We start from the raw sequence: 55,875 nt of genomic DNA on the forward strand, positions 1-55,875 counted from the left end.
ATCGACCGACAGGCGGCCTTCGAGGCGGTCGGCCAGCTCGGCCAGCACGCGCTTCGAATCGCCGTGCACGAACAGCTCGTTGCGATAGCCGCGGTTGTCGGCGAGCGCGTCGGCGTCGACGCGGAACAGCGGCTGCGGCAACGCGAGCTTGTACTTCAGCGTCTCGTTGCCGCGCAGGCGCGAGCCGACCACGACGAGCGCGTCGCAGGTCTTGTAGAACGCTTCGACCGCCGAATGCACGTTGAACGCGCCGAGCGTCGCCGGGTGATCCTCGGGCAGCACGCCGCGGCCCTGCACGCTCGTCACGACGCCGAAGCCGAGCTTCACCAGGCGTTCGACTTCCGCACGCGCATGACGCGCGCCGCCGCCGAGCCACAGCAGCGGACGGCGCTTGGCCGCCAGCGCGTCGGCGAGCTTCGCGACGCGTGCGTCGTCGTGCTCGCGCACCGCGACGTGCGCCGGCGCGAGATCTTCCGGCCATTCGATTTCGGCGGCCTGGATGTCGATCGGGATCTCGACCGACACGGGGCCCGTCGGCGCCGTCTGCGCGATGCGCACGGCTTCGCGGATCGTCGGCAGCACGGTCTCGACCGTGCGCACGCGGAACGCGGCCTTCGAGATCGCATCGAGCATCGTGAGCTGGTCCGGCGCTTCGTGGATGTACGCCAGATCCTGGTCGAGGTACGGCGTCTCGATCTGCCCCGTGATGTGCAGCAGTGCCGTGCCGGCCGTCAGCGCCTCGACCATCGCGCCGGCCGCGTTGCCCGCCGCCGTGCCGGTGCTCGTGAACGCGACACCGAGGCCGCCCGACACGCGGGCCAGCCCGTCGGCCATGTTCACCGCGCCCGCTTCGCCGCGCGCGCCGACATACCGGATGTTGCCGCGCGAGTTGATCGCGTCGAGGATCGGCATGTTGTGGATCGAGATGACACCGAATGCGGTTTTGACGTCGCACTGCTCGAGAAAGGCGGCAATCAGCTCGCCAACCGTGGTTTTTTTAGACATGGCGTGCAAAGCCTCCAGAAACGTCGATATGGCTGCCCGTCGTGTAGGACGACAGATGCGTTGCGAGATAAAAAAGTGCCCAGGCTGCCTCGTCGGGCTTGCCGAAGCGGTTCAGCGGAATGTTCTTCTTGCGGGCGAGCGCGCCCGTCCAGTCCTCCCAGCTTTCGCCGGCCGACGCCTGCGCTTCGTACCGGCGGCGCCACTGCCCCGACTCCACGATGCCGATCAGGATCGAGTTCACGCGGATGCGCTGCGGCGCGAGTTCGGTCGCGAGCGACTTCACGAGGCTCAGCACGCCCGCCCGCGCCGACGACGTCGCGACCATGTGCGGCTCCGGCTGCAGCGCGAGCAGCGAATTCACGCAGGTGATCGTCGGCGCGGCCGCATCGCGCAGCAGCGGCAGGAACGCGCGCGTCGGGCGGATGATGCTGAAGTACTTCAGTTCGAGCTCTTCGCGCCATGCGTCGTCGGTCGTGTCGGCGAAAGTCGACACGCGGCCCTGGCCCGCGTTGTTGACCAGCATGTCGGCGCGGCCGAAGCGGTCGGACACCGCCTGCGCGAACGCGGCCACGTCGGCTTCGTCGAGCACGTTGCAGCGCACCGCGAGCAGCGGCGCGCCCGGATATTTCTCGCCGAGCATCGCCTCGGCGCGCGCGAGACGCTCGCCGTCGCGGCCGCAAATCGCGACCGACGCGCCGGCCTGCAGGAACCGTTCGGCAGTCGCGAGGCCGATGCCGGACGAACCGCCCGTCACCACCGCCACCTGCCCGGTCAGATCGATCTGAATCATCGCAGTCCTAAAGCCTTGAGAAACGTGTGCTCGTCATCCGAGCGGTAATTGAGCCGCCGCGACAGTTCCGCCGCCGCGCGCTGCACCTTGTCGATCAGGCCGTCGGCGATCAGCGCCGCGTCGATCTCCGGCCGCGGCACCGTCACCGTGATGCACGCGACGATCCTCTGCGTGTCGTTGCGCACCGGCGCCGTGACCACCGAGATGCCGCGCTCGAACGACGAATTGCTGACGCCATAGCCGCGCAGCGCATCTTCCCGGATCACTTCGTAGAGCGCGTCGACCGATTCCGGCGTCGCGCTCGTCATCCGGTTCAGCGTGCCTTCCGGATACAGCGCACGCAACTCCTTCAGCGACAGGTCGCCCATCAGCACGTGGCCATGGGTCGTCGCATGCGCGGGCAGCCGCGTGCCGACGTTCACGCGAATCGAGCTGAACACCGGCGACTGGCTCTGCGCCTTCGCGACGAACACCACGTCGCGGCCGTCGCGGATCACGATGTGCGTCGTGAAGCCGGTCGCATCGCGCAGGCTCTCGATCACCGGCAGGCCGAGATCGGTCAGCTCGAGCGAGCTCAGGTATTCGAAGCCGAGCCGCAGCACGGCGATGCCGAGCTTGTAGTTGCGATCCTTGTCCGCACGCTCGAGAAAGCCGAGCGATTCGAGCGTCTGCAGCAGACGGAACACCGTCGTGCGCGGAATACCGAGGCGCTTGGACAGTTCCGGCGCGCCGAGCACCGGCTCGCGCGGCGAGAATTCGGCGAGGATCCGCAAACCGCGTTCGAGGCCCGGCACCACGTAGTTGGCCTCGGACTTCGCGGTGTCCGCATCCTGTTGTTGCAACGGTTCGCTCATGATGCCTCCGGTCGGGCCGCCCCAGGGGCACGTTGAAATGCATGTCGGGATTGGGCGGGCTGCGCGCCCCCAAGCGAACGAATGTGAGCGTGGAGGTAGTTCATTCCAGCCCCTGTTGACGGTCGCATTGACGGCAGAACGTATCGATCAGCGACGAATACACGGCCGGCGCTTCCACGTAGCCCGCATGACCGGCCTGCGGAATCACCTGCAGCCCGACGTGCGCGGCAGCGGCGATCCGCTCGCAGGCAGCCGGCGGCGTGATCGCGTCGTTCGCGCCGACCGCCACCGCCGTGCGGCCGCGAAAGCCGGCGAGATCGGACGCGAGATCGGCGTTCGCGAGCAGATGCGTGGCCTGCGCATAGCCGGCCGGAACGATGCGCGCCATGTTCCAGCGCACCCATGCACGCGCATCCTCGCTCGCGAAACCCGACAGCATGTTGCCGCTGCGCTGTTCGGCGAGCCCGGCCGGGCCGAGTTCGTCGAGCATCGCGAGGCGTGCATCGCGGCGCGTGTCGCGCGTTTCCGCGGGCGCGCTGCCGTAACCGCCCGCGGGCGAGATCAGCAGCAGGCCGGCGATCCGCGCGGGCATCACGCGGGCCAACCCGCCCGCGACGATCGCGCCGAGCGAATGCCCGACCAGCACGCAGCGTTCGATGCCGAGTGCCTCGAGCCACGCGTTCAGCGACGCCGCGTAATCGGCGGCCGCCGGCGACGCGCCGTGCACGGGTGTCGACACGCCGTAGCCGGGCGCATCCCAAGCGAGCACGCGGCGCGACGAGCCGAGCGAGTCGAGCTGGCACACCCACGATGCGGCGCCCGAGCCGATCCCGTGCAGCAGCACGACGGGCAGCGCGCGGCCCGCATGCTGCGCGCCGGCCTCCCGATAACCGATCGTGCCCGCCGCACCGGCCGCGCAGCGCTGTTCGGGAAACTGCCCGAGCAGCGCGGCGAACGCCGCGGTGCGGTCGCGTTCACGTTTGTCGATGACACGCATTGCTTGCTCCGCCCCGTCTCAGCGCTTGATCTTCGCGAGCGGCGAATCCGGCGGATACGTCGGCGTGATGGGCTTCGGCGAACCGAGCATCACGCACATCAGCGCGTCTTCCTCGCCGATGTTGATTTCCGTGCGGTACACGCCCGGCGGCACCGAGATCAGGTCGCGCTCGCCGAGGATCGCTTCCCAGGTCTCGCCGTCGCGCTCGCAGATCACCTTCATCTTGCCGCGCAGCACGAAGAAGATTTCTTCCACGTCGATATGGATGTGGCTCGGGCCGATGTTGCCGGCCGGAATGACCATCGTCGAGAACGTGAAGTTGCCGGCCGGCACCGTGTTGACGTCCTTCGCGACGCCCGTGCCGCCCGTGCCGACGTAGCGCATCTGCGCACGGCGGTACTTCGGGTCGTAGTCGGCCTGGAACTTCAGTGCGTCCCAGTCGTAGCGCCGCGTCGCGTAGCGCGCGACGCGCCCTTCCATCCAGTCGTTGAAGCTTGCGCCTTCCGGCTGGTCCCACGACTTGCGTTCGAGATCGGCGTCCGCCATCGTCCTCTCCTTCATCAGAGTGAAAACTTCAAATCAATTCATTACGAAGCCGCCGTTTACCGGCAGCAATTGACCCGTCACGAAGCGCGCGCCGTCCGACAGCAGGAACAGCACGGGGCCCGTCACGTCCTCGGGCACCTGCGCGCGCGTCAGCGCGCGGCCCTGCATGTAGAACGCGTGGCGTTCCGCCGGCACGTAGGCCGTCGCCTCGACTTCGGTGAGCCCCGGCGCGATCGCGTTGACCGTCACGCCGTGCGCACCGAACTCGCGCGCCTGCGCATGCGTCATCGCGATCACGGCGCCCTTGCTGGCGACGTACGCGAGCAGCTTCGGCGCGCCCCACAGCGCGGTGTCCGATGCGAGGTTCACGATCGCGCCGCGGCCCGATTGCGCGAGGTATGGCAGCGCCGCATTGCTCACGAGCCAGACGCCGCGCACGTTCACGTTCATCACGGCATCCCAGGTCGACACGTCGAGCTCCGTCGACAGCTTGCCGCCCGAGTTCGTGATCGCCGCGTTGTTGATCAGTGCGTCGATGCCGCCGAGCGCCGCCGCGCCCTGCGCGACGAAAGCCGTGACGCTCGCCGGATCGGCCAGGTCGAGCGTGAAGAAATGCGCGGTGTGGCCGGCTTGCGTGAGCTGCGCGGCCAGCGCGCGGCCCTCTTCGGCGAGCACGTCGCCGAACGCGACCTGCGCGCCCGCTTCGACGAGCGCCTTCACGAACGCGGCACCGAGACCGCGCGCGCCGCCCGTGACGAGCACGCGGCGCCCCGGCAGCGACACGACCGGAGCGAACTCAGCCATTCGCGGGCTCCGCCGCGGCGTGCGCCGCGCGATGCGCGTCGAGCGCGGACAGGTGTTCCTGCGCGCGCTGGCGCAGCATCCGGCGCACGCGCGTGATGCCGACGTCGTGCTGGTACAGGTATTCGTGATCGCGCGCGTGCGGCGCGAGGCTTTCGAGAACGTAGCGGTCCTGCTCGAGCACGTCCCAGTGCAGGCCCTCGAGGCGGTTGCGGTACATGAAGCGCCACACGTCGCGCTGCCAGCCGCTGACCTTGCGCGTACGCCAGAAGTAGACCTGGCAGTTGTCGCCGTCGACCGGCGTCGCGAAGCCGATGATCCCGAAGTTGCCGCCCGGGCCGAACTTCTGCTTGTACGGAATCGCGAGGCGCATCCACAGGCAGCCGGTTTCGCCGAGCTCGACCCAGTCGAAGTTCACGTCGCGCTGGCCGATCTTCTCGAACATCAGGCCCGTTTCCGTCTTGCGCACACGCATGTCGGCCTGCTTGTCGCCTTCGGCCATCGAGTGCGACGTCGCGTGCAGGTACGCGCCGTGCATCGGGTCCATCACGTTGTCGATCGCGTACTGGTAATTGCACTTCCAGTTCGACACGCACAGGAAGTGCGCGTATTCGTCGGCGACCAGTTCTTCCGGCAGGTTCAGCGGCGCCGGCTCGCCGTGCGCTTCGTCGCCGAACCACAGGAAGATCGCGCCGGCCTTCTCTTCGACCGGATACGACTTCACGCACTTCGTGCCTTCGAGCGGACAGTTCGATACGGCCGGCACGCGGTTGACCGTGCCGCCGCCGTCGACTTCGATGCCGTGATACCAGCACGCGATGCTGCCGCCGAGGTTCCATCCGAGCGACAGGCGCGCGCCGCGGTGCGGGCAACGGTCTTCGAGCGCATGGACTTTGCCTTCGTGATCGCGCCACAGCACGATCTGCTCGGACAGGCGCGTGAGGCCAACGGGCGCATTCGACACCTGCCAGCTGGGCGCAACGGGATACCAGTAGTTCTTGATGCCGCGGTCGAGGTAGTCGCGGACCGGGTCGTGTTGTGTTTCGTGTTGTGCGGGGGACGTCATCAGTGTGCTCCGGATGCGGTTGTCGGGTCGGCGCTCAGGCGTGCGGCGCGGTCGGTGCGCTCATTCCGCGAGCGAGGCCATTTCGGCGCGGAAGCGCTCGGGCGTCCACGCCGTGCCGTCCGGCGCGCGGAAGCCGATGCGGTTCAGGCCCGCGACGACCTCGTCCAGCTCGGTCGCGCCGCTCTCGAACACGCGTTCGAGCGCATCGCCCAGATCGTTCTCGTACTGCGTCGGCTCGGCCTTGCGGTTTTGCCAGATGCGGTTCTCGACCTGGCCCGGGATCTCGATCTGCCCCTTGCCGGCGACGTTGTTCGGCTGCGGCGCCACCCACGGCTTCAGGAACGGATTGAAGTTGACGGTCGCTTCTTTCATCGGTTACTCCACCTTGATCTGGATTTCCTCGCCTGCCAGGCGCACCGCGTACTGCTTCAGCGCGCGCCCGCCCGGGCCCTTCAGGCATTCGCCCGTCTTGATGTCGAACACGGCCTCGTGCAGCGGACATTCGACCGTGCCTTCGTCGACGAACCCCTGCGTCAGCAGCGCGTAGGCATGCGGGCACACGTTCTCGAGCGCATACACCTCGTCGCCGACGCGGTAGATCCCGATTTCGACGCCGTCGGTCCGCTTGAACTCGATCGGCGTGTCTTCCGACAGCGCGCCGGCGTGCCCGGCACAAACCCATTGTTCAGACATCTCACACCCTTCCTTCTGATCGACTCTCGGTTCGTCCCGGGTTTGTTCCATACCCGGAACAGCAGTTTATGGATGGTGATTATAGAAGTGACTTCCCACGAGTAAAACAAAAAGCTGCATGTCCTAGGGAAAACACCGACCGCCGGGTCGACGATCGCCGCCACTCGTCTTGAAAAAGGTGATTTTTTGTTTTGTGGCGGGGATTTAAGTCCTTTTTCAGGACGCTCGGTCCCGTGTTGCGGATCGTCACCACCCGCATCCGGCCCGATAAATTTATTTTTGATCCGGCGCGCGACACCTCTATACTTCATTCCATCAGAGGCACATTGTTCCTTATATGGAACATTAAAAATGCCCGCCCGGTGGTGAAGAACGCGCGACGGCCGGCCGTCCCCCGCGCCCGCCGCCACGGCACGTTTCTCATCAGGTTTGGAGAGTCAGGAGATCAAATGGTCAAGCAAGCGGTAGCAGCAGCAATCATCGGAATGGGCGCGATGTCGGGCGCCTGGGCACAAAGCAGCGTGGTGCTGTACGGCAGCCTGGATGCCGGCGTCGCCTATGTGAACAACGTCGGCGGCCACGCGAAGTGGGCGATGATCCAGGGCAACACGCAACCCGACCGGTGGGGCCTGAAAGGCAAGGAAGACCTCGGCAGCGGCCTGTCGGCGATCTTCCAGCTCGAAAACGGCTTCTATACGAACAACGGCCAGTTCGCGACCGCGAACACGATCTGGAACCGCGCGGCCTTCGTCGGCCTCAGCTCCGACCGCTACGGCACGCTGACGCTCGGCCGCCAGACGCCGCTGACGTTCGACTATCTCGATCCGCTCAGCACCGCGTATCTCGCGCTGAGCTGGTATGCGTTCCATCCGGGCAACATCGACGGGCTCGCCGCGACCGGCAACGTGCCGTACAACAACGCGGTCAAGTACCGTTCGCCGAGCTTCGCCGGCTTCTCGGCCGCGGCGGCGATGGCGCTCGGCAACACGACGAACTTCTCGACCGGCAAGTCGGTCGGGGTCGCGCTGAACTACGCGAACGGGCCGTTCAAGGCATCGGCCGTCTACTCGAACGAGCACGACCGCTCGATTCTGATCAGCCAGACGGGTATCACGTCGTTCCAGGGGCAGAACACCGCGACCGGCTACATCGCGAACAAGGTCGAGAACATCGGCGCGGGCGCGTCCTACCAGATCGGCGACTTCCTCGTGCACGGCCTCTATACGCGCGTGAAGATGCAGTCGAACGGGTTTTCCGACACGTTCCAGAGCTACGACGCGGGCGTGAACTACCGCAGCAGCGCGTTCAACACGATCGCGGGCGGCGCGGCGACCACGACGCTGGCCGGCCGCCGCTGGACGCAGGTCGAGCTCGGCGACATCTATGCGCTGTCGAAGCGCACGCAGCTGTATGCGAACGTGCTGTACGAGCACGGTTCGGGCGGCGCGAAGGCCGCGTTCTTCACGGCCGGCGCGTCGAGCACCGCGAACCAGGTGATCGTGCTGACCGGCATCCATCACTCGTTCTGAGCGGCGGCGGGCGGATGCGCCCGACGGCGGAAAAGAAAAGAGCAGCCCGGGGGCTGCTCTTTTTTTGGCTACTTGCGACAGGCTACTGACGAAGCCGCGCGACGCGGCTCATGCCGCGAATCAGAACATCGCGACGCGATGGCGCGCGTGCGCGAACGTCGGGTCGCTTTCGAGCGGCCGGTAGTTCAGCCGCTGCGACAGGTCGACCGCCGCGCCGCATACCGCTTCGACGAGCCGCTCCTTCTCGCCGGCCTCGCCGATTTCCGAGCGCGGCACCGTCGCGGTGATCGCCGCGACGATTGCGCCCGAATGATCGCGCACGGGTGCCGTCACGGCCGAGATGCCGCTCTCGAACGCGGCTTCGCTGACCGCGTAGCCGAGCCGCGCGTAATGACGCACACGCTCGTACAACTCGTCCACCGTGCCCGGCGTGCGCTCGGTGAACTGTTCGAGCCGCTTCTCCGGATACAGCTGGCGCAGCGCGTCGCGCGTGAGGTCGCCCATCAGCACATGGCCGTGCACGGTCGCGTGCGCGGGCAGCCGCGTGCCGACGTGCACCTTCACCGAACCGAACATCGACGTGTTGCTCTGCGCCTTCGCGACGAACACGACATCGCGCTGGTCGCGGATCAGCAGGTGCGTCGACAGGCCGGTCGCATCGCGCAATCGTTCGAGCACGGGCGTGCCGAGATCGGTCAGTTCCAGCGAATTCAGGTATTCGAAGCCGAGCCGCAGCACGCCGACGCCGAGCCGGAAATAGCGGTCGCCGTTCACGCGCTCGAGAAAGCCGAGCGCTTCGAGCGTCTGCAGCAGGCGGAAGGTGGTCGTGCGCGGAATGCCGATGCGCTTTGACAGCTCGGGCGCGCCGAGCACCGGCTCGCGCGCGGAGAATTCGGCGAGGATCCGCAGCCCGCGCTCGAGGCCCGGCACCAGATACGACGACGCGCCGCCCGACGGTTCGTCGTCGCCCGCGCCCTGCTTCGACGCATCGTGGTCGACGTCGTCGCCGGCTGTCGCGCGCGGCGCACTTGCCGGCTTCGCCGGCGGTTTCGATGCGCCGCTCATCGTTGGATTGATCCTGTGCACATGGACGGAATGGAAGCGTTCACGAATGACCCGCAATGCTTGATTATGGAATTTCGACCGGACCGGATCAACACGATCCGGCGCAGGCGGCCGATGGCCCGGCGCGCCCGATCGCGTAGCCGGACTCATATAGCCTGATGCGATCGAAAGGATAACAGCGATAGACAGGACTGCCCATCGGAACGTCGCCTTAGGCAAGGCGGGCCGCCGGCCCTGCTCATCCGCGATCGGGATGCCTCACGTGCGGTACCGGCCGGCACGATCACGGCCGATGTGCGACTAGAAAACGAAAGGGGGAAGAAACGCGAGGAAACAAACGACCGCACCGATCCGCGAGCGGGATCGGCGCGACGCGACGTCAGGCCGTCACGGCAGCGTCGTACTCGGCACGGGCGAGCTGGCCAGCGGCGTATGCGTCGGCTTCACCGCGAAAGCCGTCCGTGCTGAATGCGACGACTTTCACACCGACACCCGACGCCCGCTTCACCGTCAGCGCCCATTGCCATCCGCCGTCTTGTTCGAAGACGTGCAGCGAGGGTTCGAGGGATGAGTCCAGTACGGTCACGGGTTTTATGCTCCTGCACTGCGCATCACGTCGGCGACGCGTCAGGCATGTCGAAAAAATGCGCCGGCGTCCGGCGCGTTTCAGCCATTCGACAGTCTAGTCAATAAATGTTGCGACGCACCATCAGGGCTTACACCTGCCTATCAGAACCGGGCGGTCAATCAAAACCACCTGAAACCCTTATGGGACGGGCCTCGCAGGCCGGTTCAAGCCGCCCCGGACACCTGAGTGCGGCAACGTGCCGCATCGACGGCGGCTAGCTTCGCCCGGATGAAAAACGGGGTGCGACCGGCACGCGTGCGCCGGACCATCACCTACGTCGGCCCGTGGCGTCCGCCGGTCGGCATCTCCGGCCGCTACCGGCCGCTTCCCGCCGACACCACCCGCCGGAACGTCAGGTTGACGCGCTCACCCTGCACGGCCGGCGCCTTCGGCACGCGGTGCTGCCATTCGGCCTGCGTGCGGCCGCGCATCACGAGCAGGCTGCCGTGTGTCAGCCGGTACGCGTGCACGACGCCGGTCGCACGATGACGCAGGTCGAACACGCGCATCGCGCCGAGGCTCACCGACGCGATCACCGGCGCGTCGCCGAGCTCCGGCTCGTTGTCGGCATGCCAGCCGAGACTGTCCTGCCCGTTGCGATAGCGATTGAGCAGCACACTGTTGAATCGCGCGCCGCAGGTCGCCTCGACCGCGCGCTTCAGGTCGAGCACGGCCGGCGTCCACGGCGCGGGCACGTTGCGGATCCCCGAATACACGTAGACGGCGTCGGGCTCGCCCTGCCACGCGGTGAGCCGCGGCAGCGGAATGCGACCGCGCGGCGTGCGGATCGTGTCCTGCCGCCACGCGACCTCGTCGATCAGCGCGGCCAGCACGCGATCGGCGTCGGCCGGCGCGAGCCAGTCCGGGTACCAGTCCACGTCGGGCACGGGCGAATCGGCGAAAAGATCGGGCGTCGACATGTCGCGATCAGGCAGCAAATGAACGGTGCGGGGAAACCACGTCTGCATGGTAGCCAACGGCGACGCGCGACGCCATGCGCTGTCATTCCGGCGCGCTAGCGGCCGCGGGTCAACCGGATCAGCGTGATCTCGGACGGCACGCCGAAGCGGTTCGGCGGCCCCCAGTAGCCGGTGCCGCGGCTGGTATAGAGCCACATCGTGCCGAACCGGTTCAGCCCGCCGATCACGGGCTGCTGCAGGCGCACGAACGGCGGCCACGGCAGGAACTGCCCGCCGTGCGTATGGCCGGACAGCTGCACGGTGAAACCGGCGCGGCTCGCCGCTTCCGCGCTGCGCGGCTGGTGCGCGAGCAGGATCTTCGTGGCGACGTCGTGCGGCGCGCCCGCCAGCGCCTGCTCGGGATCGCTGCGATGCGCGGGATCGAACCCGCCCGCCGTGAAATCGGTGACGCCGGCGAGCACCGCGCGCGCGCCGTCGTGTTCGATCAGCACGTGTTCGTTGAGCAGCACCGTCAACCCGATCCGCCTGAACTCGTCGATCCATGCGTGCGCGCCGGCGTAGTACTCGTGGTTGCCCGTCACGAGGAAGCTGCCGTGCCGCGACTGCATGCGGCCGAGCGGCGCCGTGTGCTCGCGCAGCCGCTTGACCGAGCCGTCGACCACGTCGCCCGTCACGACGACGAGATCGGCCTCGAGCGCATTGACCGCGCGCACGATCCGCTCGATATACGGGCGCTTGATCGTCGGCCCGACGTGAATGTCCGAAAGTTGCACGATCGTCAGCCCGTCGAGCGCGGCCGGCAGCCCGTCGACCGGAATCGACACGCGCTTGACCGCCGCCGTGCGGCGCGCGCCGACGAATCCGAGCGCGCTGACCAGCACCGCGCCCGCCAGCACGCCGAGCGCCGTGTCGGATGCCGCGCCGCTCCAGGCGCCGTCATGCCCCAGATGCCGCCATGCGACGACGCCGAGCAGCACCGGCTCGCGCAGGAACGTCAGCACCAGCAGCGACGAAAAGAAGCCCATCGCGATCGAACCGGCCCAGCCGGCCAGCGTCGCGGCCCAGCCTTCGTCGAAGCGGCGCGAGAACATGCCGACCGGAATCAGCACGACGAAGCTCGCCAGCATCAGCGCCGCGATCGTGCGCGCGAGCGGCGACGCGAAGGCGTCGGGAATGATCCGCAGCCCGACATACAAATGGAACACCACGCCGATCGCAATGAACCGGACAAAGAAACTTCGCATGGAACACTCTTCCTCGTTGCGGTACCGCTTCCGCGCCGCGCATCGGACTGGACCGTGCCGTCAAGCCTCTTCACGCGTCGCGCTCTTCGCACGATGGTACACAGATACCGGCCGGCACGACCGGTCACGGCCACGGCGGACGCACCGCGCGGCCCGAACGCGGATTCATCCGCGACTGCGCGTCAATTCCGCATTCGGCTCGCCGATTCCCGCTTCATCGGCAGACAAACGGCATCGGCCCGGTTTCGTCTGACGATCCTTTACAGTCCGTCAGCAACCCTGCCAGTGCATGCGCTGGCAGAATCGCGAACCGCCATCGATCGCACCGAAGCGCCCACCGGGCAGCCCCGTGCGTGCGGCAGGCACGCCGGGCATCGCTGGCGGTCCGCATCGCGCTGATTTATGATCGGCTCCGTATCGCGGAATCGTCGTCGCGGCGACGAACCGCCTTGCGCCGCGCCCGGCTCCCCCCCAACGTCGAGCTCGTCACACCATGAGAAAAACAACGCCGCGCGCCCCCCTGCGCGTCGCCGCCGTCCTCGCGCCCGCCCTGCCGCTCGCGGGCTGCACGTCGCGCGGCGCACCGTCGTACGTCCTGTTCGGCGCGTATTTCCCGCTCTGGCTCGTCAGCGCGATCGTCGGCATCGTCGGCGCGATCGTCGCGCACCGCGTGTTCGTCGCGACCGGCTGGGCCGCCACGGTGCCCTACCAGCTCGCCGTCTGCACCGCGATCGGGCTCGTGGTCGCCGTGATCGTGTGGCTCACCGGCACGGGGCCGTTCGCATGAAGGCCGCCGGCACCGCCCGCCCGTCCACGAAAGGCCGCGTGATCGCGCTGGCGATCGTCGCGCTCGGCATCGCCGCGCTCGCATACGCGTACCACCGCACGACGGCCTACCCGTCCACCGACGACGCGTCGATCGACGCGGACGTCGTGCACGTCGCATCGCCCGTCGGCGGCCGCATCGTGCAGCTTGCCGTGCACGAGAACCAGCGCGTTGCAAAAGGCGACCTGCTGTATCAGATCGATCCGGTGCCGTACCGGCTGACGGTCGCGCAGGCGCAGGCCGACCTCGAACTCGCGCGCGCGTCGCTCGACACGCGCCGCCGGTCGCTGATCGGCGAGCGCTCGAACGCAGCCGTCGCCGCCGAGCAGGTCAAGCGCGCGTCGCAGAATCACGATCTCGCGACGCGCGACGTGAACCGGCTCGCGCCGCTCGCGGCGCAGGGCTACGTCAGCGCACAGCAGTTCGACCAGGCGAAGGTCCGGCAGCGCGACGCGGCCGTGTCGCTCGCGCAGGCGCAGGAACAACAGCGAGCGTCCGCGCAGACGATCGGCGACGACGCCGATGCGATCGCCACGCTCCATGCACGCGAAGCCGCACTCGCCCGCGCGCAGCACGCGCTCGACGACACGGTGGTGCGCGCGCCGCACGACGGGCTCGTGACGGGCCTGACCGTGCTTGCCGGCGAAACCCTCGCGCCGAACCAGTCGATCTTCACGCTGATCGATGCGAGCGAATGGTTCGCCGTCGGCAATTTCCGCGAAACGTCGTTGAACCGCATCACGGTCGGCGACTGCGCGACCGTCTATTCGATGATCGACCGCAGCCGGCCGCTGACGGGCAAGGTCGTCGGCATCGGCGCAGGCATCGCGGACAGCGACCGCATCAACCTGCCGCGCGCACTGCCGATCGTGCAGCGCTCGGTGAACTGGGTACATGTCGCGCAGCGCTTCCCGGTGCGTGTGAAGCTCGACGAACCCGACGGCAAGCTCGTGCGCGTCGGCGCGAGCGCGATCGTCGAGGTCCGGCATGGCTCAGCCTGCCGCTGAGGTCCGCGCCCCCGGCCCGCGCGAAGTCCTGCGACTGCTCGCGCCGTTTCCGGGGCGCGCCGCGATGGCCGCGCGGGTCGCACTGATCTGCGCGCTCGTCGTGCTCGTGACGAGCGGCTACGGCACGCCGGAAGCCGCGATCTCCGCGTACGTCGTGTTCTTCCTGAACCGCGCCGACCGCGTGACGAGCGTCGTGCTCGCGGTCGCGATGCTGCTGCTCATCACGCTCGTGATCGCGCTCGTGATCGGCGTCGCGATCTTCAGCATCGACTATTCGGTGCTGCGCGTCGCGTGCATGGCCGTGCTGTCGGCCGGGTTGCTGTACCTCACGTCGGCGAGCAAGCTGCGCCCGGTCGGCGCGATCCTCGCGATGATCGTCGGCTTCGGGCTCGACCAGCTCGGCCTCGCGCCGGTCGGCGAAGCCGCGACGCGTGCGCTGCTCTACGCATGGCTGATGGTCGCGATTCCGGTCGGCGTCGCGATCGTCGTCAACCTGCTGATCGCGCCTTCGCCGCGCAAGCTCGCGCTCGCGCAGCTCGCGAAACGGCTGCGGCTCGCCGCGCAGCGGCTGCGCGGCGACGAGGATGCGCGCACGGCCTTCGACGCGAGCCTGCGCGAAGGCGACAAGCAGCTCCTCACGTGGCTCAAGCTGTCGACGCTCGAAGGGTCGACGCCCGCCGCCGACGCACCCGCGATACGGCAAGCCATCGCGTCGAGCACCGCGCTGCTCGTCGCGGTCGCGCTCGCCGACCGCGAACCGGACGCGCGGCTGCCCGCCGCGTTCGCGCAACCGGCTGCGGCGACACTCGACGAGATGGCCGGCATCCTCGAGCAAGGCGGTTATCCGGTCGACGTGACGCTGGGGCTGCCGCCGGCCGATACGCTGCCGCCGCTCGCGCGCGTCGTCGCAACCGATCTGCACACGGCCATCACGCAGTTCGCCGAGCCGGCCACACCTGCTGAATCGACTGCAGCGACTGCACCGGCCGCATCGGCCGCATCTGCCGCACCGACGGAGGCTCCGCCCGACGCATCGGCTGCAACCGCCAACGCCAACGCACCCGCCGCGCCGCGCGGCGGCTTCTTCCTGCCGGACGCCCGCACCAACCCCGACCACATCCGCTACGCGCTGAAGACGACCGTCGCGGCGATGTTCTGCTACCTGCTGTACTCGCAGCTCGACTGGTCGGGCATCCATACCTGCTTCATCACCTGCTACATGGTGTCGCTCGGCTCGACGGCCGAAACGGTCGAGAAGCTCACGCTGCGGATCGCCGGCTGCATCGTCGGCGCGCTGATCGGCACCGCGGCGCTCGTGTTCGTCGTGCCGGCGCTGTCGTCGATCGGCGAGCTGATGGCGCTCGTGTTCGTCGGCGCGTGGCTGTCCGCGTGGGTCGCGTTCGGTTCGCCGCGCATTGCGTACGCTGGCTTCCAGGTCGCGTTCGCGTTCTTCCTGTGCGTGATCCAGGGCGCGGGCCCCGGCTTCGACCTGACGCTCGCGCGCGATCGCACGATCGGCATCCTGCTCGGCAACGTCGTCGTGTATCTCGTGTTCACGCGCATCTGGCCCGTCAGCATCGGCAAGCAGATCGACGTCGCGTTCGCGGCGCTGCTCGATCAATGGCGCCGTATCGCGCAGGTCGTGCAGCCGGCCGAACGCCGCACGCTCGCCGCCGAAGCGTTCGCGCGCCACGGCGCGATCGCGCAGGAGCTCGGCCTGATCCACTACGAACCGTCGTGGGTGCGGCCGGCCGCCACGTGGCTCGCCACCCGGCGACGCGCGCTCGCGGAACTCGGCGCGCTCGAAGGCCCGCTGTTCCTGCTCGCCGACCGCACGCCGGGCGATGCGGCGATCGGCGCGCACCTCGCGCGCGTGGTCGAACTGCGCGACGACGCCCCGACCGCCGACGCCGCTTCGGCGCCGCCGTCGTCGACGGCAGGCGCGGCAGCCGAGCCGGCCCCGCCGCCGGCCGCCACCTCCACCGACCCTGCACGCGACGCGCTGCTGAACCTGATCGACACGCGGCTCGCGCACATCGCCGACGCCGCGCGCCCAGACACCCCGAAGGAGCCTGCCCCTCATGCGCGTCCCTGAACCGCCGGCCGCATCGATCGCCGCCGCCGCGCTCGCGACCGCCATCGCGCTGACCGGTTGCGCCACGTCGTCGGTCGATCTCGCGCCGCAGGCCCCCGACCGCCCGTGGCAGCCGCAAACGTCGGCCGCCGGCGACATCGTGCCGGCGCCACCGCTTGCATCCGCGCAGCGTGCGCCGCACGACTACACGCTGCCGGCCTCGCCCGCGCTCGCATCGGTGTCGCCGCCGGCCGCGCTCGATGCCGCGCATCCGTACACGCTGCCCGAGCTGATCGATCTCGCCGAATCGACGAACCCGCTGACCCGCATCGCGTGGAACGACGCGCGCAACGCGGCGCTCGCGGTCGGCATCGCGAAGGCCGCATACCTGCCGAACCTGTCCGCGACCGCGATGGGCGCGTACCAGGCGAGTCACGGCTCGACGTCGACGATCCTCGGCGACTCGTCGAGCAATACGACCGTGCACGGCACGATCTCGGCGCTGTCGCTGCAATGGCTGCTGTTCGATTTCGGCGGCCGCGCGGCGCGCGTCGAGGCGGCCGAACAGGCGTCGGTCGCGTCGAACGTCGCGTTCACGGCCGTGCATCAGCAGGTGATCCACGACGTGACCGTCGCGTATTACCGTTACGAAGCCGCCCGCTCGCGCGCGGTCAGCGCGCAGCAGGGCCTGGCGAACGCGGACGCGATTCTCGCGGCGTCGCGCGCACGGCTCAGGCAAGGCGTCGGCACCGTCGTCGAACTCGCGCAGGCGACGCAGAATCGCGCACAGGCGAACCTCGCGCTGGTCCAGGCGAACGGCACGGAAAGCGACGGCTACCTCGCGCTGGTTTCCGCGCTCGGCATCTCGCCGCTGTCGAAACCGTCGATCGCCGCGCTGCCCAGGCGAGCGCTGCCGCCTGCGCTCGCGTCGTCGGTCGACGCGATCGTGTCGGACGCGATCGCGCGCCGCCCCGACCTGCAGGGCGCCTATGCGCTCGAGCAGGCCAACCGCGCGAAGATCAAGGCCGCTCAAGCCGCTTTCATGCCGAAGATCTTCCTGTCAGCGTCGACGTCCTACGCCAGCGGCGGCACGGCGATCACCGCGCTGCCCGCGATCGGCGACCAGGCCCCGACCGTGAACCTGAACGGCAGCCACTACGGCGGCGGCGTGTTCCTCGGGGTGACGATTCCGCTGTACGACGGCGGCCTGCGCTCGGCGGTGCTGATGCAGGCGCGCAACGATGCGCAGAGCGCATCCGCGCGCCTCACGCGGACCAAGGAGGAAGCCGTCCGCCAGGTCGTCGCCGCGCAGAACGCGGTGCAGACGAGCCTCGCGTCGCACGACGCGGCGAAGGCGCTCGTCGATGCCGCGCAGACGAGCTACGACGCGGCGCTGACCGCGTACCGCAACGGCGTCGGCTCGGTCACCGATGCGACGATCGCGCAAAGCCAGCTGCTCGCGGCCCGCAACGCGGAGGTCGACAGCTACGCCGGCGCGCTGTCGGCCGCCGCCGCGCTCGCGCTCGCGACGGGGACGATCGGCGCGTGGCAGTCACCGTCGCAGTGACCACCGGCCGTTCGCGGCCGTTCGCGGCCGGCCGCCAGACGGGTTGACGCCTGCGCGCGCGGCCCACTAGAATGCCGCCCATTCTTCCTTCAGGAACCATCGTGGACAGTTGCAGCACTCCGTTGCGTGCGCCGCTTGCCGCCTGAACGCCTGTCCGACGCAGTTCTCCTGCCGCGGCTCGCGTTCCGCGAGCCCGCACGCCATCCGTTTCACATTGAATGACGCATCCGCGCGGTACAGTACCGCGCGATGACGGCCATCGTGCCGCGTTCGGCTTCGCGCCGCCGCGCCGCGGGCCGGCATGCGCACTTGGCACGGCAGGACCATCATGACTCTCGATTTCGCACTCCGTCTTTTCACTGCGTTCGCCTGCGGCGTCGCGATCGGCCTCGAACGCCAGATGCGGCAACGCACGGCGGGGCTGCGCACGATCACGCTCGTCGCGAGCGGCGCCTGCCTGTTCGTCACGCTCGGCGTGCTGACCGGCAACGGCGTGGCCGGCGTCACGCAGATCGCCGCTTACGTCGTGTCGGGCGTCGGCTTTCTCGGCGGCGGCGTGATCATGCGCGACAAGGGTTCGATCCAGGGCATCAACACGGCCGCGACGCTGTGGTGCTCGGCCGCCGTCGGCGTGCTGGCCGGGTCCGGCCACTACGTGCCGGCCCTGGCCGGCACGGGCGTCGTGCTGCTCACCAACACGGTGCTGCGCGGCGTCAGCCAGGCGATCAACGCGACACCCGTGTCGAATGCCGACCTCGTTCGCGAATACCAGATCACCGTGATCTGCCTCGCCGCCGACGAAGTGCACATCCGCACGCTGCTGTCGAATGCGATGTATGCGAAACCGCTGTCGTTCCAGAGCCTGACGAGCGAGGACGTGCCCGAGCAGCCGGACCGGCTGAAGGTGACCGCGACGCTGAAGCTGCATCCGAAGGATCAGCAGAAGCTCGAGCAGATCGCGAGCCGGATGAGCATGGAGAAGAGCATTTCCAGCGTGAGCTGGACCGCGAAGGAAGCGGAGCCGATGATGGAGTGAGCGCAAAGGCGGCCGGCTCGGCACGACCGCCCCGCCGCCAGTTTTGCGTCAGGGCGTATCGATGAGCCCGGCCGAGATCGCCTTGACCACCGCCTGGACCTTGTTGGTCGCGGCGAGCTTCTCGAGGATGTTGTTCACGTGGAAGTTGACCGTGCGCTCCGAGATGCTGAGGATCTGGCCGATCTCGCACGCGGTCTTCCCTTCGGCCGTCCAGCACAGCACCTCGCGCTCGCGCGCGGTCAGCGTGACGCTCGCCTCGGGCGACAGCTTCGGCACCATGAAGCGGCTCATCAGCGAATGCGACAGGTTCGCGAGCCAGTTGGTCTGCAGCGTCAGCATGTTGATCTCGGCCGGCGTGAGCCGGTCCGCATGACGCGCGATGCTCAGCAGCCCGAACGCGCCGCGCGCCGCCCAGCTCGACTGCGCGACGCCCACCGACAGCCCGTGGTCGCGCGCGTCCCGCCAAAGCGGACACGGATCGATCCGGTCGACGTCCGGCCAGACGATCATGTTGGTGCTGAGCGCGCCGTCACGCACCGTCGAGTCGATCTCGATGTAGTTCTGCGCCTGGTAGTGGGCCATCCAGCCGTCCGGATAGGTATCGAAGATCGCGACGGCCGGCTTCGACACGGGCAACGGCACGCGAATGCCGTAACAGCAATATTCGAAGCCGAGGCGTTTAGAATAAGCGGCGATCCGCTGGAAGAGCTGCTGCTCGTCTTCCGCGGCGCTGAATTGTTGGTAGGCATCCTGCCAGCGCAGTTCCATTCATTCTCCGACAACGTTACGCTGTCATACCTGTCAGGTGCCAGCGCCGGTTCGGGGCTGATACATTCCGCGCATGACTTCACCTTTGTTGCACCCGGTCCGCGGCCCGTCTCCGGACGGCTACGTGCGCCTGTCCGAAAGCGCGCTGGCCGCGCTCGCGCTCGACCATGTCGCGAGCGGCCTCGATGCATCGCTGCTCGCGGAGCTGCGCGACAGCGCCGTCGACGCGCGTCTGGCCGGCTACACCGAATGGCACCGCCCGGCCAGTGCCGGCCTCGCGTACCTGACGGTCGGCTGGGACTGGTATCTCGAGCGCGCGACGGGCACGTTCGCGATCGCGGGCGGCGACGTCCGCAGCAACATCATGGCCGTCGACGCCACCGGCGCCGACCTCGGCATGTTCCGCACCGCCGCCGTGCTGGCCGCGCGGCTCGCACACATCGATTGGCCGGCCGCGGTTGCGTCGGCATTGCTCGGTCGCAACGACGTCTATCATGCCGGTCCCGTGCTCCAGTGACAACCGGCCGCACTTTCGTCTGACATTTCCGCAAGACTGGCGCTCTTTATAAGCAAAAGCCGCCGGTATTTCAATCCCGCCGATCAAGAAACCGTTACCACCGGTCGAATGGTGTCGGCGCGGCCTCACCCTGTAAGAGTTACCAGTTACCGCCTCCTCGGGACGCGCGATGTAATGCGGGCATACCAAAGTACCGATCCGAGGACACCATGCGGACCTTCGTTCACGATGAAGGGCGGTTACCACACGAACTTGCAGCGGATCTCGGGCGCTATCGGCGCCATGTGTTCGTCGAACAGCTCGGTTGGGCGCTCCCGTCGGCGAACGAATGTTTCGAGCGCGACCAGTTCGATCGCGACGATACCGTCTACGTGTTCGCGAGAAACGCCGGCGGCGAAGTGTGCGGATGTGCGCGCCTGTTGCCGACCACCCGCCCGTATCTGCTGAAGTCGTTGTTCGCCGACCTGATCGCCGCGGACGTCGCACTGCCGCAATCGGCTGCCGTCTGGGAGCTGTCGCGGTTCGCGGCGACCGGCGACGACGAAGGCGGTCCCGGCAATGCCGAGTGGGCCGTCCGCCCGATGCTCGCCGCGGTCGTCGAATGCGCGGCGCAACGGGGCGCGCGGCAGCTGATCGGCGTGACGTTCGCGAGCATGGAGCGGCTGTTCCGCCGGATCGGCGTGCACGCGCACCGGGCAGGTCCCCCGAAACAGGTGGACGGTCGTCTGGTTGTCGCGTGCTGGATCGACATCGATCCGCAAACGTTTGCCGCACTAGGAATCGAGCCGGGACGGGCTGCCCGGCAAGCCATCGCCGCCTGAGCCGGAACGCGCGTAGTCCGGCCGGGCGGCATCGTAACGAAGGAGAACCACCGTGGACCAGTCTCAGGTCTTTCGCGCGATGATGCCCGGGTTGACGGGCGCCGGCGGCGCCCGCGTCGCAGTCGCCTACCCGACGTTTGCGCGGCCGCTGCCGCTCGTGCGGCTCGATCGCCGCGGGCTCGTGTTCCGGGCCGCCGGCGCCGCGCCGCTCGTGTGCGGGCTCCCGCGCACGGCGACGCTGCTGGTAGCGGACGAGCCGCTCTGCTCGCTGCGCCTCGTGATCCGCGACGTCGCCGCTGTCGGCGAGGGCCGGCGCGACCTGACGATGCAGCCGTCCGGTGCCGCCGGCGACGAACTGCTGTGGCACGCACTGCGCGACCGCAAACCGTACCGGCAGACCGGGCAGCCGCTTGCGCCCGTCGATGCGACCATCGCGCCGAACGGCGAGCCGCAGGCCGCCGGCGGCGGCGCGCAGCGTCCGTCGCGTAGTGCGGCGTTCCGTCTGCGCTGCCATAGCGACGCGCTATTCTTTGCCGACTGGCTCGAATATCACTTCGACGAGCTGCGCGCGCTGTCGCAGCGTCACGGGCCGCAACTGCAGCTCAATCAGCTGCAACGGCAAGTCGCCGACGACGAGGTGGGCGTGCGCTTCGTCTACGACATCGACGGACACGCGACGCGGCATGCGCTGACCGACTGCGCGCGCGAGGCCTGCGCGTGGATCGAGACGGAAATGCGCAACAAGTACGCGGTGCCGGTTGCGCAGGAGCGGTTCGGCGCGTTTGCCGCGCACGCGCGGGCAGGCTCAATGTAGGACCGGCGGCGACTCCGCGGATACGCGACGGTGCGGCGGCTGTTCGGCACGACACGGTGGAACGCCCGCGACAGCTGGATGGCGTGCAGCACCAGCCTGGTCAGAAAAGCCGGCGGCGCTGCGTTGCACAATTGCAACTAGGGCTTGCCATCCCTCGGGTTTTCCCTTAAAGTTACATCCGTCTCCTCCATGTCTCCAAACATGGATTCAGCCCGCTCCAGTAGCGGGCTTTTTCTTGTCTGCGATAATTTATCAGGGACACATCAAAGCCCCCCCCCTGCCAGCAGCGCGCCCGCGCCTGCCCGGCGGCATCGACAAATCGCCCCCCCTAGCCGACATCGTCATGCACGCCCACCTGCGCATCGCGCGCCCCGTCGCCGACCTCGCCAGAACCGAGCACATGTACCGCGACGCATTCGAGCCAGCAGTGCTCGCGCGCTTCGACGATCACGACGGTTTCTCCGGCGTGATACTGGGACGCGAAGGACTCGATTACCACTTTGAATTCACGCACTGTCCGGCGCATCCGGTCGCCCCGTCGCCGCCCCGAAGACCTGATCGTCTTCTATCTTCCCGACCGCCCGGCATGGGAAGCCGCGTACGCACGCGCAGTCGCGCACGGCTTCATGCGGGCGACATCGTTCAATCCATATTGGAATGCGTCAGGACAGACGTTCGAGGACGCCGACGGCTACCGCATCGTGCTGCAGAACGCGAGGCGGCATTAACGGCCGCGTGCCCGGGGCGCGTTACGCGCCGACGTAGTCATCCGGACGAACGGGAGTTGCGTGCGCGACAAACACCACATGCGGTCGCAGCGCATGCCCCGGCGGCAACGCAGGATGCTCGAAATCGCGCATCGGTTGCCGCGCCATCCCGAGTTGCTGCGCAACACGCTGCGATCGCTGGTTGGCAGCAGCCGTCCATGCAAAGATCTCGCCGAGCCCCACGCGGCCGAACCCGTCGACCAATACCGCAGCGGCCGCTTCCGCGACATGGCCATGCCCCCACGATGTGCGGGCCTGGCGCCACATGATCTCGACGCACGGCGCCATCGGATGCTCGTCACGAACTTCACGCGACAACCCGCAGAGCCCGATCAGCGCGCCATCCGCACGGCGCTCGATCGCCCACACACCGAAACCGTGCGCGTCGAAATGCGCTTCGAAGCGTGCGATGACGGCCTCCGCCTCATCGAAGGACATCGGGCCACGCGCCAGCCACGCGGTCACATCGGGATCCGCGTGCATCGCAACCAGCGCACCGGCATCGCCCGGCCGCCAGCGACGCAACGTCAAACGTTCGGTTTCTATCTTCAATGGCGGATCAACCGTGATCGGGAGGTGCAGAAGGCATGGGGTGCGTCGGGCCGCGTACACCGTTCTCGTAACGCAGGAGCGAGCTCGAAGGCGAAGCGGAGGGACGAAGCAATCGCGCTCGTCAGCTGCGCCGGCAACCAGCGGCGACAGTCGCGAGAACCGGCGACGGGAATCGAATGCAGCGGGACGCATCGTCCCGTCCGGCGTTCACGGAATGAGCGCGACGCCCGATCGGGCGCCCACGCGTCGAACGCGATTACTCGTTCTCTTCGAAGTAATGCCCGAACTTGACCTGCTTGGTCCGGATGTAACGCTCGTTTTCCTCGCGCACGGGCACTGCGAGCGCCACGCGTTCACACACGGGAATGCCGTGCTTCACGAGCGTGTCGAACTTCTTCGGGTTATTGCTCATCAGCCGCACCGACGTCACGCCGAGGATCCGCAGGATCGCGGCGGCCGAATCGTATTCGCGAGCGTCGTCGGGCAGGCCGAGGTCGAGATTCGCCTCGACGGTGTCGCGCCCCTGCTCCTGCAGCGCATATGCGCGAATCTTGTTGCTCAGGCCGATGCCGCGCCCCTCGTGGCCGCGCAGATACAGCAGCACACCGCGATCTTCCGCCGCGATGTAGCGCAGCGCGAGATCGAGCTGCTCGCCGCAATCGCAGCGGAAGGAGCCGAACACGTCGCCGGTCAGGCATTCGGAATGCAGCCGCGTGAGCACGGACTGCTCGCCGGTGACGTCGCCCATCACGAGCGCAAGATGTTCGGCATCGCTGCCCGATACGCGGAAAGCGTACGACGTGAACGTACCGTAGCGCGTGGGCAGCGACGCGGTGGCGACGAGCGTCACGCACTCGTCTGCCTGGCCATTGCCCTGCGTGGGCGATTGGGGACGCGAAGACATCATGAATTCAATCGAAACGATCTGGAATGTAGGAGTTGTGTGGATAGTGCGTGACCGGAGTTTACCGCTAATCTGGAAACGTCACGCGACTGCCGCAGCAGGCCCGGCTATACTGGGCCCGTCGGGTGCCGCGCATCACGCCCTGCCTTCCCTGCATCGTCCCGCACACGGAGAAAGCAAATGAGCACGACTGTCGCGCAAATTCTCAAAGCCAAGCCGGATTCCGGCCGCACGATCTACACCGTCAAGAAAGCCGATTTCGTCTATGACGCCATCAAGCTGATGGCGGAAAAGGGAATCGGCGCATTGCTGGTCATGGACGGCGACGACATCGCGGGCATCGTCACCGAGCGCGACTACGCGCGCAAGGTCGTGCTGCAGGACCGTTCGTCGAAAGCCACCCGCGTCGAGGAAATCATGACGGCCAAGGTGCGCTACGTCGAACCGTCGCAATCCACCGACGAGTGCATGGCACTGATGACCGAGCACCGGATGCGCCACCTGCCCGTCATCCAGGACGGCAAGCTGATCGGCCTGATCTCGATCGGCGACCTCGTGAAGAGCGTGATTGCCGACCAGCAATTCACGATCAGCCAACTGGAACACTATATCCACGGCACCCCGACGGTCACGTCCGCCTGATCCGTCCCAGCGAAAAAGGCCCAAACGCGCGAGCGTCTGGGCGGAAAAGCCGCCGGAATGCGGCGACGGAGGTTCTGCTCTGCTGACGCAGACGCGCGCAAGCGGCGCGCGTCCCGTCGGTCACATGCTGTGCTCGGGCAGACCCGGGAATGTTCAGTTGCCGAAGTAGACGGAGTTCACGGGATTCGCGGCTTCATGCGTCATGCGGCGGCCCGACTGGCCTGCGCCCGTCGCCACCGCACCATAACCGCTCGTATCGGCTTGGGCGAGCATCGGCTGGTTCGGCTGGATCCGTTGTTCCGCGGCCTGGACGTTGTCCGGATATTGCGAATCGCTCGCGAGCGGCTTGTAGCCGTTCTGTTCGAGTTGCACGAGCTCGGCCCGAACCTGGTCGCGAGTCAAGCCCTGCTCGGACTGTGCGAACGATGCGATCGGGGCGGCAAGAACGGATGCAGCGATCGCTGCGTAGATGATCGACTTCATGGTGGACCTCCGAAATGTGTTCTCTTTTGACGTCGCTCCCGGCGGGACTGTCTGAAGCGATGGATCAAGTGTAGTGCTGGCGATACCAAGGGGAAACCCTTGGTTTGAACATACAGCGTTGCATTTTCGGAAAAAATCGACCGCTGTCACCGTGCGCGATCGCTATTACTTAAATCATTTTCACAACAATGCCTGACGAAAGGCCGACAGCCGAAGCACCGATCCGGAAGGTTGTGTTGTAGAATCGTAAGGTTTTATTCACCTTCCGATACCCCATTCACCATGCACGCGCCCATGCTCGTTCCGGTTTCGCCGCCTGGCCTGGTCGGCGTGCGCGTGCGCGCCGGCCAGCCGGCGCACCCCCTCGCTCGACGCACGGCCCAGGCGCCGCTCGCGCCTGCCCGGCGCCTGATCTGACGGCTCGGTCTCCTTCCCGGAGCCAGGTCAGACAGGCTCCGGGCGATCCCCATAGGCACGCCCCGCCTGCCCCATGCCGATCATTTGGAGAACTGCCATGAAACAACGCCTTTACCAGTTGACCGAACTCGACGTTGCTCGCCTCGAGAAGCACGCCGAACACAACCCGCGCTTCCAGACGATGCTCGACACGCTGCTCGAGCGCGCAGACATCGTGCAACCGGACGCCATCAAGGCAAACGTCGTCACGATGAACTCGCAGATCACACTGCTCGACGAAGCGACCCAGGAACAGGCCACCTGGACGATTGTTTATCCGGACGCCGCCAATCTCGAGCTCGGCCGCCTGAACGTGTTCTCGCCGGTCGGCATGGCGCTGCTCGGCACGCAACGCGGTCAGCTGGTGAAAGTGCTGCAGCCGAGCGGCGCCGAAAGGCTGATGAAGGTCGCCGCGATCGTGTTCCAGCCGGAAGCCAACGGCGAATACACGCGCTGATGCTGCCGGCCGGCAGCGCACACGTCGGCACACCGAGCAAAAAGCGAGGCTCAGCGCCTCGCTTTTTTTGCGGCCGGACGATACGCAGCGCCATCGCAGCCCGCATCGCCGATGCGGCGGGCGAAAAAAAAGGCGCCCGAAGGCGCCTTTTTCGATACTGCGAAGCTGGTTACCCAGCCGTCACGCTTAGAAGCGGTGACGCAGACCAACCGTTGCTGCGGTTTGGTTGATCGACGAGCTCGGCAGCGTGTTGACGTCGCCGTTGTAGATCGATGCGCCAACGCCGTTCTTCGCAGCGCGCTGGTACACAGCTTGTGCGTAGACGTCGGTGCGCTTCGACAGCGAGTAGTCAGCTTGCAGGCCGAACTGGTTCCAGTGCGTGCTTTCGCCAGCAACCTTCGCGTTCGTGTACGTGTACGCTGCGCCCAGGCCCAGAGCCGGCGTCAGGTTGTACTTCGCGTTGACTTCGTAGTTGTCAGCGTGGAACGTAGCCGCGCCGTTAGCTTGGTTGTCGACACGCGATTGCGTCCATGCTGCGCCAACTTGCGCCGGGCCGAATGCGTATGCAGCAGCCGCGCCGTACGTGCGCAGGCGGCCTTGGCCGTTGAACAGAGCCGACGACGAGTCAACTGCGCCCGTGCCGTTGTTGTTCGGGTTGTTCGCTTGCGAGTAAGCTGCACCCAGCTTCAGGCCTTGGTACTGGTACGACACGCCGCCGCTGTAAGCACGGTTGTTGCCGAAGTTCGTGCTGTTCGAGAACGAGTACGTGCCGCCGAATTGCAGGCCAGCGTAGTTCGCGCTTGCGAACTTGATCGTGTTGTTAGCCGAGTAGCCGCCGTTCGTGCTCAGGTTGTCGTTGTTGAACGGGTGAGCGAAGTACGTACCGCCCCACGAGCCCGTTGCGGTCAGCGGTGCCAGGTAGTCCTGGACGGAGTCGTACTGCTTACCCAGCGTAACCGTGCCGTACTGGCTCGACAGGCCGACGAAAGCCTGGCGGTTGAACATGCCGTTGTTGTTCGCGAACTTGCCGTTGCCGATGTTGAAGCCGCTTTCCAACGTGAAGATTGCCTTCAGGCCGCCACCGAGGTCTTCCGAACCACGCAGACCGAAGCGGCTCTGGTCAATGCCCGAACCCATCGACCACAGCGACTTGCCTTGGCCAGCTGCGTTCTGGACGTTGCTTTGGTAGGTGATGCCTGCGTCCAGCACGCCGTACAGCGTGACGCTGCTTTGCGCGTGAGCGACGGTAGCGAACGATGCTGCAGCTGCTGCAACGATCAGAGTCTTGTTCATTCGTGGAGCTCCCTTCTAAAAAGAGGCAGGTCTCGCGACCTTGTTCATAAACGGTCTGCAACCGCCCGGGAGCGCCATCGGTCCTTCTGGCCGCGCCCGGATAGTTGCCCGTTTGGGAACCGTGAGTTTAGGGGTGTACCCTAGGGGCGCGATCTGCAAATAAAGAAATAAGCTTTTCCAGAACTAGAAATAATGAAAGTGGGGACGCGTTATAAGTATTTGTTTTAACGTCTTTTTTTGACCTATTGACGGATGTTTTTTGGAGGCTTTCATCCCACCATTCTTTCGTGTCATCGTCTTGACGGTTGCATAGAAACAACAAACGGAATCGATGGAACCACACGAAAACGGTAATTTTTACCCAAAACAATCTCAAATGTTGGGCCTGGCCGCCTAAAACGCAGCGACTGAACGGTAAACATTCGGCCGCGCGGCCGTAGCCGACCCCATTGGCCGTCGGCGCCAACTGCAACGGGGAGATCGGCGGCGGCACCCCGGGTGCCGCCGGGCCGCCGTGACATGCGGTAACAGCCTTAACGGCCCGCGTAACCCGGCTCCGGGACCGGCAGGCTAATGTAAGGCGGCTCTGACAACATATATAGAGGACCCGCCATGAATCGACGCTCGTTGCTGCGCGCCGTCGGACTGACCGCCGCCTTCGCCGCCACCGGCGGCTGGCTGCGTACCGCCTCGGCCCAGCCCGCCCCACCCGGGTACCGGCGGCCGGGACCGCCTCCCGGCCACGGCAGGCCGCCTTATTCCGATCGCCCGGGCTTCGCGCCGCCTGCACCGCGGCATGATCGCCGGCCGCCGCCTCCACGGCCGCACGGCTATGTCTGGACCGACGGCTACTGGCGCTGGCAGCGCGGCCACTATATATGGGTGTCCGGACGCTGGGTCGCCCGCCGCCCCGGGCGCAGGTGGGTACCTGGATACTGGCGGCGCCAGGGTCAAGTGTGGGTCTACGTCGACGGCACCTGGCGTTAAGTCGTCCGCGGCGGCCGTGGCTCGGCGCGAAGCCGCCGCTTCCGCGCCCTTGCCGATCGACACGCCGCCCTGTCTGCATTCGAGCTGACCGACCGGGCGGATGCCGATCGCGCTCGCCCCGGTCACGACGGTCGTCGGCCCCCCTCAAACGCCGATCGCCACGCGTGCGTTGCGCCCTTCGCGACACCGCACGCGAAAGCAGCGCCCTCGAAACGTTCGGATAACGAAATCATCTGTTGCTGCCGCAACGCACGCATCCTGTCGCCGGTCGTCACGCGACCACACGACGCACGCTGCTCAACGCCCGCTGCTTTCCTGCTCGCGCGCGCGGCGACGGGCCGCGCAAATCGCACGATGATGTTCGTCGGCCCAGCGGATCACCGCGTGCATCGGCGTCAGGAACGAACGCCCGAGGTCCGTCAACGCATATTCGACGCGCGGCGGCACCTCCGCATACAGCGTGCGGCTGACGAAGCCGTCCTGCTCGAGCCGCTTGAGCGTGCGCGACAGCATCTGCTTCGACACGTCGCCGATCGCACGGGCGAGTTCGTTGAAACGCATCGTGCCGCCGGACAGCGCCTCGAGCACGAGCAGGCTCCACTGGTCGCCGATGCGGTCGAGCACATCGCGGATCGGGCACGGCTGATCGAGTTCGACGGATTCGTCGGCGGACGGAAACGACATGACGGGATTCTCTTTCACGGGCAATGCACGGTCACCGCGGTGTGACCTGTTCACACCGCGGTGACTTCTTGTGACGGGTTCGCGGCAACTGTACCATTCGATCGACTCGATGGCCGAGCGGACTTGCCAGTTCTACGAAGCATGCGCACGCGCACCACCGGCACCCCGTCGCCGCCGATGACGACGATCGGCGTCATCCGCAGTCGCACACCACGCACCGCGCGTCCGTCCACGCATCTCCAGACAAGGAACCTGCCGCATGTCATCGCTCCGCTCGCCCGTCCGCACCGTTGCCGCGTTCGTCCTGCTTGCCGCATCGACCGCCGCGCCGGCCGCCGGCCCGGCCGCGCGCGACCTGGCCGCCGAGGAAGCCAACCGCCAGCTCGTGCTGACGTTCTACGACCGCTTCTTCAACAAGCACGAAGCGCTCGAGGCTGCCGCCGTCGTCGCCGACGACTACAAGCAGCACAACCCGCACGTGCCCGACGGCAAGAAGCCGTTCGTGTCGTACTTCGTCGGCGCGTTCCAGAAGACCCCCCAATCGCGCGCGCAGATCGTCCGCAGCGCGACCGACGGCGACCTCGTCTATCTGCACGTGCATGCGACCGAGCGCCCGGGCGATCGCGGCGAAGCGGTGGTCGACATCTTCCGCGTGAAGGATGGCAAGATCGTCGAGCACTGGGACGTGATCCAGCCGGTGCCCGAAAAAGCCGCGAACGGGAACACGATGTTCTGACCGGGCGGGCCGCGCGCCGATGCGCGGCCGACCGCTTCGCACGCTTGAACGCGGCCAGCGCACCGGCCACGCATGCGTCGTGCGACATCGAGCGCGAGCACCTGCCCGGTCGTCAGCACGTCGCCGCACGCGGCCCCGCGCCAGATTGCCGCCGTGGGCTGACCCGTCGTGACCGCGAGGCGCCAGTGCCGGGCCGCGCGGTCACGCGCGACAGCGGCCCGCAGGACAACGTCCGACAGGATCGGGCCAACCTGCGCGCAACCGTCTACGATAGCGCGGCCGTGCGCCCGCCGGCCTGCTTGCGCCCGTAGCCCACCATCATCACGAAGCTGAGCAGGAAGCCCGCGCCGCCGATCAGCAGCAGCCCGCTCTCGCCGAATACCGGCAGCAGGTTCGTCAGCGCGCCCGTCACGACCCATGCGACGGCCATCACCGAGCCCGCGACGCCGAGCACCCAGCCCTGCCGGTCCTCGCTGACGGCATCGGAAAACGCCGTATACATGGTCGTGTAGGCGACCATGTCGAAACAGCCGACCACCATCGCGAGCACCCACAGCACCGGCTCGTGCGGAAACAGTGCCGACGCGATCTGGCCGAGGCCCGCGACGAGCAGGCCCGTCTTCGCGATGTCGACCACACGCCACACGCGCAGCATCAGCCGCACGACGAACAGCAGGCCGAACACGAAGCAGATGCCGATCACGCCGCTGAACAGCCCGAGCCGCGCGCTCGTATAGCCGAACTTCGCCTGCAGCAGCAGCATGATGGTCTGCAGGTAGAGTCCATAGCCGACCTGCATCAGGAAGAACACCACCGACAGGAACGCGACGTTGCGCTGACGTGCGGCTTCCCCGATGATCCGCAGCGGCAGCAGCGGATCGATGCGCGTGTCGCTGCGCGGCGCGGCCGTGTCGCGATACGACGCCGAGGTCCAGAACGCGCACACGAGCGACAGCGCGGCGACGAGCACGAACGGCGTGCCGTAGTCGAACAGCGGCGAGATCGTCCGGTCGGACGTGACGCCGCCGAGCACGGGGCCGACGATCACGCCGGCGCTGAACGCGAGCGACATGATGCTCATGTTGTACGCCTTGTTCCCGGGCGTGCTCAGGTCGGTGATGGCCGCCTGCGCGATGCCCTGGCAGCCTGCCATCAAACCGGTGAGCCCGCGGCCGGCCAGCAACAGCGCGACGCTCCCGTGCCACGCGCCGGCGGCCATCAGCGCGTAGCCGGCAGCAAGGCCGAGCACGCACAGCAGCAGGATCCGGCGGCGGCCGTAACGGTCCGACAACTCGCCCATCAGCGACGAGCCGAAGAACATGCAGAGCGGATAGATCCCGTAGCCGACACCGAGGTAGAAATTGCGCGCGTGTTCGCCGGCGTCGGCCGGCAGGATGCCCGCGTGCGGATCGCTGAAGATCGCGGACATCATCGGGTAGACGAGCCCGAACCCCATCGCGTCGATCGCGATGGCGAGCAGGCAGGGGCCGAGCAGCGTGTAGTCGAGCCGGGACATGGCGACCTTCCGGACAGAGTGGATGATTGCGCAAGCGTAACGAGCGGGCGGCGGCCCCGGTAGGCCGCTGTCCGCGATGCTAACCATCGGCGGCGCCGATACGCCGCATGCCGCCCGGGCCGATGGCTGATCGCCCCGAATGGCGAACGACTATTTGGCGCTCAGCGGCTCGCCCGAGAACTGCCGGCGCGCGAGCACGCACGGCGCGCCGTCGTGCATGAACACGCTCGCGGCCAGCCCGAACGACGCGGCGAACAGCACGTACCACGCGGGCGCGACGGGCGACCCGCTCGCACGCGTCGGCCATGTGACGATGAACGGCGCGAAACCGCCGAACACCATCACGGCAACGTTGTACGCGAGCGCGACGCCGGTCGATCTCGTCCGGTTTACGCGCTTCGTCAGCTTCGGCTCCGCCCTGCTTTGCTGCTTCCCTGCTTCCCTGCTTCCCTGCTTCTCCGCTTGCCGCTTGCCGCTTTCCTGCTTCCGCGCTTTCCGCGCTTTCCGCGCTTTCCGCGCCTTCCTCGCCTTCCTCGCCTTCCTCGCCTTCCTCGCCTTCCTCGCCTTCCTCGCCTTCCTCGCTTTCCTCGCCTTCCTCGCTCGTCCTGCCCTGTACGCAAATCCGTCGTCAGCGATGCAGCGCCCAGGGCCGTCCGCATAGCGTGCAGCTAGTCCGTTTGGACGGCACGCCGCACCGCCTTTGTTGCCATCATGACCGTCATTCATCGCGCGCCGATTGCCGCACGAAACGGCGCCGCGCCCGCTCGCGCCCGCCACGGAGACACCATGAACGCCCCTATCCTCGGCCCCATCGACCAGATCGGCTATGTGGTCGCCGATCTCGACCGCAGCATCGCGCGCTGGCGCGCCCGCCACGATGTCGGCCCATGGACCGTGTTCCGCAACGTGCGGCTCGACGGCCGCTGCTTCGGCGAAGCGACGACGGTCACGATGGACGTCGGGCTCGCGTATCGCGCCGATCTGCAGATCGAACTGATCCACGTGACGAACGACGCGCCGTCGCCGTACCGCGATGCGCACGGACAACTGCTCACGGGCCTGCATCACGTCGCATGGGTGGTCGACGATCTCGATGCCGCCGTCGCGCAACTTACGGCACGCGGGCTGCGCGTGGTGTTCGACGCGCACAACCCGGCCACGCGCGTCGCCTATCTCGACGACGCCGACGATCCAGGCGTGCGCGTCGAAGTAATCGAAGGTGCAGGCATGCGCGCGATGATCGCGCACGGCATCGCCGAAGCGCATACCTGGGACGGCGCCGATCCGGTCCGCATCATCGACGCGTCGGCCGCCGCCTGAGCGGGCCCGCGCGCGTCCCCCTTCACTCACAGGAGCAAACAGGATGAAACGACTCGAAGGCAAGGTAGCGCTGATCACGGGCGGCGCCCGCGGCCAGGGCGAGGCGGAGGCACGCCGGTTCGTCGCCGAGGGCGCACGCGTGGTGATCGCCGACGTGCTGGACGACGCGGGCCGGCGCGTCGCGGCCGAACTCGGCGACGCCGCGCGCTACCAGCATCTCGACGTGACGAACGAAGGCGACTGGCACACCGCCGTCAATGCGACGCTCGCGCATTTCGGGCGGCTGGACATCCTCGTGAACAACGCGGCGATCCTGAAGCTCGTGCCGATCGAGTCCTGTTCGCTCGACGACTATCGCAAGGTGATCGACGTGAACCAGGTCGGCTGCTGGCTCGGCATGAAATCGGCATTGGCCGCGCTGAAGGATGCGGGTGGCGGCTCGATCGTCAACGTGTCGTCGACGGCCGGGATGGAAGGCGTGGCCGGCGGCAGCGCGTATGTATCGAGCAAGTTCGCGGTGCGCGGGATGACGAAGGCCGCCGCGCTCGAGTTCGGCCGCTACGGGATCCGCGTGAACTCGGTCCATCCGGGCGGCATCGACACCGTGATGGCACGCCCGCCGGAATACGCGGATTTCGATTCGTCATCGATCTACAGCGGGCTGCCGATCGCGCGTATCGGCAAACCCGACGAGGTGGCGAGCCTCGTACTGTTCCTCGCGTCCGACGAATCCGCGTATTGCACGGGTTCGGAATTCATCGTCGACGGCGGGATGCTCGCGGGCAGCACGTTCCACTGATCCGCAGCGGAGTCGACACACGCCCGCCTGCCCGGCGGGTGCTGTCGTTTTCGGCCGAGCGAGGGAGAAGTCAGGGGCGGCATCCCATACGCGCATACAACCCGGCATCCCGAAACAACCATGCCGCCGGCGGATCTCCCGCGCGGCGGCACCGGTATTTCCAGCGCGCAGCGACGCGCGATGCTGCGCTCAATACCCCTTCGGCTGAATTGCCGGGGCGCCGACACCGCGCGCCGCTTGCCTGCCGCCGCGCACGAGGAAACGTCCGCGCGCGCCGTACACGCCTTCCGCTTCCGGATACACCGTCAGCAGCACCAAATACAGCAGCCCGCCGACCGCCAGCGACACCGGCACGCTGAGATCGAGTCCACCCGCGAGGTTGCCGAGCGGCCCGACGAACTGGCCCGGCAGGTTCACGAACGACAGTCCGATGAAGGCCGCCGGCAGCCACGCGCCCATCGCGCGCAGGTTCCAGCCGTGCGTGAACCAGTAGTGGCCGCCGCGCAGCCCGCGGTTGAACACCTGCAGGTCGTCCGCGAGATAGTAACCGCGACGCGTCACGTAGCCGATCACCATGATCGCCATCCACGGGCAGCTGAACGTGTCGATCAGCGTCGAGAACGTCGCGACGCTTTCGACGAGGTTGAACCAGAAGCGGCCGACGAAGATGAACGCGATCGCGATCGTGCCGATCAGCAGCGTCGCGCGCACACGGTTCAGGAAGCGCGGGAACATGCTCGACACGTCGAGGCCCGTGCCGTACAGCGCGGTCGTGCCGGTCGACATCCCGCCGATGATCGCGATCAGGCACATCGGCAGCAGGAACCAGCGCGGCGACACGGCGAGCAGCCCGCCGACGTAGTCGTTCGACGCGATGAACGCGGGCGCCTTCGACGCGATGATGGTCGCGGTCGCGAGCCCGAAGAAGAACGGCACGAAGGTCGCGATCTGCGCGGCGAACACGGCGGCCATCACGCGCCGCTTCGGCGTCTGCTGCGGAATGTAGCGCGCCCAGTCGCCGAGCGTCGACGCGAACGACACCGGGTTGCTCAATGCAACCAGCACGGCGCCGACGAACGCGGCCCAGAAGCCTGCGCTGCCCTGGTTCAGCGTGCCCGCGTAGTTCAGGTCGAACATCCCCGCGAACGCGAACAGGCCGGCGACGAACAGCAGGCTCGCCGCCCACACGGCGATCTTGTTGACCCACAGCATGAAGCGAAAGCCGTAGATGCAGACGATCAGCACGAGCACCGCGAACACCATGTACGCGGCGCCGAGCGTGAAGCCGTTGACCGGCACGCCGACCATGTCGTGCGCGCCGCCGACGAGCGCATCGCCCGAGCTCCACACCGCGAGCGAGAAGAACGCGATCGACGTGAGCAGCGCAAGGAACGACCCGACGATCCGGCCATGAATGCCGAAATGCGCGCCGGACGACACGGGGTCGCTCGTGCCGTTGCGCGGGCCGAACAGGCTCATCGGCGCGAGGATGCAGGTGCCGGCGAGCACGCCCAGCACGATCGCGCACATGCCGGCCTTGAACGACAGCCCGACCAGCACGGGAAAACTGCCGAGCACCGACGTGGAAAACGTGTTGCAGCCGCCGAACAGCAACCGGAACAGATCGATCGGACGCGCATAGCGCGATACGTCGGGAATACGCTCGAAACCGAACGATTCGACTTGGGTAATCCTGCCTTCAGTCATTTGTCTCCAGCTCCTCTGGTGCATCGGTACGGCCCGCGACTGCGGCCATACGACACATCGTCATCGATTTGCGGCCACTCTAAACCGGATCGGGCAGCGCAAATATCACGCATTCGAGACGTTTACGACGAGGCAGAACAATGTTTCGCGACGGGGAATCGACCGGTTGGCGCGCCGCGCGGGCGGCCCGGGCGATGCAAGGTGCGCCGACCGATGCGCCGGGCCGCCGCCGGCGCGCGAGCCGACCGGCGATCCGGCCCCGCCGAACGGCCGGCATCGCTGTAAGGCAGGCACACGGAGCGCCATGCCGATCCACGGGACCGGCGCCGCATCGAACGTCGTCAGTCCATGCGACGCCGTTACGCGCCGGCAACGGGGACGCAGGCGCCAACCCGGCGATGCGAAGTCGATCGCCCGGCGGGCGGACCCAACGTCCCTGCCCGCCGTGCGACCCTCGCCCTACTCCCCCGATCGCGCGAGCGGACCGGGTGCCTGCTGCGCCGTTTCCGACGGCCAGCCGCCCGCGAGCGCCTTGTACAGCGCGACCGTCGATGCCGCGCTGCGCATCCGCCCGTCGGCCGCCGCGTCCTGCGCCTGCAGCAGCGTCCGTTGCGCGTCGAGCACTTCGTAGTAGTCGATCGCACCGGCCGAGAAGCGCGTCTGTGCAAGCTGTGCCGCGCGAGCGCTGTCGTCCGCCGCGCGCACGAGGTGCGCGGTCTCCTCCTGCGTGCGGGCGACACGCAGCAGCGCGTTCTCCGTTTCCTCCAGCGCGCCGAGCACGGTCTGCCGGTACTGCGCGAGCTGGCCGGCCGCGTCCGCGTCGCTCGCCGCGATCCGCGCGCGCACGCGGCCGACGTCGAGGAACGACCAGTCGATGCCGAGCGCGATCAGGTTCGTATCGCTGCCCGCACGGAAGAATCCGTAGCTGCTCGTCGCGCTGCCGAGCAGCCCCGACAGCGTGAAGCGCGGAAACAGGTCGGCTGTCGCGACGCCGACGCGCGCGGTCGCCGCGTGCAGCCGTGCTTCGGCGGCAGCGACATCGGGGCGGCGGCGCAGCAGGTCGCCCGGCGTGCCGGGATCGATGTCGGCTGCAAGCGCCGGCAGCGGTACCGGCGCGCCTTTCGATGCGGCAGCGTTCGGGATGTCGAACCGGCCGATCAGCGCATCCGGCGTCTGCCCGGTCAACACCGCGAGCCGATGCTCGTCGACGCCGATCGCCGCTTCGTACACGGCGATCCGCGACGTCGTCGATTCGTACTGCGCGCGCGCTCGCGCCGCATCGAGTTCGGAGCCACGTCCCGCGCCGACGCGCGCATTGATCAGCGCGAGCGTCTGCTTCTGGTTGTCGGCGTTCTCGCGTGCGATCCGCAGCCGCTCCTGCGAGCCGCGCAGATCCACGTACGTGCTCGCGACCTCGCCCGCGATCGCGACACGCACCGCGCGTACGTCGGCCGCACTCGCAGCCGTTTCCGCCCACTGCGACTCGATCGAGCGGCGCACGCGGCCGAACAGGTCGAGTTCCCACGCCGCATTGATCCCGACACTGGAGATCGGCGTATCGCGCTGGCTGCGCGGCGCGCCGAACGCCTGGTCCCTGCTCGTCAGCTGATGGCCGATCCGGCCGCTCGCGGTAATCGTCGGATAGCGGTCGAACGCGGCCTGCGACAGCAGCGCGTTCGATGCGTCGTAGCGCGATACGGCGACCTGCAGGTCCTGGTTCGCGGCGAGCGCCGCATCGATCAGCTGCGTGAGCGCCGGGTCGCCGAAGCCGCGCCAGAACGCGGCATCGGCAGCGGCCGACGCAACGGGCGGCGACGCATCGGGCGTGGTCGCATGCGCGTCGCGCGCGAAGCGCGCGGCGCTCGCCGTATCGGGCCGCTTGAAATCGGGGCCGACCGCGCACGCGGCGAGCATCACCGACAGCGCGAGCGCGGAAAGACGGAATGCGGCGCTCATCGGTTTTCTCCTTCGAGGGTGCCGTGCTGTTCGCTCCACACGGCCGGCGTGCCGCGCGCGAGCTTGCGGATCGCCACGTAGAACACGGGCGTCAGGAACAGCCCGAACAACGTGACGCCGAGCATCCCCGCGAATACGGTGACGCCGGTGGCGGCGCGCACTTCGCTGCCCGCGCCGCCGCCGATCAGGAGCGGCACCGAGCCCGCGATGAACGCGACCGACGTCATCACGATCGGGCGCAGCCGCAGCCTGCATGCCTCGAGCGCCGCTGCGATCGCACCCTTGCCCTGGATTTCGAGTTCGCGCGCGAACTCGACGATCAGGATCGCGTTCTTGCACGCGAGCCCCATCAGCACGACGAGACCGACCTGCACGAACACGTTGTTGTCGCCGCCGGACAGCCACACGCCGAACAGCGCCGCGCACATGCACACCGGCACGATCAGGATCACCGCAAGCGGCAGCGTCCAGCTCTCGTACAGCGACGCGAGCACCAGGAACACGAGCATCACCGCGAGCGGGAACACGACGATCGCCGCGTTGCTCTGCGTGACCTGCTGGTAGCTGAGATCGGTCCATTCGAGCGTGATGCCCGGCGGCAGCACGTCCTTCGCGATCTGCTGCAGCTTCGCGATCGCCTGCGACGACGACATCGCCTTCGGATCGGCGTCGCCGATCAGGTCCGCGGCCGGATAGCCGTTGTAGCGGACGACCGGGTCCGGCCCATACGCGGGCGCGACCGTCACCATCGAGCCGATCGGCACCATCTCGCCTTTCGCGTTGCGCGTGCGCAGGTTCGCGATGTCCGCGGCCGTCTGCCGGTGACCGGCATCGGCCTGCGCCATCACGCGGTACACGCGGCCGAACGCGTTGAAGTCGTTCACGTACATCGAGCCGAGATAGACCTGCAGCGTGTTGAACAGGTCGGTGAGCGCGACGCCTTGCGCCTTCGCCTTCAGCCGGTCGACCTTCACCTCGAGCTGCGGGATGTTCGCCTGGTACGAGCTGACGGGGTAACTCATCCCAGGCGTCTTCGCGACCGCGGCCTGGAACGCCGTCAGTGCCTTCTGCAATTCACCGTAGCCGAGCCCGCCGCGATCCTCGAGGTACAGCGAGTAGCCCGAACCGTTGCCGAGGCCCTGGATCGGCGGCGGCATCAGCGCATAGGTGATGCCGCCGCCGATCGCCGCGAAGCGTGCGTTCAGGTCCGCGTTGATCTGCGCGGCGCTGCGGTGACGCTGGTCGAACGGCTTCAGGATCACGTACGAGTTCGTGATGTTCGGCGTGTTCACGCCCTGCAGCGCGTTCAGCCCGGCAAACGCCGGCACCATCTCGACGCCGTCGGTGCCGAGCGCGATCTTCGTCATCTGCTCGGTGACCGCGCTGGTGCGGGCGAGCGACGCGCCCTCCGGCAGCTTCGCGCCGGCGAACAGGTACAGCTTGTCCTGCACGGGGATGAAGCCGCCCGGCACCGCGTTGAACAGCAGCGCGGTCGCGGCGAGCAAGGTCGCATAGACCGCGAACACCGCGCCGCGCCGCTTCAGCGTGCGCGCGACCACGCCGTGATAGCGATCGGAGCTGCGCTCGAAGAAGCGGTTGAACGGATGGAACAGCCAGCCGAATGCGCGGTCGAGCACGCGGGTCAACGCATCCTTCGGCGCACCGTGCGGACGCAGCAGTTTCGCGGCGAGGGCGGGTGACAGCGTCAGCGAGTTCACCGCGGAGATCACCGTCGAGATCGCGATCGTCACCGCGAACTGCCTGTAGAACTGGCCCGTCACACCCGACATGAACGCCATCGGCACGAACACCGCGCACAGCACGAGCGCGATCGCGACGATCGGCCCCGACACCTCGCGCATCGCCTGGTGCGCGGCGTCGCGCGGGCTCAAACCCTGTGCGATGTTGCGCTCGACGTTCTCGACCACCACGATCGCATCGTCGACGACGATCCCGATCGCGAGCACGAGCCCGAACAGCGTCAGCGTGTTGATCGAATAGCCGAGCAGGTAGAGCCACGCGAACGTGCCGACCACCGACACGGGCACCGCGACGAGCGGAATGATCGACGCGCGCCAGGTCTGCAGGAACAGGATCACGACGAGCACGACCAGCACGACGGCCTCGATCAGCGTGTGCTGCACCGCGCGGATCGATTCGCGCACGAACACGGTCGGGTCCCACACGGGACGATAGGCGACGCCCGGCGGGAAACGTTTCGACAGTTCGTCGAGCTTCGCATACACCGCCTTCGCGACGTCGAGCGCGTTCGCGCCAGGCGACAGGAAAATGCCGACCACGGCCGAGTGCCTGTCGTTGAAGTACGAGCGCAGCGTATAGTCGCCCGCGCCGAGCTCGATGCGCGCGACGTCGGACAGCTTCACGACCTGGCCGTCGTCGCCGTTGCGCAGCACGATGTCGCCGAATTCCTGCGCGGTGCGCAGCCGGCCGCGCACGTTGATCGACACGAGGAAGTCGTTTTTCTTCGGCGTCGGCTCCGCGCCGAGCTGGCCGGCCGACACCTGCACGTTCTGCTCGCGCACCGCGGCGATCACGTCGCTCGCGGTCAGCCCGCGCGACGCCAGCCGGTTCGGGTCGAGCCAGAGCCGCATCGCGTAGTCGCCGGAGCCGTACACGCCGACGTCGCCGATGCCGGTCAGGCGCGACAGCTCGTCCTTCACGTGCAGCGTCAGGTAGTTGCGCAGATACAGCGAATCGCGGCTGTTGTCCGGCGAATAGAGACTCACGTACATCAGCGGCGTCGGCGACTGCTTCTGCGTGGTCACGCCGTACTGGCGCACCTCGTCCGGCAGGCGCGACAACGCCTGGCTCACGCGGTTCTGCACGCGCACGGCAGCCGTGTCGGGGTCGACGCCCTGCAGGAACGTGACGACGACCTGCAGGCTGCCGTCCGAACCGGCGACCGACTTCATGTACATGATGCCTTCGACGCCGTTGATCGCCTCTTCCAGCGGTTCGGCGACCGATTCGGCGATTTCCTTCGGGTTCGCGCCCGGGTACGTCGCGCGCACGACGACGCTCGGCGGCACGACTTCCGGATATTCGCCGGCCGGCAGCATCGGGATCGAGATCAGGCCGATCGCGAAGATGACGATCGACAACACGACCGCGAAAATCGGCCGGTCGATGAAGAAGCGGGAGAAATCCATTGCGGGCCTCCCGTTACCGCGCGGCCGGCGCGCCGGCGTCGGCCACCGCCACCGCTGCGGCCTGCGTGCCGCTGCCCGGGCCGGTGCCGGTGTCCGCATCCGCGCGTGCAGGCAGCACCTTCGGCTTCACCTGCGCGCCCGGATAGTAGATCCGCTGCACGCCGTCGACGACCACGCGATCGCCCGGCTCCAGCCCCTTCTCGACGATCCGCTCGCCGTCCAGCGCACGGCCGATCGTGACGTCGCGACGCAGCGCCTTGTCGCCGGCGCCGATCACGTACACGTACTTGCGGTCCTGGTCGGTGAGCACCGCCTTGTCGTCGACGAGCAGCGCATCCTGGTCGCGACCGCTGACGAGCTGGACGCGCGCATAGAGGCCCGGCGTGAACGTGTGGTCCGCGTTCGGCAGCCGCACGCGCGCACGAATCGTGCCGGTTTGCGGATCGAGCCGGTTGTCGAGAAAATCGACGGTGCCCGCGTGCGGGAAACCCGTCTCGTTCGCGAGCCCCACGCGCACCGGATCGGCGCCGATCGCGCGATGCTTCGGGTCGGCGCGCCGCGCGTTGTAGCGCAGGTAGCTCTGCTCGTCGCAGTCGAAATACACGTAGACGGGGTCTTGCGACACGACGGTCGTGAGCAGCGTGTCGTCGGCGCGCGCGAGGTTGCCGGCGGTCGCGATCGCGCGGCCGACGCGCCCCGCGATCGGCGCACGCACCTCGGTGAAACCGAGATTGAGCTTCGCGTCGGCGACGGCCGCGTCGGCCGCCCGCAGGTCGGCGCGCGCCTGCTCGGCGGTCGCGCGCGCGTTGTCGAGTTCCTCCTCGGAAGTTGCATGCGCATCGATCAGTGTCCGCACGCGCTTGAGCTGCACATCGGCGAGGCTCGCGGCCGCGCGCGCCCGCTGCTGCTGTGCGTTCGCGCGGTCGAGCGCGATCCGGTACGGACGCGGATCGATCTCGAACAGCACCGCGCCCTGTGCGACGAGGTCGCCCTCCTTGTACGCGATGCGCTGCAGATAGCCGCTCACGCGCGGCCGCAGCTCGACCGCGTCGACTGCTTCGACGCGTCCGTTGAACTCGTCCGCGAGGCGAATCGTGCGCGGCGCGACGGTCGTCACGCCGACTTCGGGAAGCGGCTGGGCCGCCGTTTCGCCTTTGCCGTCGTGACAGCCCGACAACGCCAGCAGCAGTGCGCAGGCCGCGCCCAAAGGCGAGGTCCTGCGTAGGGATAAGGAGAGCATGATGCCTCGCGACGGGTTAAACTGCCGCGTAGCATAAAAGTTGAAGTTAACTTCAAGTCAAGCTTTCCCGGAGGGCGTCATGGGTATCGACGAAATCCCGCAATGGCCGCTGATGTCGATCCGCGAAGTGGCCGCGCGCAGCGGCGTGCCGGCATCGACGCTGCGTTTCTACGAGACGCGCGGGCTCATCAAGTCGCACCGCAACGGCTCGAGCCATCGCCACTATTCGCGCGCGGTGCTGCGGCTGATCGCGTTCATCGTGTTCGCGCAGAAGATCGGCTATTCGCTCGACGAGATCGCCGAACAGCTCGTGAGCCTGCCGGAAGACACCGCGCCGACCAACAAGGACTGGCAGCGGCTGTCGCGCGGCTGGAAACAGCGCGTCGCGAACCGGATCGAGGAACTGCAGCGGCTCTACATCAATCTCGACGAATGCATCGGTTGCGGCTGCCTGTCGCTGAAGCGCTGCAAGCTGACCAATCCCGAGGACCGCGCGGGACGCAACGGGCCGGGCGCACGGCGCTGGCTCGGTGATACGCCGCCCGATCTCGACTGACGCATGCGCGGCGGCCGGCGCGATGCACGATGCCGCGCCGGCGTCCCGCGTCACCCGACCCGCCCGCCCCGCCGCTCACCGCGATCGCCGTGCCCGTGAGGGCGCCAGTCTGCGCAGACGTTGCCGGTTGGCAGCAATGGCAGTCCGGGCCCTGCCCGGCGTAAGGTCAATCGCGCCGGCGCGCCAGCCGGCTTCGCGTCGCGCGCGGCGCTCAGACGCTCAGGATGCCGAGCGCGACGTCGAGCACGGCCTGCCGGAACGCCTCCTGCCGCGTGGGCAGCGACGTGAACTCCAGCATCATGTGGCTGTACGACACCGTCGTGCCGACCGCGCTCGCGATCATGAAGAACAGCACGTTCGGATCGACCGGGCGGATCTCGCCGGCCTCGACCGCGTCGGCCAGCAGCGGAAACATCGCGTCGTGATACGGGCGCACGATCCGCTGCTGCAGGCAGTCGAGCCGCCCGCCCTCCTCGGTCGCTGCCGTCGAGAAGAACATGCCGATGTCCGGCTCCGCGAACTCGTGATCGACGCACAGCTCGATCGCGCGCCGCACGCGCTCGCGATGCGGCAATGACGACGTGCGCAGCGCGCGCAACGCGTCGAACAGCGGCTCGGCCAGGTCGACGATCTGCCCGACGACAGCCAGCCACAGCGTCTCCTTCGCGCCGAAATGATGGGCGATCAGCGCCGCGTCGATGCCCAGCTCGCGCGCGACCTCGCGCACGCTCGTCGCGTCATAGCCGCGCTTCGCGAACGTGCGGCGCGCGGCCCGCAATATCACGTCCGGTCCGACGGACGCCTCCGCCAGCGGCCGCCCGCGCGTACGCCGCTTCGACGGCGCGCGCTCAGTGACTTCAGCCACGTTTTCCTGCTCCCGTTGAATGAATCGAATGCCCGTGTCCGGGCCCCGGTTCGCGTCCGCGGAACCGGGTCGCCTGCCCGGCTCCGTTGACACGCGAAGCCGGGAAGCGCTAGGATCATACCTTATTCATCACGTGATGATTTATTCATGACAACCCCTACTCGCATCGTGATCGTCGGCGGCGGCATCGCCGGATTGCAGCTCGCAACCCGCCTCGGCGAACGTCTCGGCCGCACCGGGCGTGCCCAGGTCACCGTGGTCGACCGCAGCCCGACCCATGTCTGGAAGCCGATGCTGCACACGATCGCGGCCGGTACGCGCGACGTGCAGCAACAGCAGGTGATCTTTCTCGCCCATGCGCGCGATCATGGCTACACGTACCAGCCCGGCGAATTGACGGGGCTCGATCGCGCGCGCCGTCGCGTGCAGCTCGGCGAGATTCGCTCGCAGGACGGCGAACGCGTGGTCGACGCGCGCGAACTCGAATACGACGTGCTGATCCTCGCGCTCGGCAGCCAGGCCAACGATTTCGGCGTGCCGGGCGTGCGCGAGCACTGCTACTTCATCGACAGCCAGCGGCAGGCCGAAACCTTCAATGAAGCGCTGCGGATGCGCGTGTTCCGCAGCATCGCGCGCGACGAGCCGTTTCGCGTCGCGATCGTCGGCGCGGGCGCGACGGGCGTGGAGCTGGCGGCGGAACTGAGCCGGCTGCTGGAAGTGGCGCAGGCGTATGGCGACGCGACGGTGCGCGAGCGGCTGCGGCTCACGCTGCTCGAGAGTGGCCCGCGCATTCTCGCCGCATTTCCGCCGCGGATTTCCGCGTCGGCGCAGCGGCGGCTCGAGCAGATCGGCTTTCACGTGCTGACGTCCACGCGCGTGACGGCGGCCGATGCGAACGGCTTCCACTACGGCGACGGTTCGTTCGCCGAAGCAGATCTGATGGTGTGGGCGGCGGGTGTGAAGGCGCCCGATTTCATGCAGGCACTGGGCGGGCTCGACACGAACCGCGCGAACCAGATCCTGGTCGGGCCCACGCTGCAGGCCACGGCCGACGAGCACGTGTTCGCGATCGGCGATTGCGCCAGCCTGCAGCCCGACGGCCACGAACGGCCGCTGCCGCCCACCGCGCAGGTGGCGACCCAGCAGGCCGAACATCTCGCGAAACACCTGCCCGCCTGGCTCGACGGCAAGCCGATGCCGCCGTTCGCGTTCCACGATTTCGGCGCGCTCGTGTCGATCAGCGACTACGACGCGTTCGGCACGCTCGGCCAATTCGGGTTCTTCCGCGGCGGCTTCATCCAGGGGCGTTTCGCGCAATTCAGCCACCTGATGCTGTACCGGCGCCACCAGCAGGCGCTGCACGGATTCTCCAAGGCGACGCTGCTGTGGCTCGCCGAACGGATCAACGGCTGCGTGCAACCGCGCATCCGCCTGTCGTGACGCCGCGTTTCGCGGCGTCGCCCAACGTTTCGAGGAAAGCAAAGATGAGCAACAGTGCAGTTGCCTGGCTCAGGACCGTCGCCGCGATCGGCAGCTTCGACATGCCGTCCGTTTCATGGGCCGCCCCGCGACGGCGCAGCATCACGCGCGATCGCCTGCCGTCGTGGGATGCGACGAGCCAGCCGTCGATCAGCGTGCTCGAGCGGCCCACGGCCGACACCGTGATGATTTCGTGGTGCGACGCGTGCACCGGCCACTACGGCTACCAGAAGCGGCGGTTGTTCACGACGCGCAAGCGCGGCGTCTGCGCGCTGTCGGGGCGGCCGATCGCGCGCGGCGACAGCGTCTACGCGCCGCAACTGCTCGGCTCGGCGCCGGGCAACGCCGCCGCGATGGTGCTGGCGGCGTGCATCGACGAGGCGTGTGCCGCTTAAACGGACGTCGCCTGACCGGCACCATAGGCCGGATCGCGGTTCTGCCGTTCCAGTTCCGCGTCGAGATGCGCGGCATGTGCTTGCGCTTCGGACTCCGACATCAGCTCGCCCTCCCACTTCGCGACCACCGCGCTGGCGATCGAATTGCCGACCGCATTGGTGGCCGAGCGCCCCATGTCGAGGAACGTGTCGACGCCGAGAATCAGCAGCAGTCCTGCTTCCGGGATGTCGAACTGGTGCAGTGTCGCCGCGATCACGACGAGCGATGCGCGCGGCACGCCGGCCATCCCCTTCGACGTCAGCATCAGGACCAGCAGCATCGTGACCTGCGTGCCGAGCGACAGGTGGATGTTGTACGCCTGCGCGATGAACAGCGACGCGAACGTGCAGTACATCATCGAGCCGTCGAGGTTGAACGAATAGCCCATCGGCATCACGAAGCTCGAGATCTTGCGCTTCACGCCGAAGCGGTCGAGCGCGTCGAGGATCTTCGGATACGCGGCTTCGGAGCTCGCCGTCGCGAACGACAGCATGAACGCTTCCTTGATCAGCACCAGCAGCTTGAATACGCGCGGCCCGAGGAACAGCAGGCCGGCGATCACGAGCGTGCTCCACAGCAGGAACAGGCTCACGTAGAAGTCGCCCATGAACACCGCAAACTTCAACAACACCGACAGCCCGTTGACCGCGACGGTCGCGGCCATCGCCGCCAGCACCGCGAGCGGCGCGAGCTTCATCACGTAACCGGTGATCTTCAGCATCACGTGCGCCAGCTGGTCGATCGCGGCGACGAGGATCTTGCCGCGCTCGCCGAGCGCCGACAGCGCGACGCCGAAGAACATCGAGAACACGACGATCTGCAGGATCTCGTTGTTCGCCATCGCCTCGGCGATCGACTTCGGCACCATGTGGCTGACGAAATCCTTCAGCGTGAACTTGGAGGTCGCGAGATGCGCGGATGCGCCGATGTCCGGCAGCGGCAGGCCGAGGTTCTCGCCCGGGCGCAGCAGGTTCGCCATCAGCAGCCCGAGCAGCAGCGAGATCAGCGACGCGGTGACGAACCAGCCGAACGCCTTCACGAACACGCGTCCCACCGACGAAGCGTCGCCCATGTGCGCGATGCCGACGACGAGCGTCGAGAACACCAGCGGGCCGATCACCATCTTGATCAACCGCAGGAACACGTCGGACACGAGGGAGATGTAGCCGGCGATCTCGGTCGCGGACTGCTTGTCCGGAAACTGCGTATAGATCATGTAGCCGATGAAGATGCCGGCCGCCATCGCGAGCAGGATCCAGACTGCCGCAGACATTCGTTTGTTCATAACGGAACTCGATGCACGGAGCAGGAATGAAAAAAATGCGCGCGTCAGTGCCGTGCCACGGCGCGCATTGCGGGTCGGTCGGGCCCGGCATTCCGGGCACCCGCCCCGCCCGATACTGCGGACGTCCGCGAACGGACGCGCTGTCGCTGCCCCGGCGCTCGCGCGATGGCGAACGCCGGGGCAACCGTTCAGCCTGGTGCAATCAGATCAAATCAAATCAGCTCAGGTCAGTAGCCGATCGCCGAACCGGCCGGTCGGCGCGGATCGTTGACGCCGTAGATGTAGCCGACGCGCACGTTGCCCGACACCGACGAATCGTTGCCGGAACTCTGATGGCTCACCGCCTCGGTGCCGGGCAGGCCGACCATGATCAGCTCGGCGGCGCCCCACGGCGTCTGCTCGACCATCTTGTAGCCCATGTTGCGCAGGATCGCGAGCGTGTCGGGCGACAGGCCGCGGGTCTCGTAATAGACCTGATCCGGCAGCCATTGATGATGGATGCGCGGCGCACCGACCGCATCCTGCGGCGTCATCCCGTAGTCGATCACGTTCAGCACGGTCTGCAGCGTGATCGTGATGATGCGCGAGCCGCCCGGCGAGCCGACCACCATGAACACCTTGCCGTCCTTCTTCACGATCGTCGGCGCCATCGACGACAGCGGACGCTTGCCCGGCGCGATCGAGTTGCGCGTGCCCTGCACGAGGCCGAACAGGTTCTGCGCGCCGACCTTGACCGTGAAGTCGTCCATCTCGTCGTTCAGGAAGAAGCCCGTTCCCGGCGCGATCACCACGGCGCCGAAGCGGCCGTTGACGGTGTACGTGGTCGACACCGCGTTGCCGTCGCGGTCGATGATCGAGTAGTGGGTCGTCTCCGGCTTCTCGTGCACGCCGACACCCGGCTGCACGTCGACCGATGCCGTCGCCATGTCGCCGCTGATCTGCTTGCGGATCTCGGCCGCATACTGCTTGCTCGTCAGCTTGGCGACCGGATTGTCGATGAAGTTCGGGTCGCCCAGCAGCGTGTTGCGATCCTCATACGCGTGGCGCATCGCCTCGGTCATGTAGTGGACCACCGACGCCGACTGGTAGCCGAACTTGCGCAGGTCATACCCTTCGAGCACGTTCAGCGTCTCGCACATGGTCACGCCGCCCGAGCTCGGCGGCGGCGCCGACACGAACTCGTAGCCGCGATACGTGCAGGTCAGCGGCGCCATGTCCTGCGCACGATACGACGCGAAATCGGCCGCCGTGATCACGCCGCCGCCGCGCTTCGCCGCGGCTTCGACGATCTTCGGAATCTCGCCGTGATAGAACGCGTCGGGGCCCTGCTCCGCGATGCGCTCGAGCGTGCGTGCCAGGTCCTTCTGCACCAGGCGGTCGCCCGGCTGCAGCGGCGTGCCGTCCGGGCGCAGGAAGATGCGCGCGGCTTCCGGGTCCTTCCTGAAGCGCTGGATCGTCGTGTCGAGGATGTCCGTATCGCCGCGCGTCAGCACGAAGCCGTCGCGCGCGAGCCGGATCGCCGGCTCCATCACCTGCCTGCGCGTCAGCTTGCCGTACTTGCGCTGCGCGAGGTCGAGACCCGCGACCGTGCCCGGCACGCCGACCGCGCGATAGCCGTACAGGCTGTCGTCCGGAATGACGTTGCCGTTCGCATCGAGATACATGTTCGCCGACGCCGCGGCCGGCGCGGTCTCGCGGAAGTTGATGAAGCGGTCGCGGCCGTCGGCCAGGTGCAGGGTCATGAAGCCGCCGCCGCCGATGTTGCCGCAGCACGGATTGGTCACCGCTTGCGCGTAGCCGACCGCCACTGCGGCGTCCACCGCGTTGCCGCCTTCCTTGAGGATGTCGACGCCGATCTGCGACGCGAAGTGCTGCGACGACACGACCATGCCGTTCTTCGCTTCCACCGCGGGTTCCGAAGCGGCGAGCGCGCCTGCGCTGATGGCCGACAACAGAGTAAGTACGACGAGCCGCCTCATGACGGAATCCTCCAGACGAATGACCGGGCCATACCGGGATGCGCAACCGACTCGGAAGGCCGGACGACGCCGCTGATCCGGCATGTAATAAACCATACATTCCGGCGAGGCCGCGATCATAGCATCGGCATTTTCATGTCAAAACCTAGGGTAATTACTGAATTCTCGATGAATTTATGGAAACGTTCCGATCGATAATGTTTAATACATTACATAATCAGCCGATTGACGACCCGAATGATGCGCCCCTCTAATCTGTGGCCTCACACGGTCCGCGGCGCGGCGATCGGCTAACATGCACGGCGTCGCCGGCAGACGCATGCCTGCCGTTTGTCATTCATTCAGATAAAAACAAGCCGGAGTGCCCGATGGGGACAAGCATCAGGGCGTTGCTGCTATCCCAGATGGATAGCTTCACGCCGTCGGAACAGAAGGTCGCGCACGCGCTGCTGGATCGCTATCCGAGCCTCGGGCTCGGGCCGATCGCGAGCTTCGCGAAGCAAGCCGAAGTCAGCGACCCGACCGTGTTCCGCTTCGTCGTGCGAATCGGCTTCCCGAACTACTCGTCGTTCCAGCAGGCGCTGCACGACGAGATCGATACCGCGATGAATTCGCCGCTCGCGCGGATGGATGCGTTCCACTCGGAATCGGGGATGCGCGACAGCCATGCGGCGATCTTCCAGCGGCTCTCGCAATCGCTTGCCACCACGATCGAGGGACTCGACGCGGCGGCGTTCGACGAAGCGGTGACGCTGCTGGCCGATCCGGAAATCCGCGTGTTCTGCGGCGGCGGGCGTTATACCGCGCCGCTCGCGTCGCTGTTTTCGTTCACGCTCGCGTATGCACGCCCGCATGTGCAGTACGTCGAGCCGAACCTGAATCTCGCGTCGGTGTCGCTGACCGACATGGGGCCCGGCGACGTGCTGGTCATTTTCGATTTTCGCCGCTATCAGAAGGACAGCATCCGGTTCGCGCAGGCCGCGCACCAGCTCGGCGTGCGCGTGCTGCTGATCACCGACGAATGGCGCTCGCCGATCAGCGCGTTCGCCGAGATCGTGCTGCGGATCCAGGGGCGCCCGTTCGCGATGCTGCAGACCAACGTGCCGGCGCTGGCGCTCGCCGAAGCGCTGGTGATCGGCGTGACGAACCGGCTTCCCGAACTGGCGCGGCAGAGGATGGAAAAGATCGAGCGGCTCAGTACGGGCGGCAGCGCGCAGGACGCGAATCAGCGGGATTTGCCCGAATGACGGTCGCGCGTCATTCGGGCGCGGACGTCAGCTCTCCACGTCCTCGAGACTGAACACTTCCGTCTTGTCGTTATACGAAAAGACTTCGCCGTAACGCCCCCAGTCGATCACCGCGTCGAGCGTTTCCTCGGCCGCCTCGTCCGACAGGAAATCCTCCAGCTCCTGCTCGAAACGCACGCGCGGCGCACGATGGCCGGGGCGCTCGTTCAGCACCTTCCGGATCCGCGCGGCGAGCGGCACGTGCTTCAGCAGGTGATCCGCGAACATCAGCTTGCGTTCCTGCGTGCCGAATTCCGCGAACACGCGCGCGGGCGGCGTCAGGAACACGTCGCCTTCGCGCACGTCGGCGAAACCGAGGTACTGCAGCACTTCGGCGATCGGAAACAGTTCGTCCACTTCCAGATGCAGCGTGCGCGCGATTTCCGGCATGTCGGCACGACCGTGATACGGCGCCATCGCGAGCGTCTCGATCAGGCCGGCCATCAGGTTGGTCGACACGCGCGGCATCCAGCTGCCGAGCTCGAGCCCCTTCTTCGTCGCCTCGTTGGTCTGGCGGGCCGTCATCTTCGCGTAGATGTCGTCGACCAGCTTGCGGAAATCCGGATCCAGCCGGTTGCGCGGATGCTTGAACGGTACCTTGATCTCGGCGATCACGCGGCCCGGATTCGACGACAGCACGAGAATGCGGTCGCACATGAACACCGCTTCCTCGATGTTGTGCGTGACGATCAGCACCGACTTGATCGGCATGCGGCCTTGCGTCCACAGGTCGAGCAGGTCGGTACGCAGCGTCTCGGCGGTCAGCACGTCGAGTGCGGAAAACGGCTCGTCCATCAGCAGGATCGTCGGATCGACCACGAGCGCGCGCGCGAAGCCCACGCGCTGGCGCATGCCGCCCGACAGTTCGCGCGGATACGCGTTCTCGAAGCCGTCGAGACCGATCAGGTCGATCGCGGCGAGCGCGCGTTCGCGCCGCTCGCGTGCGCCGACGCCGAGTGCTTCGAGGCCGGCTTCCACGTTCTGCAGCACGGTCAGCCACGGAAACAGCGCGAAGGTCTGGAACACCATCGCGACGCCTTCGGCCGGGCCGCGCAGCGGCTTGCCCAGATAGGTCACGTCACCGCCGGTCGGCTCGATCAGCCCGGCGATGATCCGCAGCAGCGTGGACTTGCCCGAACCGGAGCGGCCGAGCAGCCCGACGATCTCGCCTTCGCGCAACGACAGGTTCGCGTCGTCGAGCACGAGCAACTCGCCCTGCGACTTGTTGAAGCCGCGATTCACGTGTTCGACGCGCAGGATTTCCTCGCCGAGGCGCGGCGGCTGAAGCGGCTGGGACGTCTGGACAGGGGCGTTGATTACGGTCTGGTTTTGCATCGCGCTTACTCTCAATCGAGACGGAGCCGGGATTCCGCATAGGCGTACATCGGACGCCACAGCAGACGGTTGAACAGGGTAACGAACAGGGACATCACGGCGATGCCCAGGATGATCTTCGGAAAATCGCCGGCGGCAGTCATCTGTGCGATGTACGAGCCGAGGCCATGCGCGACGACCCTGGTGTCGCCCCACTGCACGAACTCGGACACGATGCTCGCGTTCCACGCGCCGCCCGATGCGGTGATCGCACCGGTCACGTAGTACGGGAAAATGCCGGGCAGCATCGCCTGGCGCCACCACTGCCAGCCGCGAATGCGGAAGTTCTTCGTCGCTTCCTTGTAGTCGTTCGGATAGGACATCGCGCCGGCGATCACGTTGAACAGGATGTACCACTGCGTGCCGAGCACGATCAGCGGCGACAGCCAGATGTCCGCGTTCAGATGGAAATGGACGATCACGATCACGAACACCGGGAACAGCAGGTTCGCCGGGAACGCGGCGAGGAACTGCGCGAGCGGCTGGATCTTCTCGGCCAGCGCGGGGCGCAGCCCGATCAGCACGCCGAGCGGCACCCAGATCACCGACGCGATCGCGATCAGCACCAGCACGCGCAGCAACGTGATCAGCCCGAGCACCACCACGTGGCCGACCTCGCCCATCGTCACGCCGGTCGCCACGAAGCTGACGACGCGCCACCCGACGTACACCGTCAGCAGGATCACGAACGCGCCCCACACGACGTCGCCGACGCGCGACGAACCGCGCGCCGACGTGCCGCGCGAGCGCTTGCCCGTGAGCGCCGGCACGCGCAACGGAATCCGCGCGGCCTGCGACAGCAGCCAGCCGGCCGGCACGAGCAGCTGGTGGATCAGGTGCGTGCGGCGCAGCATGTCGAGCAGCCAGGACTGCGGCGCATCGCCCGACGCGGTGTTTTCCATCCGGAACTTGTCGGCCCACGCGACGAGCGGGCGGAACAGGAACTGGTCGTACGCGAGGATCACGACCGACATTGCGACGATCACCCAGCCCACCGCACCGAGGTTCTTGTCGGCGATCGCCTGCGCGAGATACGCGCCGATGCCCGGCAGCGTGATCGTCTGGTTGCCGACGGTGATCGCCTCCGACGCGACGACGAAGAACCAGCCGCCCGACATCGACATCATCATGTTCCAGATCAGCCCCGGCATCGAGAACGGCACCTCGAGCTTCCAGAAGCGCTGCCACGACGTCAGGTGGAAGCCGCGCGACACTTCGTCCAGGTCGCGCGGCACCGTGCGCAGCGACTGGTAGAAGCTGAACGTCATGTTCCACGCCTGGCTCGTGAAGATCGCGAAGATCGCCGCGAGCTCGGCGCCGAGCACGCGGCTCGGGAACAGCGCGAGGAAGAACGTGACCGTAAACGAGATGAAGCCGAGCACCGGCACCGACTGCAGGATGTCGAGGATCGGGATCAGCACCATGCCGGCGCGGCGGCTTTTCGCGGCGAGCGTGCCGTACACCAGCGTGAACGCGAGCGACGCGACCATCGCGGCGAGCATCCGCAGCGTGGTGCGCAACGCGTATTCGGGCAGGTTCGACGGATCGAGCGAGATCTTCTGCGTCTGCAGCACGGCGATCGGCGCCATCGTCTGATGAAAGCCGACGATCGCCATTGCGAGTATGCCGATGATCAGCGGAAACGCGACCGCATCCCAGCGGTTGGGGAGCACGCGCCACGCGGACGCGTTGGCGGTGCGATTCGGATCGAAGAAACTGATATCCATCGGTAGCGTCTTGGTCGAATTGAAAATCGATGGGATCGGCCGCGTGACGCGCGGCCGGATGCGCCGTTAGCCGGCGCGGCTCAGAACGGCTTGTGGCGGGCCCGGCACAGGACCGCCGAACGCGCGATCGACGCGGGCAAGACCAGCACCCGCGCGACGGCGGGCAGCATAATCGGCAGGACCGAACCTTCCTTGACCGGACCGGGATCCACGCTCAGGTGAACGCCGACGTAGACGATGCCGCAGGCAACGATCGGCACGAACGGCGCGAAGCCGATGGTGCGCGTGCGATGACCGCCCGCACCGCTGGTTTCCGTTGCCGCGAGATTCGGCATGAGGGGCTCCGGAGAAGTGATTCGGTGTCGCAGGCTATCGGGCGGACATGACGCAAACGTGACGTGTCACTTACAGGACATTGACAGGTCATCCGCCGGTGGTCGGTCATTGCGCCGCAAGCCGCGAGCAACCTCGCAACGCGCGGGAATAAATCCGCCGCCGCAGCGGTATGGCATACGAAGGCGCCGGCTTATTCCAGGACGATCCGGCCGTCCGGTTCCGTCACACGAATGCGAGGCTCACATGTCTTCATCGAATCCCACCCGCCCGTCGCGTCGCAAGGCCCTGCAATGCATGGCGTTCGGCGGCCTCGGCACGCTGTTTACACTGTCGGGCGGCATCCTGACGCCGTTCGACCTCGCGCTCGCGCAAAGCGGCGCCGCACTCCCCGCGGACAAGGGCCGGCCGCTGTTCGTGCAGATCAGCGACACGCACATCGGCTTCAACAAGGACGCGAATCCCGACGTCGCGGCCACGCTGCGGCAGACCATCGAGCTCGTCAACGCGATGCCTGCCACGCCCGCGCTCGCGATCCATACCGGCGACATCACGCACCTGTCCAAGGCAGCGGAGTTCGACCAGGCGTCGCAGCTGCTGTCCGCGCTGCGCGTGCCGGAGCTGCATACGGTGCCTGGCGAACACGACGTGACCGACGGCTCGGGTGCCGAATATTTCAGCCGCTTCGGCAAGGCGTCGGACAACCGCGGCTACTACAGCTTCGATCACGCGGGCGTGCACTTCGTCGCGCTCGTCAACGTGATGCACTTCAAGCCGAACGGGCTCGGCAGCTTCGGCGACGAGCAGCTCGCGTGGCTCGCGCAGGATCTGAAGGGGCAATCGTCGAGCACGCCGATCGTCGTGTTCTCGCACATGCCGATGTGGACCATCTACGAGCCGTGGGGCTGGGGCACCGGCGACGCACCGCAGACGATGGCGCTGCTGCGCCGATTCGGCTCGGTCACCGTGCTGAACGGGCACATTCACCAGATCGTGTCGAAGGTCGAAGGCAACGTGACGTTCCACACCGCGCGCTCCACCGCGTTCCCGCAGCCGACCGCCGGCAACGGCCCCGGCCCGGTGCCGCTCACCGTGCCGCGCGACCGGCTGCCCGCGATGCTCGGCGTGACGACCGTCGACTTCGCCGGCCATCCCGTGGCGGCGTCGCTGCGCGACACGACGCTGGCCTGATCCCTCGCCCGATTCCGCTACGCAAGGAGACCGACATGACCATCCTCAAGCCCTCGACGCTGCTGGCGGCGCTGACCCTGTGCGCGGCCGCCGCCGGCACGCCGCTCGCCGCATTCGCGCAACCCCCGGCCGGCCCGCTCGTGACGATCCACAACTTCATGTTTTCGCCGATGTCGACCACGATCAAGGCCGGCACGACGGTCACGTGGAAGAACCTCGACGCGGAACCGCATACCGTCGTCAACGACGCGGGCATCTTCCATTCGAATGCGCTCGACCAGGACGAGACCTACTCGTTCCGCTTCGACAAGCCGGGGGTCTACAAGGTGTTCTGCGGGATTCATCCGTACATGAAGGAGACCATCACCGTGGAATGACGCGGCGCGCCGCGCCACGCGCGCGAAGGTCCGGCACCGCGGAGCGACGCCCGCCGATCGCCTACACTGGTTCCAACCGGCCGGCCCCCGCCGGCCGTCACCGACCACGAGGCAAGCGATGACGGCAAGTCAACCCGCACACCCGAAGCTACCTGGGCAGGTCGTGCTCGTGCTCCAGGGCGGCGGCGCACTGGGCGCATACCAGCTCGGCGTATTCGAGGCGATGGACGCGGCGGGCATCCAGCCCGACTGGGTGATCGGCACGTCGATCGGCGCGATCAACGCGGCGCTGATCGCCGGCAACGCGCCCGCGCACCGCGCGCAGCGAATGGCCGAATTCTGGCGCCACGTCACCGAACGGCCCGCCGTGACCGTGCCGGGCTTCCCGACGACCTGGGACAAGATCGGCTCGGAACTCGCGGTGATCGGCGCGGGCCTCACGGGATTCTTTCGGCCGAATCCCGCCGCGTGGCTCGGGCCGCTCGCGCGGGTCGGCGTCGAGCACGCGTCGTACTACGTGGTCGAGCCGCTGCGCGACACGCTCGCGTCGCTGATCGACCTCGACCTGCTGAATGCGTGCCGGCCGCGACTGACCGTCGGCGCGGTCAACGCGTGCACCGGCACGATGCGATATTTCGATTCGCGCGACCGGCCGCTCGACCTCGACCACGTGATGAGCTCGGGCGCGCTGCCGCCCGCGTTTCCGGCCGTGCGGATCGACGGCGCACCCTACTGGGACGGCGGCATCTATTCGAATACGCCGGTCGAGGTCGTGCTCGACGATGCGCCGCGCCGCAGCTCGATCATCTTCTCGGTGCAGATGTGGAATCCGGTCGGGCCCGAGCCGCAAAGCATCTGGCAGGTGTCGGAGCGGCAGAAGGACATCCAGTACGCGAGCCGCACGGACGGCAACATCGCGCGGCAACAGCAGATTCACCGGCTGCGCCACGTGATCAAGGAACTGGTGATGCGGCTGCCGGAGGCGGAGCGCACGTCGGCCGACGTGCAGGCGCTCGCCGCGTGGGGCTGCCAGACGACGATGCACGTGATCAAGCTCGCGGCGCCGCGGCTCGACGGCGACGATCAGTGGAAGGACATCGATTTCACGCCGGACGGCATCGCGGCGCGCCGGCAGGCCGGGTTCGACGCGACGATGCAGGCGATCGCCGCGAGACCGTGGGATCAGCCGATGGACCCGACGGAAGGGCTCAGCGTCTGGAGCCCGGAGGAGAACCGGATCGGCGAACGGCACAACTGAGGCAGCCGGCGCAACGTCCGCGCGCGCACCGCCCTGCCCGGCAGCGGCTTAAAGCGCGCGGACGATGCCGCCGTCGACGCGAATGTTCTGCCCGGTAATGTAGCCGGCGCCTTCCGAAAGCAGGAACGTCACGGTCTGCGCGATCTCCTGTGTCTTGCCGAAACGGCCGGCCGGAATGCGGGCCACGATCTCGGGCGTCTCCGGCCAGCTGTCGATGAAGCCGGGCAGCACCGAATTGATGCGGATGTTGTCCTTCGCGTACCGGTCGGCGTACAGGCGCGTGAAGGCGCTGAGCGCCGCGCGCAGCGCGGACGACACCGGCATCGCCTGCTCGGGCGCGTCGGCCGCGAAGCTCGAGATGTTGACCACCGCGCCGCCGCCCTGCTTCAGGAAGACCGGTGTCACGCGGCGCAGCACGCGCGCGACGTTGAGCACGATCAGGTCGAGCCCTTCGTGCCATTTGTCGTCGTCGATCGAGAGCAGGTCGCCCTTC

The 55,875-nt window shown here is 67.4% G+C and carries 53 protein-coding genes and 2 pseudogenes (2 of these 55 cut by a window edge); 23 read left to right on the forward strand and 32 right to left on the reverse strand.

From position 1 onward, the window contains the following. The 9 genes from DIE04_RS02360 to DIE04_RS02400 all read right to left on the reverse strand — a co-directional run. A protein-coding gene (locus DIE04_RS02360) for a thiamine pyrophosphate-binding protein (protein ID WP_124488177.1) crosses the window boundary here: on the reverse strand, window positions 1-1,005 show its 5' portion. 666 nt of this gene lie to the left of the window's left edge; only the first 1,005 of its 1,671 coding nucleotides appear in the window; it begins with the start codon at window positions 1,003-1,005; its stop codon lies beyond the left edge, outside the window. Next, window positions 998-1,795, reverse strand: coding sequence for an SDR family oxidoreductase (locus DIE04_RS02365; protein WP_124520785.1), 798 nt, complete (start codon window positions 1,793-1,795; stop codon window positions 998-1,000). Before DIE04_RS02365 ends, DIE04_RS02360 begins: the two co-directional genes overlap by 8 nt. Then, window positions 1,792-2,649 carry an IclR family transcriptional regulator gene (locus DIE04_RS02370; protein ID WP_124520787.1) on the reverse strand — a complete coding sequence of 286 codons (858 nt, stop codon included), beginning with the start codon at window positions 2,647-2,649 and terminating at the stop codon, window positions 1,792-1,794. Before DIE04_RS02370 ends, DIE04_RS02365 begins: the two co-directional genes overlap by 4 nt. A gap of 100 nt (window positions 2,650-2,749) precedes the next feature. Beyond that, window positions 2,750-3,646 carry an alpha/beta fold hydrolase gene (locus DIE04_RS02375; protein WP_124520789.1) on the reverse strand — a complete coding sequence of 299 codons (897 nt, stop codon included), beginning with the start codon at window positions 3,644-3,646 and terminating at the stop codon, window positions 2,750-2,752. An 18-nt stretch (window positions 3,647-3,664) separates the two neighbouring features. Continuing rightward, window positions 3,665-4,192 carry a cupin domain-containing protein gene (locus DIE04_RS02380; RefSeq protein WP_034180369.1) on the reverse strand — a complete coding sequence of 176 codons (528 nt, stop codon included), beginning with the start codon at window positions 4,190-4,192 and terminating at the stop codon, window positions 3,665-3,667. Between the two features lie 33 nt (window positions 4,193-4,225). Beyond that, a complete protein-coding gene (locus DIE04_RS02385) occupies window positions 4,226-4,996 on the reverse strand; it encodes an SDR family oxidoreductase (RefSeq protein WP_124520791.1) in 771 nt (256 codons plus the stop codon). Continuing rightward, window positions 4,989-6,059, reverse strand: a complete 1,071-nt coding sequence (locus DIE04_RS02390) for an aromatic ring-hydroxylating dioxygenase subunit alpha (protein ID WP_124488182.1) — start codon at window positions 6,057-6,059, stop codon at window positions 4,989-4,991. Before DIE04_RS02390 ends, DIE04_RS02385 begins: the two co-directional genes overlap by 8 nt. 60 nt (window positions 6,060-6,119) lie before the next feature. Continuing rightward, window positions 6,120-6,431 (reverse strand): recombinase-like helix-turn-helix domain-containing protein, encoded by a 312-nt coding sequence (locus DIE04_RS02395; protein WP_044843171.1) that lies wholly within the window; start codon window positions 6,429-6,431, stop codon window positions 6,120-6,122. A 3-nt stretch (window positions 6,432-6,434) separates the two neighbouring features. Further along, complete coding sequence (locus tag DIE04_RS02400) at window positions 6,435-6,752, reverse strand: non-heme iron oxygenase ferredoxin subunit (protein ID WP_006758060.1); 318 nt, start codon at window positions 6,750-6,752, stop codon at window positions 6,435-6,437. Window positions 6,753-7,201: 449 nt separating this feature from the next. Here DIE04_RS02400 and DIE04_RS02405 point away from each other — a divergent pair, with 449 nt between their 5' ends. After that, window positions 7,202-8,281, forward strand: coding sequence for a porin (locus DIE04_RS02405; RefSeq protein ID WP_124520793.1), 1,080 nt, complete (start codon window positions 7,202-7,204; stop codon window positions 8,279-8,281). A 120-nt stretch (window positions 8,282-8,401) separates the two neighbouring features. Here the strand turns inward: DIE04_RS02405 and DIE04_RS02410 are convergent, their stop codons facing one another. From DIE04_RS02410 to DIE04_RS02425, 4 genes are all read right to left on the reverse strand, one after another. Continuing rightward, window positions 8,402-9,346, reverse strand: coding sequence for an IclR family transcriptional regulator (locus tag DIE04_RS02410; RefSeq protein WP_124488184.1), 945 nt, complete (start codon window positions 9,344-9,346; stop codon window positions 8,402-8,404). Between the two features lie 379 nt (window positions 9,347-9,725). Continuing rightward, on the reverse strand, window positions 9,726-9,932 hold the full coding sequence (locus DIE04_RS02415; protein ID WP_044843168.1) for a hypothetical protein: 207 nt from the start codon (window positions 9,930-9,932) through the stop codon (window positions 9,726-9,728). Between the two features lie 356 nt (window positions 9,933-10,288). Then, a complete protein-coding gene (locus DIE04_RS02420) occupies window positions 10,289-10,894 on the reverse strand; it encodes an alpha-ketoglutarate-dependent dioxygenase AlkB (RefSeq protein ID WP_044843167.1) in 606 nt (201 codons plus the stop codon). Between the two features lie 95 nt (window positions 10,895-10,989). After that, on the reverse strand, window positions 10,990-12,138 hold the full coding sequence (locus tag DIE04_RS02425) for a metallophosphoesterase (RefSeq protein WP_124520795.1): 1,149 nt from the start codon (window positions 12,136-12,138) through the stop codon (window positions 10,990-10,992). A 493-nt stretch (window positions 12,139-12,631) separates the two neighbouring features. Between DIE04_RS02425 and DIE04_RS02430 the strand changes: the two genes are divergently transcribed. From DIE04_RS02430 to DIE04_RS02455, 5 genes are all read left to right on the forward strand, one after another. Continuing rightward, window positions 12,632-12,925, forward strand: a complete 294-nt coding sequence (locus tag DIE04_RS02430) for a hypothetical protein (RefSeq protein WP_124488186.1) — start codon at window positions 12,632-12,634, stop codon at window positions 12,923-12,925. Continuing rightward, window positions 12,922-13,971 (forward strand): multidrug transporter subunit MdtN, encoded by a 1,050-nt coding sequence (gene mdtN / locus DIE04_RS02435; RefSeq protein ID WP_124488187.1) that lies wholly within the window; start codon window positions 12,922-12,924, stop codon window positions 13,969-13,971. The genes DIE04_RS02430 and mdtN overlap by 4 nt, the downstream gene beginning before the upstream one ends. Then, entirely contained in the window at window positions 13,952-16,066 is a 2,115-nt protein-coding gene (locus tag DIE04_RS02440; protein WP_124520797.1) for an FUSC family protein, read from the forward strand. The genes mdtN and DIE04_RS02440 overlap by 20 nt, the downstream gene beginning before the upstream one ends. Further along, window positions 16,053-17,612 carry a TolC family protein gene (locus DIE04_RS02445; RefSeq protein WP_124520799.1) on the forward strand — a complete coding sequence of 520 codons (1,560 nt, stop codon included), beginning with the start codon at window positions 16,053-16,055 and terminating at the stop codon, window positions 17,610-17,612. Before DIE04_RS02440 ends, DIE04_RS02445 begins: the two co-directional genes overlap by 14 nt. Before the next feature lie 328 nt (window positions 17,613-17,940). Further along, the gene (locus DIE04_RS02455) at window positions 17,941-18,648 is read left to right on the forward strand and encodes an MgtC/SapB family protein (protein WP_044843160.1); all 708 of its coding nucleotides are present in this window, start codon (window positions 17,941-17,943) and stop codon (window positions 18,646-18,648) included. 48 nt (window positions 18,649-18,696) lie between these two features. Here DIE04_RS02455 and DIE04_RS02460 read toward each other — a convergent pair whose 3' ends face one another. After that, on the reverse strand, window positions 18,697-19,416 hold the full coding sequence (locus tag DIE04_RS02460; RefSeq protein ID WP_124488191.1) for an autoinducer binding domain-containing protein: 720 nt from the start codon (window positions 19,414-19,416) through the stop codon (window positions 18,697-18,699). Window positions 19,417-19,489: 73 nt separating this feature from the next. On the opposite strand from DIE04_RS02460, the gene DIE04_RS02465 reads away from it, so the two are divergent. The 4 genes and pseudogenes from DIE04_RS02465 (at window position 19,490) to DIE04_RS30280 (ending at window position 22,296) form a co-directional block, all read left to right on the forward strand. Then, a complete protein-coding gene (locus DIE04_RS02465; protein ID WP_044843158.1) occupies window positions 19,490-19,933 on the forward strand; it encodes a DUF4902 domain-containing protein in 444 nt (147 codons plus the stop codon). A 209-nt stretch (window positions 19,934-20,142) separates the two neighbouring features. Beyond that, window positions 20,143-20,754 (forward strand): acyl-homoserine-lactone synthase, encoded by a 612-nt coding sequence (locus DIE04_RS02470; RefSeq protein ID WP_124488193.1) that lies wholly within the window; start codon window positions 20,143-20,145, stop codon window positions 20,752-20,754. 52 nt (window positions 20,755-20,806) lie between these two features. Continuing rightward, window positions 20,807-21,568 carry a hypothetical protein gene (locus tag DIE04_RS02475; protein ID WP_185500294.1) on the forward strand — a complete coding sequence of 254 codons (762 nt, stop codon included), beginning with the start codon at window positions 20,807-20,809 and terminating at the stop codon, window positions 21,566-21,568. A 343-nt stretch (window positions 21,569-21,911) separates the two neighbouring features. Further along, a pseudogene (locus tag DIE04_RS30280) lies at window positions 21,912-22,296 on the forward strand (VOC family protein). Window positions 22,297-22,317: 21 nt separating this feature from the next. Here the strand turns inward: DIE04_RS30280 and DIE04_RS02485 are convergent. Both DIE04_RS02485 and ribA read right to left on the reverse strand, forming a co-directional pair. Next, complete coding sequence (locus tag DIE04_RS02485) at window positions 22,318-22,887, reverse strand: GNAT family N-acetyltransferase (protein WP_124488194.1); 570 nt, start codon at window positions 22,885-22,887, stop codon at window positions 22,318-22,320. Window positions 22,888-23,143: 256 nt separating this feature from the next. Further along, window positions 23,144-23,794 (reverse strand): GTP cyclohydrolase II, encoded by a 651-nt coding sequence (gene ribA, locus DIE04_RS02490; protein ID WP_044846712.1) that lies wholly within the window; start codon window positions 23,792-23,794, stop codon window positions 23,144-23,146. 177 nt (window positions 23,795-23,971) lie between these two features. On the opposite strand from ribA, the gene DIE04_RS02495 reads away from it, so the two are divergent. After that, window positions 23,972-24,433 (forward strand): CBS domain-containing protein, encoded by a 462-nt coding sequence (locus DIE04_RS02495; protein WP_044846711.1) that lies wholly within the window; start codon window positions 23,972-23,974, stop codon window positions 24,431-24,433. A gap of 153 nt (window positions 24,434-24,586) precedes the next feature. Here DIE04_RS02495 and DIE04_RS02500 read toward each other — a convergent pair whose 3' ends face one another. Beyond that, window positions 24,587-24,916 (reverse strand): DUF4148 domain-containing protein, encoded by a 330-nt coding sequence (locus tag DIE04_RS02500; protein ID WP_124521840.1) that lies wholly within the window; start codon window positions 24,914-24,916, stop codon window positions 24,587-24,589. A gap of 514 nt (window positions 24,917-25,430) precedes the next feature. On the opposite strand from DIE04_RS02500, the gene DIE04_RS02505 reads away from it, so the two are divergent. Then, window positions 25,431-25,829 (forward strand): GreA/GreB family elongation factor, encoded by a 399-nt coding sequence (locus DIE04_RS02505; protein WP_044846709.1) that lies wholly within the window; start codon window positions 25,431-25,433, stop codon window positions 25,827-25,829. Between the two features lie 186 nt (window positions 25,830-26,015). Here DIE04_RS02505 and DIE04_RS02510 read toward each other — a convergent pair whose 3' ends face one another. Then, window positions 26,016-27,122: a porin gene (locus DIE04_RS02510; protein WP_044846708.1), complete on the reverse strand. Its 1,107-nt coding sequence runs from the start codon at window positions 27,120-27,122 to the stop codon at window positions 26,016-26,018. A 612-nt stretch (window positions 27,123-27,734) separates the two neighbouring features. Between DIE04_RS02510 and DIE04_RS02520 the strand changes: the two genes are divergently transcribed. Beyond that, the gene (locus tag DIE04_RS02520) at window positions 27,735-28,109 is read left to right on the forward strand and encodes a YXWGXW repeat-containing protein (RefSeq protein WP_124521844.1); all 375 of its coding nucleotides are present in this window, start codon (window positions 27,735-27,737) and stop codon (window positions 28,107-28,109) included. A 297-nt stretch (window positions 28,110-28,406) separates the two neighbouring features. On the opposite strand, the gene DIE04_RS02525 is transcribed toward DIE04_RS02520, so the two are convergent. Next, window positions 28,407-28,793 carry a helix-turn-helix domain-containing protein gene (locus tag DIE04_RS02525; RefSeq protein WP_124521845.1) on the reverse strand — a complete coding sequence of 129 codons (387 nt, stop codon included), beginning with the start codon at window positions 28,791-28,793 and terminating at the stop codon, window positions 28,407-28,409. 259 nt (window positions 28,794-29,052) lie between these two features. Between DIE04_RS02525 and DIE04_RS02530 the strand changes: the two genes are divergently transcribed. Continuing rightward, window positions 29,053-29,529: a nuclear transport factor 2 family protein gene (locus DIE04_RS02530; protein ID WP_124521846.1), complete on the forward strand. Its 477-nt coding sequence runs from the start codon at window positions 29,053-29,055 to the stop codon at window positions 29,527-29,529. 265 nt (window positions 29,530-29,794) lie between these two features. On the opposite strand, the gene DIE04_RS02535 is transcribed toward DIE04_RS02530, so the two are convergent. Together DIE04_RS02535 and DIE04_RS30000 are read right to left on the reverse strand one after the other, a co-directional pair. After that, window positions 29,795-31,045: an MFS transporter gene (locus tag DIE04_RS02535; RefSeq protein WP_124521848.1), complete on the reverse strand. Its 1,251-nt coding sequence runs from the start codon at window positions 31,043-31,045 to the stop codon at window positions 29,795-29,797. Window positions 31,046-31,195: 150 nt separating this feature from the next. Continuing rightward, window positions 31,196-31,432: pseudogene (locus DIE04_RS30000) on the reverse strand (MFS transporter); the annotation flags it as partial. Between the two features lie 399 nt (window positions 31,433-31,831). Here DIE04_RS30000 and DIE04_RS02545 point away from each other — a divergent pair. Further along, the gene (locus tag DIE04_RS02545; RefSeq protein WP_124521849.1) at window positions 31,832-32,365 is read left to right on the forward strand and encodes a VOC family protein; all 534 of its coding nucleotides are present in this window, start codon (window positions 31,832-31,834) and stop codon (window positions 32,363-32,365) included. Window positions 32,366-32,408: 43 nt separating this feature from the next. Beyond that, window positions 32,409-33,164, forward strand: coding sequence for a glucose 1-dehydrogenase (locus DIE04_RS02550; RefSeq protein ID WP_124488201.1), 756 nt, complete (start codon window positions 32,409-32,411; stop codon window positions 33,162-33,164). 189 nt (window positions 33,165-33,353) lie between these two features. Here the strand turns inward: DIE04_RS02550 and DIE04_RS02555 are convergent, their stop codons facing one another. From DIE04_RS02555 to DIE04_RS02575, 4 genes are all read right to left on the reverse strand, one after another. Further along, entirely contained in the window at window positions 33,354-34,871 is a 1,518-nt protein-coding gene (locus DIE04_RS02555; protein WP_260426256.1) for a cytosine permease, read from the reverse strand. Window positions 34,872-35,330: 459 nt separating this feature from the next. Beyond that, window positions 35,331-36,827, reverse strand: a complete 1,497-nt coding sequence (locus DIE04_RS02565) for an efflux transporter outer membrane subunit (protein ID WP_124521853.1) — start codon at window positions 36,825-36,827, stop codon at window positions 35,331-35,333. Next, entirely contained in the window at window positions 36,824-39,997 is a 3,174-nt protein-coding gene (locus DIE04_RS02570) for an efflux RND transporter permease subunit (RefSeq protein WP_124488204.1), read from the reverse strand. Before DIE04_RS02570 ends, DIE04_RS02565 begins: the two co-directional genes overlap by 4 nt. Before the next feature lie 13 nt (window positions 39,998-40,010). After that, window positions 40,011-41,237 (reverse strand): efflux RND transporter periplasmic adaptor subunit, encoded by a 1,227-nt coding sequence (locus DIE04_RS02575; protein WP_124521855.1) that lies wholly within the window; start codon window positions 41,235-41,237, stop codon window positions 40,011-40,013. A gap of 79 nt (window positions 41,238-41,316) precedes the next feature. On the opposite strand from DIE04_RS02575, the gene soxR reads away from it, so the two are divergent. Continuing rightward, window positions 41,317-41,793, forward strand: a complete 477-nt coding sequence (gene soxR / locus DIE04_RS02580; protein WP_044846696.1) for a redox-sensitive transcriptional activator SoxR — start codon at window positions 41,317-41,319, stop codon at window positions 41,791-41,793. Between the two features lie 211 nt (window positions 41,794-42,004). Here the strand turns inward: soxR and DIE04_RS02585 are convergent, their stop codons facing one another. Further along, window positions 42,005-42,658 (reverse strand): TetR/AcrR family transcriptional regulator, encoded by a 654-nt coding sequence (locus tag DIE04_RS02585; RefSeq protein WP_124521857.1) that lies wholly within the window; start codon window positions 42,656-42,658, stop codon window positions 42,005-42,007. A gap of 147 nt (window positions 42,659-42,805) precedes the next feature. Here DIE04_RS02585 and DIE04_RS02590 point away from each other — a divergent pair, with 147 nt between their 5' ends. Together DIE04_RS02590 and DIE04_RS02595 are read left to right on the forward strand one after the other, a co-directional pair. Next, window positions 42,806-44,098 carry an NAD(P)/FAD-dependent oxidoreductase gene (locus DIE04_RS02590; RefSeq protein ID WP_124521859.1) on the forward strand — a complete coding sequence of 431 codons (1,293 nt, stop codon included), beginning with the start codon at window positions 42,806-42,808 and terminating at the stop codon, window positions 44,096-44,098. A gap of 44 nt (window positions 44,099-44,142) precedes the next feature. Continuing rightward, window positions 44,143-44,532: a DUF3331 domain-containing protein gene (locus DIE04_RS02595; protein WP_124521861.1), complete on the forward strand. Its 390-nt coding sequence runs from the start codon at window positions 44,143-44,145 to the stop codon at window positions 44,530-44,532. Here the strand turns inward: DIE04_RS02595 and DIE04_RS02600 are convergent. Then, entirely contained in the window at window positions 44,529-45,857 is a 1,329-nt protein-coding gene (locus DIE04_RS02600; protein WP_044846692.1) for a dicarboxylate/amino acid:cation symporter, read from the reverse strand. The genes DIE04_RS02595 and DIE04_RS02600 overlap by 4 nt on opposite strands. Window positions 45,858-46,084: 227 nt before the next feature. Beyond that, on the reverse strand, window positions 46,085-47,836 hold the full coding sequence (gene ggt, locus DIE04_RS02605; protein WP_124521863.1) for a gamma-glutamyltransferase: 1,752 nt from the start codon (window positions 47,834-47,836) through the stop codon (window positions 46,085-46,087). A gap of 368 nt (window positions 47,837-48,204) precedes the next feature. On the opposite strand from ggt, the gene DIE04_RS02610 reads away from it, so the two are divergent. Further along, window positions 48,205-49,083: a MurR/RpiR family transcriptional regulator gene (locus DIE04_RS02610; protein ID WP_124521865.1), complete on the forward strand. Its 879-nt coding sequence runs from the start codon at window positions 48,205-48,207 to the stop codon at window positions 49,081-49,083. Between the two features lie 27 nt (window positions 49,084-49,110). Here the strand turns inward: DIE04_RS02610 and DIE04_RS02615 are convergent, their stop codons facing one another. From DIE04_RS02615 to DIE04_RS30005, 3 genes are all read right to left on the reverse strand, one after another. Further along, window positions 49,111-50,457, reverse strand: coding sequence for an AAA-associated domain-containing protein (locus tag DIE04_RS02615; RefSeq protein ID WP_124521867.1), 1,347 nt, complete (start codon window positions 50,455-50,457; stop codon window positions 49,111-49,113). Between the two features lie 11 nt (window positions 50,458-50,468). Beyond that, entirely contained in the window at window positions 50,469-52,223 is a 1,755-nt protein-coding gene (locus DIE04_RS02620; RefSeq protein ID WP_124572904.1) for an ABC transporter permease subunit, read from the reverse strand. An 80-nt stretch (window positions 52,224-52,303) separates the two neighbouring features. Continuing rightward, complete coding sequence (locus DIE04_RS30005; protein ID WP_260426322.1) at window positions 52,304-52,558, reverse strand: phosphate transporter; 255 nt, start codon at window positions 52,556-52,558, stop codon at window positions 52,304-52,306. 244 nt (window positions 52,559-52,802) lie between these two features. On the opposite strand from DIE04_RS30005, the gene DIE04_RS02630 reads away from it, so the two are divergent. The 3 genes from DIE04_RS02630 (at window position 52,803) to DIE04_RS02640 (ending at window position 55,382) form a co-directional block, all read left to right on the forward strand. Next, window positions 52,803-53,747, forward strand: a complete 945-nt coding sequence (locus DIE04_RS02630) for a metallophosphoesterase (protein WP_044846687.1) — start codon at window positions 52,803-52,805, stop codon at window positions 53,745-53,747. Between the two features lie 35 nt (window positions 53,748-53,782). Continuing rightward, window positions 53,783-54,124 carry a cupredoxin domain-containing protein gene (locus tag DIE04_RS02635; RefSeq protein WP_124489034.1) on the forward strand — a complete coding sequence of 114 codons (342 nt, stop codon included), beginning with the start codon at window positions 53,783-53,785 and terminating at the stop codon, window positions 54,122-54,124. Between the two features lie 118 nt (window positions 54,125-54,242). Further along, the gene (locus DIE04_RS02640) at window positions 54,243-55,382 is read left to right on the forward strand and encodes a patatin-like phospholipase family protein (RefSeq protein WP_124523729.1); all 1,140 of its coding nucleotides are present in this window, start codon (window positions 54,243-54,245) and stop codon (window positions 55,380-55,382) included. Window positions 55,383-55,430: 48 nt separating this feature from the next. On the opposite strand, the gene DIE04_RS02645 is transcribed toward DIE04_RS02640, so the two are convergent. Continuing rightward, window positions 55,431-55,875, reverse strand: partial view of an SDR family oxidoreductase gene (locus tag DIE04_RS02645; protein ID WP_124523727.1) — the 3' portion only. The gene runs 260 nt beyond the window's last position; the window shows 445 of its 705 coding nt (coding positions 261-705); its start codon lies beyond the right edge, outside the window; its stop codon occupies window positions 55,431-55,433.

The organism is Burkholderia sp. Bp8994 (genome assembly GCF_003853805.1).
Classification (GTDB): Bacteria; Pseudomonadota; Gammaproteobacteria; order Burkholderiales; family Burkholderiaceae; genus Burkholderia.

Bases quoted from the DNA above. Each gene is read 5' to 3' on its own strand.
- DIE04_RS02365 (WP_124520785.1), bottom strand. From the start codon at position 1,795: ATGATTCAGATCGATCTGACCGGGCAGGTGGCGGTGGTGACGGGCGGT.
- DIE04_RS02370 (WP_124520787.1), bottom strand. From the start codon at position 2,649: ATGAGCGAACCGTTGCAACAACAGGATGCGGACACCGCGAAGTCCGAG.
- DIE04_RS02375 (WP_124520789.1), bottom strand. From the start codon at position 3,646: ATGCGTGTCATCGACAAACGTGAACGCGACCGCACCGCGGCGTTCGCC.
- DIE04_RS02380 (WP_034180369.1), bottom strand. From the start codon at position 4,192: ATGGCGGACGCCGATCTCGAACGCAAGTCGTGGGACCAGCCGGAAGGC.
- DIE04_RS02385 (WP_124520791.1), bottom strand. From the start codon at position 4,996: ATGGCTGAGTTCGCTCCGGTCGTGTCGCTGCCGGGGCGCCGCGTGCTC.
- DIE04_RS02390 (WP_124488182.1), bottom strand. From the start codon at position 6,059: ATGACGTCCCCCGCACAACACGAAACACAACACGACCCGGTCCGCGAC.
- DIE04_RS02395 (WP_044843171.1), bottom strand. From the start codon at position 6,431: ATGAAAGAAGCGACCGTCAACTTCAATCCGTTCCTGAAGCCGTGGGTG.
- DIE04_RS02400 (WP_006758060.1), bottom strand. From the start codon at position 6,752: ATGTCTGAACAATGGGTTTGTGCCGGGCACGCCGGCGCGCTGTCGGAA.
- DIE04_RS02405 (WP_124520793.1), top strand. From the start codon at position 7,202: ATGGTCAAGCAAGCGGTAGCAGCAGCAATCATCGGAATGGGCGCGATG.
- DIE04_RS02410 (WP_124488184.1), bottom strand. From the start codon at position 9,346: ATGAGCGGCGCATCGAAACCGCCGGCGAAGCCGGCAAGTGCGCCGCGC.
- DIE04_RS02420 (WP_044843167.1), bottom strand. From the start codon at position 10,894: ATGTCGACGCCCGATCTTTTCGCCGATTCGCCCGTGCCCGACGTGGAC.
- DIE04_RS02425 (WP_124520795.1), bottom strand. From the start codon at position 12,138: ATGCGAAGTTTCTTTGTCCGGTTCATTGCGATCGGCGTGGTGTTCCAT.
- DIE04_RS02430 (WP_124488186.1), top strand. From the start codon at position 12,632: ATGAGAAAAACAACGCCGCGCGCCCCCCTGCGCGTCGCCGCCGTCCTC.
- mdtN (WP_124488187.1), top strand. From the start codon at position 12,922: ATGAAGGCCGCCGGCACCGCCCGCCCGTCCACGAAAGGCCGCGTGATC.
- DIE04_RS02440 (WP_124520797.1), top strand. From the start codon at position 13,952: ATGGCTCAGCCTGCCGCTGAGGTCCGCGCCCCCGGCCCGCGCGAAGTC.
- DIE04_RS02445 (WP_124520799.1), top strand. From the start codon at position 16,053: ATGCGCGTCCCTGAACCGCCGGCCGCATCGATCGCCGCCGCCGCGCTC.
- DIE04_RS02455 (WP_044843160.1), top strand. From the start codon at position 17,941: ATGACTCTCGATTTCGCACTCCGTCTTTTCACTGCGTTCGCCTGCGGC.
- DIE04_RS02460 (WP_124488191.1), bottom strand. From the start codon at position 19,416: ATGGAACTGCGCTGGCAGGATGCCTACCAACAATTCAGCGCCGCGGAA.
- DIE04_RS02465 (WP_044843158.1), top strand. From the start codon at position 19,490: ATGACTTCACCTTTGTTGCACCCGGTCCGCGGCCCGTCTCCGGACGGC.
- DIE04_RS02470 (WP_124488193.1), top strand. From the start codon at position 20,143: ATGCGGACCTTCGTTCACGATGAAGGGCGGTTACCACACGAACTTGCA.
- ribA (WP_044846712.1), bottom strand. From the start codon at position 23,794: ATGATGTCTTCGCGTCCCCAATCGCCCACGCAGGGCAATGGCCAGGCA.
- DIE04_RS02495 (WP_044846711.1), top strand. From the start codon at position 23,972: ATGAGCACGACTGTCGCGCAAATTCTCAAAGCCAAGCCGGATTCCGGC.
- DIE04_RS02500 (WP_124521840.1), bottom strand. From the start codon at position 24,916: ATGAAGTCGATCATCTACGCAGCGATCGCTGCATCCGTTCTTGCCGCC.
- DIE04_RS02505 (WP_044846709.1), top strand. From the start codon at position 25,431: ATGAAACAACGCCTTTACCAGTTGACCGAACTCGACGTTGCTCGCCTC.
- DIE04_RS02510 (WP_044846708.1), bottom strand. From the start codon at position 27,122: ATGAACAAGACTCTGATCGTTGCAGCAGCTGCAGCATCGTTCGCTACC.
- DIE04_RS02520 (WP_124521844.1), top strand. From the start codon at position 27,735: ATGAATCGACGCTCGTTGCTGCGCGCCGTCGGACTGACCGCCGCCTTC.
- DIE04_RS02525 (WP_124521845.1), bottom strand. From the start codon at position 28,793: ATGTCGTTTCCGTCCGCCGACGAATCCGTCGAACTCGATCAGCCGTGC.
- DIE04_RS02530 (WP_124521846.1), top strand. From the start codon at position 29,053: ATGTCATCGCTCCGCTCGCCCGTCCGCACCGTTGCCGCGTTCGTCCTG.
- DIE04_RS02535 (WP_124521848.1), bottom strand. From the start codon at position 31,045: ATGTCCCGGCTCGACTACACGCTGCTCGGCCCCTGCCTGCTCGCCATC.
- DIE04_RS02545 (WP_124521849.1), top strand. From the start codon at position 31,832: ATGAACGCCCCTATCCTCGGCCCCATCGACCAGATCGGCTATGTGGTC.
- DIE04_RS02550 (WP_124488201.1), top strand. From the start codon at position 32,409: ATGAAACGACTCGAAGGCAAGGTAGCGCTGATCACGGGCGGCGCCCGC.
- DIE04_RS02555 (WP_260426256.1), bottom strand. From the start codon at position 34,871: ATGACTGAAGGCAGGATTACCCAAGTCGAATCGTTCGGTTTCGAGCGT.
- DIE04_RS02565 (WP_124521853.1), bottom strand. From the start codon at position 36,827: ATGAGCGCCGCATTCCGTCTTTCCGCGCTCGCGCTGTCGGTGATGCTC.
- DIE04_RS02570 (WP_124488204.1), bottom strand. From the start codon at position 39,997: ATGGATTTCTCCCGCTTCTTCATCGACCGGCCGATTTTCGCGGTCGTG.
- DIE04_RS02575 (WP_124521855.1), bottom strand. From the start codon at position 41,237: ATGCTCTCCTTATCCCTACGCAGGACCTCGCCTTTGGGCGCGGCCTGC.
- soxR (WP_044846696.1), top strand. From the start codon at position 41,317: ATGGGTATCGACGAAATCCCGCAATGGCCGCTGATGTCGATCCGCGAA.
- DIE04_RS02590 (WP_124521859.1), top strand. From the start codon at position 42,806: ATGACAACCCCTACTCGCATCGTGATCGTCGGCGGCGGCATCGCCGGA.
- DIE04_RS02595 (WP_124521861.1), top strand. From the start codon at position 44,143: ATGAGCAACAGTGCAGTTGCCTGGCTCAGGACCGTCGCCGCGATCGGC.
- DIE04_RS02600 (WP_044846692.1), bottom strand. From the start codon at position 45,857: ATGAACAAACGAATGTCTGCGGCAGTCTGGATCCTGCTCGCGATGGCG.
- ggt (WP_124521863.1), bottom strand. From the start codon at position 47,836: ATGAGGCGGCTCGTCGTACTTACTCTGTTGTCGGCCATCAGCGCAGGC.
- DIE04_RS02610 (WP_124521865.1), top strand. From the start codon at position 48,205: ATGGGGACAAGCATCAGGGCGTTGCTGCTATCCCAGATGGATAGCTTC.
- DIE04_RS02615 (WP_124521867.1), bottom strand. From the start codon at position 50,457: ATGCAAAACCAGACCGTAATCAACGCCCCTGTCCAGACGTCCCAGCCG.
- DIE04_RS02620 (WP_124572904.1), bottom strand. From the start codon at position 52,223: ATGGATATCAGTTTCTTCGATCCGAATCGCACCGCCAACGCGTCCGCG.
- DIE04_RS30005 (WP_260426322.1), bottom strand. From the start codon at position 52,558: ATGCCGAATCTCGCGGCAACGGAAACCAGCGGTGCGGGCGGTCATCGC.
- DIE04_RS02630 (WP_044846687.1), top strand. From the start codon at position 52,803: ATGTCTTCATCGAATCCCACCCGCCCGTCGCGTCGCAAGGCCCTGCAA.
- DIE04_RS02635 (WP_124489034.1), top strand. From the start codon at position 53,783: ATGACCATCCTCAAGCCCTCGACGCTGCTGGCGGCGCTGACCCTGTGC.
- DIE04_RS02640 (WP_124523729.1), top strand. From the start codon at position 54,243: ATGACGGCAAGTCAACCCGCACACCCGAAGCTACCTGGGCAGGTCGTG.